The organism is Algoriphagus boseongensis (assembly GCF_004362805.1).
GTDB classification, from domain to species: Bacteria; Bacteroidota; Bacteroidia; order Cytophagales; family Cyclobacteriaceae; genus Algoriphagus; species Algoriphagus boseongensis.
In genome coordinates this window covers 1-57,671 of sequence record NZ_SNYF01000006.1, presented here as the reverse complement: position 1 = coordinate 57,671, position 57,671 = coordinate 1, and the positions used below count along the sequence as shown (strand labels likewise).

Below are 57,671 nucleotides of genomic sequence, written 5' to 3'. Positions count from 1 at the left end.
GGAGTTTCTTTAGCTCCGCTTTTTGAGGGAGAAGAAATACCGCAACGAAGTATCTTTTCGCATGTCGCCCAGCTGGATAAAGAACTAAAAGAAAGACCGGGTGCAATACGAAAGGATTCCCTGCTTTTGACTCTTTTACCCAATGGATCCGAACTTTATGATTTGAAAAATGATCCCAAGCAATTGGTCAATTTGGCGCCTAGTAAGGTGGAATTAGTAAATGCTTTGGAGAAAGAATACCAGGATTGGTGGCAAGAGGTAACTGTAGAAATCGAAATGGATCGACAGATTCCAATCAGTAATTTGACACCAGAAATTGTCCTTCCTACTTATGAAGCAGAGCTCAAGGGCGATTTGAAATTCTTTGAAGGGCATGGATGGGCCCAAGATTGGGTGACTAACTGGAAAAATGAATCCGACAGCCTTGTTTGGAATTTGAATGTGATCGATTCGGGAGAATTTGAGGTTTGGTTGGAGTATTCAGCAGCTCCAAATCAGCTAGGTGCTGAATTGAGCCTTTCTACCTCTTCAACAACATTGACCCAAACTTTGGATCTAAGCTTTGAACCTATTCAAATCCCAAGTCCTGACCGAGTTCCCCGTAAAGAAGCCCCAGAGCAAACCTGGAATAGAATTCTTTTGGGTCAGATCCAACTTGCAGTTGGCAAAGAAAAATTAACCCTCTCGGCAAAAAAGATCCCTTCTGAGGGCTTGGGAGATGTATTTAGTGTCCGTCTTTTGCCAAAGAATAAATAAATAGTATGAATAATACACCCCAAAAAGACCTCACACTTGATCCTGAAAACTGGGATCAGATGAGAGCCTTAGGCCATCAGATGATTGATGATCTCTTTGATTATTGGCAGTCTATTCGAGATCAGAAAATCTGGAAACCTATGCCAGATGAGGTTAAAGAGTTTTTAAATCAACCGATTCCTGAAAAGGGACAAGATCCTCAGGAGGTTTACGAAGAGTTCAAAAAGAATATTTTCCAATACAATAAAGGGAATGTACATCCCCGATTTTTTGCCTGGATTCAGGGGACGGGCACGCCCATGGGGGTTTTGGCTGACCTATTAGCTTCTGGAATGAATCCAAACACAACAATTGGAGAGCATTCAGCCATGTACGTGGATCGACAGGTGGTTAATTGGTGCAAGGAAATGATGAATTTCCCAGCTGAAGCATCGGGGATTTTAGTCAGTGGAGGTTCTATGGCTAATATTACAGCATTGACCGTGGCTAGAAATTCCTTTGGGGAGGAGAAAATCAGAAGCCGAGGTCTCAAAGCCGCCTCAGCTCAGTTGGTTTTGTATTGCTCTGTAGAAACCCATTCCTGTATCCAGAAAGCTGCCGAAATTATAGGTTTGGGTACCGATGCCGTGAGAAAAATCGGCGTAAATGAATTCTATGAAATGAATGTGGAGGACCTGGAAATCCAGATTCAAAAAGATAAAGCTTCGGGTTTATTGCCATTTGCGGTGGTAGGTACTTCAGGAACGGTCAATACAGGAGCAATCGATCCTTTGGATGATTTGCTTGAGATATCCAGGAAATATGGACTTTGGTTTCATGTGGATGGAGCTTATGGGGCCTTGGCCAAATTAGACCCTGTTTATTCCGAGCGTTTAAAGGCAATTGAGGAAGCTGATTCCTTGGCCTTTGACCTTCATAAATGGCTTTATGTACCTTATGAAGTGGGTTGTACCTTGATTCGGGATGCCAAAAAGCACCGAGAGGCATTCGCCATTACTCCTAATTATCTACTCCAAGAATCCAGAGGATTGTCAGGAGGTTTGGAATCGATCAACAATTATGGTTTTGAGCTTTCCCGGGGATTTAAAGCCCTAAAAATCTGGATGTCGCTCAAGGAACACGGTCGGGAAAAATATGCCCAGATGATAGCCCAGAACAGTCGGCAGGCGGAATATTTGGCAAGTTTGGTGGAAAGCCATCCCAATCTTGAATTAATGGCTCCGGTCTCAATGAGCATCACTTGTTTCCGAATGGTAAAACCCGGTCTTTCTGAAAATCAACTGAGGGATCTTAATCGAGAAATCCTTCTTCGTTTGCAGGAGGAGGGAATTGCTTCTCCAAGTAGTACCATTTTAAATGGAAAATACACCTTGCGTGTGGCCAATGTCAATCAACGGACTCGAATGGGGGATATGGATCTTTTGGTAAGAGAAGTAATCAGAATTGGGGAGGGTATTGGGGTTTCATAGGATTTGGGTAAATTCCATAAACCCCTAGCCCCATGAAGTCATACCAATATCTGATCCTAGCTCTTTTATTTTTTGGCTGTAATCAAACAGAAAAAGACATTTCTAATGAAGAGTACCTAATAGCATACAATACTTTCGAACCAGACTCCTCTGCTGAGGATAATTGGGAAATAAGAATTTTAGATCCTAAGGATAGCTTAGGTTCCAAAAATCTTACACATCATCCAGATGTTGCATGGACCTATTTAGCATTTGAGGATAAGATTTATTTCATTTCCGACAGGGATACTGCCTACAGACATTTTTTCCTTTATCAAATGGATGCTGAAGGAAATCAGGTTAAAAAGTTGTCTGATTTAAGGTTGGAAGATAGTTGGATGGATATCGATACGGTGAGGAATGAAATGCTTGTTTCGGCTCGCCCAGAACAGTCAATCCGCTATCAACTCTATTTGATCAATTTGCAGGATGGATCATTTTCTCCTTTGGCAAATGATACTAGCTTTAGATTTCAAGATCCGGTATTTTCCCCAGATGGCAGTCAAATTGCCTTTGTCAAAAGACCAGTAGCTCAAATAGAAGGGGTATTCCCAGAAGTATTTCTTATGAATCGTGAGGGGACAAATCAAAGGCAACTTACGCATTTTCCAAAGGATGATCCGGCCGCAAATTCATACGGATATAAAGCAGGAGCTCTGAGATGGCATCCGACTGAAAATTTTATTTCTTATGCTACCACGAGAGGTGACATTACCTCAATTTTTGCTATAACTCCAGATGGGAATAAAAACTGGAAAATCAGTGAGAGTGGAAAAGATGAAGTCTACCATGATTGGAGTCCAGACGGGAAATGGTTTGCTTTTGATCAATTCCAAGATACCATATCAAAGCAATATCATATTGTATTAATGGAATGGAGGACAAAGAAGACTAGAATTTTGACAGACACCTTGGTAAAGACTCAGCTTGCTCCTGTTTTTTTAAGAAAGAAATTGTAAAGATTTCTTGAATCCAAACTATTCATTTTCAATTATTTAGTTTGAATCATGTATATTCTTACTCTTTTAACATTAACCCAAAATTCCAATTCACATGAAAAAATTGATTGCAGAGTTTATTGGGACCCTTTGGTTGGTCCTTGGAGGTTGCGGTAGTGCGGTTTTGGCAGCTGGATTCCCAGAGTTAGGAATCGGCTTCGTAGGCGTTTCTTTTGCTTTTGGATTGACTGTCGTGACAATGGCTTATGGGATAGGTCATATTTCAGGTTGCCACCTGAACCCGGCTGTTTCCATCGGGCTCTGGATGGGCGGAAGATTTGATTCCAAAGAATTGGTTCCATACATCGTAGCCCAAGTTTTAGGTGGCCTAGCTGGTGCAGCAATTTTGTATGTGATTGCAACGGGCAAGGCTGGGGTAGATTTAGGAGGATTTGCCTCCAATGGTTTTGGAGAAGCTTCGCCGGGTGGATATGGCATGGCTTCGGCTTTTGTTACCGAGGTGGTAATGACCTTTTTCTTTCTTATTGTAATTCTGGGTTCAACTCATCCAAAAGCACCAGCCGGTTTTGCTGGTTTGGCGATTGGCTTAGCATTGGTGTTGATTCATTTAATCAGTATCCCTGTTACCAATACTTCCGTGAACCCAGCCAGAAGTACTTCTCAGGCGATTTTTGCCGGTGGAATTTATCTTCAACAACTTTGGCTTTTTTGGATAGCACCAATTCTTGGCGCAATTTTGGCAGGGGTATTTTATAAATACCTCTCCCCAAATGAGGGATAAATGTCAATTTTAACCAACAATTTTAATTCTATCCTTATTTATGAAATTCTTAAAATTAGCCTCCCTGGTCATGTTTTTGGGAGTTATGGTTTCCCTTCAAGCAAATGCCCAAGAATTGGGTTTGAGATTCGGAAATGTCAACGGAAATAACGTTGCAGTTGACGGAGTTTTTGCTCTTGGGGATTTCAGCCGGATCCACGCTGATGTGAGCTTTGGAGATGGCGGAGTAGGCATCGATGCCCTTTGGAATCCAGTTTACGACAATATTTCTGATTCAGATTTTAAATGGTATGCTGGTTTCGGACCTTCTATTTTTCTAGCCGATGATTTCAGATTTGGCGCTGCTGGCGAAATCGGTGTTGAATATTTATTTACGGATGTTCCGATTTCCTTAGGCCTGGATTGGAGACCTTATTTTATTTTGGTGGAGGAAACCAAATTTGACGCCGGAGGATTTGGATTAAACATCCGCTGGAGATTTGGACCAAATGACTAAATGAATTTAAAGCGGGGAATTCCCCGCTTTTTTTATGGAAATAATTTTTGAAGGACAGATTTATTTGGAAAAGTTTCCTGGGAAAGGAGGATGGACCTTTGCAAGGATTCCCAAAGAGTATAATCCCAAAGGAAAGTACTTTGGAATGGTAGAGGTTTTTGGAAGTATCGATGAGTTTTCCTTTGAGAAAAAACACTTGGTGCCCACAGGCGATGGAACTGTCTTTATTCCAATTTCCAATGACATCCGAAAAGCCATTCAAAAAGAAGCCGGCGATCCCGTTTTTCTGAAAATTTACCGAAAGGAAGCTCCCGATGGAATCCCAGATGAACTTTTAGCTTGTCTTAAAGACGATCCAGGAAAACTGGAAGCCTTTTTAAATCTTCCAGATTCCGAGCAAAAGGAATGGGTTCAAACGGTCTATTCCTCCTCAAATGAGGACCTAAGAGTTAAGCAGATTCTTCGGCTACTTAATTCCCTAGCTTAAAACTCCACAATTATTCCAACCGTTGGCAGAATGTTTCCTGCGGTATTTCCGATCAGCTTGAGCTGGTAGCTGCTTGGATTATTAGGATCAACTAAGATATTTCCAGAATTGTCTCGAACCGGAATTAGAATAGGAGCTTGCTCGGCCTGGAAGTTGTATGCGTTTTGGATGTCTACATACCAATTCAGATTCCACTTTTGGAAATAGTATTTTTTATCCAATCGCAAGTCAAGCTGATGAAAAGCAGGAAGTCTGATGGCATTAATTTGGTCATAGTCCAAGACTCCGGAATTTCTTAGATCCCAATTCTCGATCAAGGCAGATTCTTCCAAATCATAAGGGGTATAAGGGGTTCCGCCAAGGAATCTCCATCTCGCTCCAAGTTCCCAGTTTTTACCAAAGCGTTTTCCGGCAGTCAAACTGACAATAAACCTGTTGTCCCAGGAAGAAGGGATAAATCCATCAGTATTAGGATTGGTAAATTCACTTCTTACCAAGGTTAGAGCCGCTATTCCATAAAAATTATTGAATAGTCGCTGCTGAGCAAGAAATTCCAAACCATATGCTCTTCCTTCAGAATTAGACTCCACTGGTTCATTTCCGATGACACCAAAGTCAGCTCCCAAATTGGCCAATGAAATTCCATTTCGGATAGAAGATGGATAGTTGCTGTACTTTTTATAAAATGCCTCAGCGGTAAACCTTCTGTTTTTTTCAGGCACAACAAATTCTATCCCACCAATCAATTGTGAATTCCGGATGAAGCGAACATCATTTAACTGATTGACCAAATCACCCTCATTGTTTTGATAGCCCAACACAGTGTAGGGAGGTTTTTGGTAATAAATCCCAGCATTTGCAGTGGCATAAAGGTTTGGCTTCAATTGATAGGAAACCGAAAATCTGGGGCTGATTTGGTTTAGGGGATTTTGTGCAGTCTTGCCGAAATCAGCTCCATCCATTCGGATTCCTCCAGTCAGCAATAGACGGTCGTCGGAAAGATTTTTACTTGCTGAGAAAAATGCACCGTATTGGTTGAAATTGGAGGTAGAGGTAAAGTCAATAATTTGCCCCGTTCCGGCCAAAGTGCTTCGGTCGAAGTTGTCAATGAAATATCTGGAGTAGGTGTAATTTACACCATATTTCAAGGTGTATCCTTTTCCAAAGATTGAATTCTCAGCCCGGAACTTGTTTTCAGATTCCTGAGAAAGGTAATCAGACAAAAGATTGGCTTCTGAACTCTCGTCGTTATTGGCATATTTGTAGGCCCGGTTGTTCAGCATATTTCGGCTAAGTATAAATGTCCAAAAACCATTTTCTCTGAATCGCTTTAGCTTCAAGCCTGTTGCGTAATTCCATTGATTTTGAATAGGTAGGACATCCAAGAGATAAAGCCTGTTTTCTCTTTCCTCTTCAGTCTCATCCTCAGGAATATCTTCATTGAGTACAAACTGATCAATTGCTCCGACTCCGATAAATGTCAATTCGGTTTTTTCATTGAGCTTGGTAGTCGTTTTAAGCTGGAAGTCATTGAAGGTTGGCAAAAAAGGCAATCCTAAAAGCCTAAATAAACCTTGGAGGTAGGATCTTCTTGCAGAAAGTGAATAAGTGGTTTTTTCACTCAATGGACCTTCATTGGAAATTGTCAGTTCAGATGCTCCCAAGGTCATTTGGGTGAACATTTTGTCCCGTCTTCCCTCTTTCAATTGAAACTCAAAAAAAGAACTCAAGGCATCCATACGGTTAGCAGGAAAGCCCCCCGTAATCACATCCACATTCTTGATCAGATTCACATTAAGAATTCCAACTGGGCCACCTGAAGACCCTTGAGTTGCAAAGTGATTGATTACCGGAACCTCGATTTCATCGATGAAGAATTTATTTTCATTTGGAGCTCCTCCTCGAATCAGAATATCATTTCTGAAACTTGCCGTAGAAGCTACACCAGGAAGAGATTGAATTACTCTGGAAATATCCCGGTTTCCTCCTGGATATCGTTCAATTTCGTTACTATTCAGTTTTCTTACAGAAATTGGTGTTTCTTCAGAGCGTGAAAATTCAGAGCTGACGACCACTTCTGTAAGCTCAGAAGCTTCTTCTTCTAATGAAAAATCTAATTGAACAGGACGAGCCAAAGTCACTTGGACTTCGTAGGCAGTTGAGACTTTATAGCCTACAAAACTTGCTCGGACATTGTATAACCCTGGAGGAATGTTTAGGATCTCATAGGCTCCATTTTCGTCGCTAATACCGCCAAGGTCAGTTCCTAGAATTAAAACATTTGCAAAAGGAACAGGCTGGTTATTTACGGGATTGATGATTTTACCTCTAATGATTCCTTGGCCAAAAGCCAATAGAGTAAACATCAAAAAAGAAAGAGTAAGTAAATAAGATTTCATTTAACCGGGTTTTAGAGGTTAAAAGGCAGAAAGCATCTAAAAAGTTTTCAAACTTTTATTTTTTGCGAAAAATCAAGAAAGAATTGATCTCTTTTCTTCTTTGACCTGCCACAATCTCCACCAAGGTGTGCCTGGTGAATCGTGGTGCTCAAAGTGATAACCGAAAAAATAGCAGGAAATGAATGCCCAAAGGTGATTTTCAGATTGAGTATGGGAATGATGCTCGTTTTGAATTTCTCCCATGTGAGGAAGATAAGTTCCGAAATAGAAGAGTTGGAATGTGGATAATACTGCCGGCAGCATCCAGAAAATGATGAGGTTTTCTGTTGGAATAATCAGTTTCAATAGGTTGAAAGTGATAGCCATAAGCAAGATCTGCCAAAGATTGACGTATTGGCGGATGAAACTCAAATACCAAATCCAGAACTTTCCTGAAGGGTGATAGTCAGGATCCTTATCCGTGGCTACATATCGATGATGCTCGTGGTGCTTAGGAAAAAGCTTCCAATAGAAGTTGTATGAAAATAAAATGGCAGCGATCCAACCTGTGAGATGGTTGATTTTTTTATTGGAGGATACCACCCCATGCATGGCATCATGCGCGGTAATAAATAGACCGGTGTAGAGGTGTGTTTGGGCGAGAATGGCTAAATACACCAAGGGATTTGACCAGCTGAATTCCCAGTTTAAAAGTGAAATCAATAGAATTGCCCAAGTCAGAATAATAGTCCAACCGACAATTAACCCTTTCGGATCAATAGATTTCACTTGAGAAATTTTAGGCATGTTAAAAGGTAAGAATTCTTTCTCTGACTTGCTCCATGAGCCACATCGGAGTGGAGGTAGCTCCACAGATTCCTACAGTTTCATTTTCCAAAAACCAGCCTTGTTCGATTTGATCTGGATTAGAAACGAAGAAGGTGTTTGGGTTTCTTTCTTTGCAGACATTGTAAAGGACCTTGCCATTGGACGACTTTGTTCCGCTCACAAAGACGATTTTGTCAAACTTATCTGCAAACTCTCTAAGTTCCTTATCGCGGTTTGACACTTGCCTGCAAATCGTGTCATTTGTATTTACTGTAATTCCATTTTCTGTAAGAATAGAATTGATTTCATAGAATTTATCCGTGCTTTTGGTAGTCTGACTGTATAGGGTCAGGTTTTTTGGCAAGGTTTCTAAGTCTAATTCTGAAATGTCCTGAAAAACAACTGCTTTGTTGTTTGTTTGACCCAAGAGGCCTATAACCTCTGCATGTCCATGCTTGCCATAGATGTAGATGCTCTCGTCCTTGTCAAAAGAATTTTTGATTCGGTTTTGAAGCTTTAGCACTACTGGGCAAGATGCATCAATCAACGTAAGGTTGTTCTTGATTGACAGCTCGTAGGTAGAAGGTGGTTCTCCATGAGCACGAATGAGGACTTTTTCATCGCGAAGATTATGCAGCTCCGCATGGTCAATGATTTTAAGTCCTTTTTTAGTCAGTCTATTGACTTCTTCATCGTTATGGACAATATCTCCTAAGCAATACAGATATCCTTGCTGATCGAGTATTTCTTCAGCCATTTCGATGGCATAGACTACCCCAAAGCAAAATCCGGAATGATTGTCTATATGTACTTGGAGATTTTTCATTTTTCTAATAACTGACTAGTGTGTCAATTGTTTTTTTGCTTCGGATCTTTTCGAAGATACTGACATTCATTAAGAAAAGGATCAATGAATAGACTGTGTCTTCGATAGGAACAGTCCAGATTCGGATTCCGAGGTTTTCGGTATTGTTATAAATGACTACCGGTTCATCGGTAACTCCTCCTGTTAAAATTCCATTGCACAAGAAAAGGGGAATCAAATGAACCAGGTAAGCAAATATGAATCTTCCCAAATATTTGTCCTTGAAAATCAAGTAATGAACCAATAAAGTCAATCCTCCTAATATAAAATTTACGGAGGTGTACCATTTGTCCAGGTTCATCAATCCAAAAATCAATAAGAATGGAACCAAGACAAAAACCACGGGCTTTCCTAAAGGTTTGAAATGGTCTTTTGGGAAAAAGTAAATCAGAACTTCATAAATAAAGACGCAGGCAAAAGGGATAAATACAAAAAACAGCAATTCTTCCAATGGTAGGTTGAAGAGGTAAATCCCAAGAATATATCGGGGATTAAATTCCCAAACTCCAAGGTAAGTGAACCATATATCCCACACCACAAAGAAAGTCCCTGTTAGTAGAATGGCCGGAAAAAGAGCATACCAATTGGAAGCAAACCTAATCCTATGCTCAAACGACTGAGCCAAGGGATAAGACAAAGCAAATAGATTAACCGCCAGATAGAGGTATTTTTCCATCAAAGAAGCCCTAATTTGTTTTCAAAATAGGTTCCCACCAAAAGGGAAATTTTTTGGGTATTCGGAATTCTCACCCTTTTTTGGGTAATGGTTTCAGGGGATAGACCCTTGATTTTATCAAACAACTTTTGATAGTAGAGATAGGCGACTTTTACTCCTAGTTTTGCTCCTGAAGGCAATCTTTCAATCCCAATTAAAGAATCATCAAAGTCTTTCTGGATATCTTCCTCAATGAGCAATTTAGCAGACTTGTCAAATTGGTTGAAATCTACTCCCGGGAAATAAACTCTTCCTCGTTCTTCAAAGTCACTTTTCAAGTCTCTCAGGAAATTAACTTTCTGGAAAGCAGCCCCTAGCTTACAAGCTGGTTCTCTCAGGCTTTCATATTGAGCCTCATTCCCTTCACAAAAAACCTTCAAACACATCAGTCCTACTACTTCGGCAGAGCCATAAATGTATTCGTGATACTTGGAATCATTGTAAATCTTGAAATCGAGGTCCATCTCCATGCTATGAAGAAAGGCTTCGATCAGATCTTTCGAAATATTGTATTTATTAACAATGAGCTGGAATGCATGCAGGACAGGATTCAAAGAAATTTTTTCCTCTATCGCCTGATAAGTTTCTGCCTTAAAACGCTCCAATAGCGTTTTTTTATCCTTGTCGTGAAAGGTGTCAACTATTTCGTCGGCATATCTCACAAAACCATAAATCGCGTAGATGGGCAAATGGAATTTTTTGTCCAAAGTTTTGATCCCCAACGTAAAGCTAGTGCTGTATCGATGTGTAATCAACTTGCTACACTCAAAGGTGGTTTGGTCGAATAATTCGATTGCATCCATGCTATTAAGTTAGTTTAATCTTGGCAAATTATAATCCTTTATAATTTCGTTAGCCACCACACCCCCAGAAATAAGTGAAGGAGGTACTCCTGGACCTGGAACAGTGAGCTGACCAGTATAATACAGGTTTTTCACCTTTTTGTTTTTCAAACTAGGTTTGAGAATGGCAGTTTGCATCAGGGTATTAGCCAAACCATAGGCATTTCCTTTGAAAGCATGGTAATCACTTTTGAAATCACTATGCGCATAAGATCTTTTGAAAATGACATGGGATCGGATTTCCTGCCCGGTTATTTTCTCTAGCCTGTCCATGATGATGTGGTAGTATTTCTCTCTCATTTCTTCAGAATCTTCCAAATCTGGAGCTAAAGGAACGAGAAGGAATACATTTTCCATTCCTTCCGGCGCCACCGTCGGATCAGTCAATGAAGGTACAGAGGCATAGAAGAGAGGTTTTTCCGGCCATCTTGGATTTCTATAAATGGCGTCTGCATGTGGACCAAGAGGTTCATCAAAGAACAAATTATGGTGCCTCAAATTTTTGAGTTTTTTGTCAACCCCCAGGTAAAACAAAAGGCTGGAAGGAGCCATAACTCGTGAATCCCAGTATTCATCAGAATAATTACTGTATTTAGGATTCAGCAAATGTTTATCTACATGATGATAATCTGCCCCCGTAACAACAATATCTGCTGAGATTCTCTCACCTGATACAAGGCGGATTGTCTTCGCTTGTCCGTTTTCTACCTCAATTTCTTCCACTTCAGCCGAATACTGAATTTTCACCCCTTTTTCTTCTGCCAGTTGAACCATTCCTTTGATGATTTCATGCATTCCGTTCATTGGGTACCAAGTACCCAAGGCGATATCTGCATAATTCATCAGGCTGTAAAGAGCAGGGATATTTTCAGCAGTTTCTCCCAGAAAAAGAACAGGAAATTCCATCAGACGGACGATTTTTTCGTCCGAGAAATATTTCTTGACGTGTTTGGACATGGATTGGAAAATATCCATGCGTACCATATCCACCAATAATCCTGGGGAAGTAAACTCAAAAATAGAGCGGCTAGGCTTCTTTACTAAATCATGAATGCCGACTTCGTATTTATATTTTGCCTGTGCTAAAAATTCATCAAGGTTTTTCCCGGCACCAGGCTCTATTTCATCCAGCATTGCTTTGAAAGCATTCAAATCGGCCGGAATATCCAATTTTTCCTTTTCCCCATAGATAACCGCATAGGAAGGATCCAATCGGATTAAATCGTAATAATCACTTGGTTTTTTGCCGAAATGGGCAAAATACTCCTCAAAAACATCAGGCATCCAATACCAGCTTGGACCCATATCAAAAATGAAACCCTGATGTTCGAACTTTCTCGCTCTTCCACCAGGGGAATCATTTTTCTCTAAAAGGGTGACTGAACAACTAGTATCTTGAGCCAAATGGGTGGCTGCGGACAATCCGGCAAAACCGGATCCGATTACAACCACATTCTTTTTGGACATGGAATTAATTTTTATGTTGATAGACCATCAAGGCTTCTTTGAGAAGCTTTCTAGCAATATGAATTCTATTTTTCACAGTTCCAATCGGGATTTGTAGTCTATCTGCAATTTCGTGGTATTTGAATCCTCGGTAATGCATCATAAAAGGTGTTTTATAGGCATCATCCAATTTTTCGATAGCCTCATGAGCATCGTCCATGGTGAAGTTTTCAAATACACCATTTTCAATCTGCACTGAGCTAGAGTTGATATAATGTAGATTATCAGTAGTATCTACGAAAGTTCCTCTTCTCACCATTCTTTGGTAGTTGGTGATAAAAGTATTTTTCATGATAGTATAGAGCCAAGCTTTTAGGTTGGTTCCTTCTGTGAATTTGTCTTTGTTGGTAAAAGCTTTAACCATTGTGTCCTGAATCAGGTCATTTGCATCGTCGATGTCACGAGTGAGCTTCAATGCAAAAGGCTTCAGGGAGCTGGAGAGCTTATTAAGCGAATAGCTGAATTCTAGAGTTGTCATGGTAGCCCTGATTTTTGTTTAATCAAAATTAGGAAAGATTAAACAAACTCAAAGAGTTTTGTTGAATTTTTTTTTCCTTTTCTTAAACAAAAATTATCAAAGGTCAAAAAAGCCCCTTTTTCAACTCCAATAAATGGAAGAGTGGAAAAAGGGGCTTAGCCAATAAGGCTGGAACAACTAAGTATTGGGAATTCTATTTTTCCTGAGGAACCGATTCGATTTCCTCCAAGAGGCCATGAATGTCTCGGATGTAGTTCAGCTGCTGAACATTAGAGGCAAAAGAAAATTCTTGGCTCAGCACCTGGTGACCAGTTACCAAGATTTTTGAATAGGAAAAACGATCTGCAATGGAATTGACATAAGATTCTACCTCCTCCAAAATAGGAGCTGTGGTAAGAACAGTCAAAATGTAGTCAGGCTTGTGCACCTGACATACGTAATTCAAATCTTCAGTAGGGGTGCTTTGTCCCAAGTAGAGAACCTTGTGACCTTTGGACTTGATCAGATAATAGGCAAACAGAAGAGAAATTTCGTGCAATTCTCCATCTGGAAGGTATAGCAAAAACTTCTTCCCGGTCGATTTTGTCGTTTGGCTATCAATTGCAACGATCATTTTTTGTCTGACCAAATTGGAAATGAAATGCTCTTGGCCTGGATTGATCGCGCCAGTTTGCCACAAAACGCCAATCTTTCCCATGAATGGATAAATAATATTGAGCATCGTTTGCTCAAAGCCAAGTTTTTTGATGTTGGAATTGAGAATTTTTTCAAATCTCTCCTCGTCCATTTCGATCATGCTCAAGGTAAGTGCATGAATCTGATCATTGTAGGCAAAAGATCTTTCAGACAGCTTCATCACTTCCTCACGAAGTGTGACATCATCCATGGAAGCTATCTTACTTATTTTATATCCATTGTCATTCAACAATGCGACATTGAGAATCAGCCTTAAGTCACTGTCATCGTAGTAGCGGATGTTGGTATCTGTCCTTTTAGGAGACAGCAGATTATACCGCTGTTCCCATATCCTAAGGGTATGGGCCTTGATTCCTGACAGTTGCTCTAAATCTTTAATCGAGTAGTTGCTCACTTTTCTCCGTCTTTAAAATATCTCCTTGGTACTACAAACAAGCCGAAGGATACAGCATCGTCCTTCTGATTGGTTTTATGATGTGCCTGATGGGCTTTAAATATTCCTTTTAAGAAAAAGCTTTTCGGCCTGTCAAACCATTTTAATCTTCTATGCACCAAAACATCATGAAGAAAAAAGTACAACATGCCGTAAATGCTAATCCCTGTTCCTATCCAAAACCTGTAATCTAATCCTTCTATTCCCAGAAATAATAAGGTTACTGCGATTCCACCAAATAGAACTGAAAAAAGGTCGTTCAGTTCAAAAAAGGATTTGGAAGGCTGGTGATGGGTTTTGTGGATCATCCACAGCGGGCCGTGCATGAGGTATTTATGAATAAACCAACCGGAAAATTCCATAAGTGCAAAACCGAGAATTGTAAATCCAATTGCCTTTACCATTGTTCCAATAAGCAGAATAGGTGAATTGAAGTGATAAGTGTTTTTAAGACTATTTTGTTATCAAAATTGGAATATTTCTATCAAAAGCCTTGCTAGATATCCAAGGTAAAGTTGAGCAAGGTGAAGAAAATGATCCAAGTAATCAATAAAAACAAAGCTATGGGGTTGGACTTTTCAAAGTTGGCTTTTCTCCAGATCAAATGAATTAAGAAAGCTACTCCAAACCAACTGATGTAATTACTCCATGGGATTTCGTCCCATTTCCAAGCCCAGAAATCAAGATAAACAGCCACGGGCTCTAAAATATAGTCCAGGGCAGTCATGGCTGAAGCACCCAAGAAAGCCGCATACCAATCGTTCGGAACTTTATGAAAAACTGATCCGGTCAAATAGCTAAGGATAAACCAATTGACCCCAATTACAATTGGGACTTCCCAGAGTTTTGGTCCTAAAACAGGTCCGTAGACATAATCACCATAAAGGTATCCGGTATGAATTCCAATTAACTCGCTTCCGAATCCGAGCCAAAAGGCCGCTGCAGCAAAAATTGGAAATGCATCATTCCATCCTTTATGAAAAAACAAAATAAGAAATAGAGAAAGTAAAAGTTGAGCGGGTGTGAGATCCTGGAAAAGGGGTCTAAATTCTTCGAAACTCAGTCCAAACAAGCCCACCAAATGAATAGCAACGATAATTATTTTGCCGATTAAAGCCCTCGAAAATTTAGGTTCTCCATTGCTAGGAACTACTTTATGCATATTTAAAGGAATAGAAGGAGATTCATTTAGGGATTTCTAACTTTGTCTCACTTAGTATTGTTGGCAAAAAAAGTAAATAAAACCCAATTCACTTCCCATGATTCTATATAATATTACCATAAACGTTACTCCTGATATTGAGGAGGATTTTATTTCCTGGATGAAAAGCATCCATATTCCTGAAGTTTTGGAGACTGGAATATTCCATGACCATAAATTTTTTAGACTCCTTCATGATTCAGAAGATGGGTCTACCAATTATTGTATTCAATACTTTACTGAGAGTATCGAAAAAATGATGGAATATGAGAAAAGACATGCAGTACTGCTAAGGTCAAAAACTCAAGAAAGGTATAAGGATAAAGCAGTAGCTTTTCGGACACTTTTAGAGACCATTTGATATGTCTAAAATTGTCAAATTACTAATCAGCCTGGCACTTCCTCAACTTGCTGGAGGATTAGGAGCAATTTTTACCATTACTTCAGTTCAATCTTGGTATTTAACCATCAATCGTCCGAGCTGGAATCCTCCTAATTGGCTTTTCGGACCCGTTTGGACTCTCCTTTATATTTTAATGGGGATTGCCTGCTATTTGATTTGGAAAAGTGAGCATCCTCAGAAAAAGCAGTTGTTGACACTTTATTTTATCCAGTTAGTTTTAAATGCACTTTGGTCTCCAGCTTTTTTTGGAATGGAGAGTCCAATTTTGGGATTGGTAGTCATCATTCCCCTTTGGGTGATGATTTTACTTTGCATTTTCCAATTCAGGAAAGTCAATAAATGGGCGTCAATCCTGATGGTTCCCTACCTATTCTGGGTCTCTTTTGCCACGGCATTGAATTTTGCCATTTGGTATTTGAACTAAAAAAAGCCAGCCCAATTTCTTGAGCTGGCTTTTCTTTTATTGAATCAAGATTATTCTTTTACAGAAGTTGTCACCTTTGGTGCTGGCTTGGTCCAGGGGCTTACATCCAATTTTCTTGGATTAGGAAGGACTTCATCCAAGGTATTTCCATCATACACTCTACCATCTTTTACCACATGGGTGATAGTATTTGTATTTCTGATGTTTTCCAATGGGTTTTTATCCATGATTACCAAATCAGCCAACTTCCCAGGTTCAATGCTTCCAAGTTCTTTATCCAAACCAAGGGCTTCAGCTCCAAGAATGGTAGCCACTTTTAGGGCATCTAAATTTTCCATGCCACCACTTGCCACAGACCAAAGTTCCCAATGGTAACCAAGACCCTGAAGCTGTCCGTGAGAACCCACTCCTGCCAATCCACCTTGCTTCACAACGGCATTTACTCCCTGTGCATGCTTTTGGAAGACATGATCTTCAGGAGCAAACCATCCACCCAATCCTCCAACTCTTCTTCTGGCCTTTGAATTCATTTCTTCGTAAGGGGTGAATCGGTTCAATTTTGGATCGTGCAATGGGCTTTCGGTAGTGTAATAAAAGTTTTCAGCCCAAGGACCGCCATAAGCCACCAATAGGGTAGGCGTATAAGCCATTTTACTTTGTGCAACTGTTTTGGTCACGTCACTGTACAATGGGAAGATCGGAATAGAATGCTCATGTCCTGGATATCCGTCAAATAGTTGGGTCATATTAAGTTTGAAATCCAAACCACCTTCTGTAGTAGGCATCAATTGCTGCTCTTTGGCAGCCATGATTACCCATTGACGATGCTGACGGTTGCCCACCAAATACATCTTGATGTATTGGGTATTGAAATACTTGCTGTATTGCTTCAGTACATTTTTGGTCTGTTCGAGAGATTTCAGATTATACATCCAATAGCCCACACCAGGTCCTGTAGAATAGACCCGAGGTCCAGGGACCATTCCCGCTTCAACCATGTCTCCATAAGTCAACACATCTGTCGTTGCTGTCTGTGGATCTCTGGTAGTGGTAACTCCATAAGCTAGGTTTGCCGCATAGATCCAGACAGAGTTTTTGTGCAATCCCCAGGTTGGCCACATGTGCGCATGGGTATCAATGAATCCAGGAGTAATCGTTTTACCAGAGGCATCAATGACTTTTGCTGATCCCGCATCCAGAGTTCCGGTTTTTCCTACGGCTTTGATTCGGTTATTCTCAATCAGAATGTCTCCATTCTCTATTACTTCAGCCCCTTTCATGGTTACGATTCTGGCATTCTTCAAAAGAATACTTCCTTTAGGCGTATCCTTGGCAAAGAATACTTTCACCTGGTGTTCAGCAGGCTTGTAGGTTTCTTTTTCTTTGAGCTGTGCTTTATAAGTACTATCCGCTTTGAATTTTTCCTTATCGGTTTTGAAAAGAGAATCAATTCGTTTCTTATCCGCTTTAGCAAGGGAGTCCGCTAGCTTAACTGCATCTTCGCCTCTTGCCTTCAAAGCAGCAACACTATCTGCATCCGCCAAGGTTTTGCTCTTTTTAGCGGTTTTTACGGAGTCTTCAATAAATTCCGCTCTTTCTATGTCATATACCCAATGTCCATTTCCCAAAGACCAATGAACTTTTTTCCCATTAGCTTCCCAAGCTGGCCACTCTCCACCAATTTCAGTAAGTTGTCTGGAAGGGAAAGCGCTGGAATTAGGATCAGCCACATTGATGCTTGGTGTTTTCCCGGCTGTTGGAATTGTGATTACATAAACGTTATTATTGACTTGTGCCAAAGCCTTATTTCCTTCAGGAGCCATAAGAATTGTGCTGGCACTCGCTGGTCGCATTTGAGGTTCACGTGCATTGGATCCCTCAGGAAGCATGCAATAGTTTACCGCATCTGCATTTGAAATCGGCTTGCCCATAACATACCGAACATCAGAACCGCTATGTTCGTGATCATCGTGCGGATCTGCAGCGGAACCAAATGGAGTAATTCCGGAGATTTTGGCCAATTCCTTAGGATCAGTTCCATCCCATTTTACACTCATCAAAGTTCCACCAGGACTATTGAGGTAAATTCTGGCAGTATCTTTAGTGAAATGCGCATTTCCATAATTTCCGGCCTTAAGGATTTTTCTTGCAGGACCTCCATTTGCAGGAATCCAAATCAATTCCGCCTCTGAGCCATCCACACCCGGTCCTTCCGATTCAAACATTACTCGATTTGGCCCTTTGAAGACTACAATTCTATTATTTGGTCCCCAAACTGGTCCCGAATACAAAGCGGATTCAGAAGATATTTTGGTAATCGCGCCATTTCCTGAAAGGTTAGCTTTGAAAATGCTACCTCCATTTTTCTCTTCCCAAGTCACAAATACCAACTGGGTTCCGTCTGGACTCCAGGAAGGCATGGCTTCAGTAAACTCGTTTTTGGTCACTCTTCTTGGATTTCCATTTGGATAATCCATCACATAAAGTCTATTCAAAGCTGTGAAAGCCAATTTTTTTCCATCAGGAGAAGGAACTGCATCTCTGATTTGAGTGGCGGCTTTGTGGGTAGTATCCTTGATTTCGTAATTGAAGTACAAGCGTGGTCCCATTGCCAATTTGACATCTGCTTCAAATGGGATTTCAGTAGCAGCACTGCCGTCTACAGGCAATTTCCAAAGTTTACCACCATAGGATGCAATGACAAACTTGCTGTCAGGAGTAAATGCCATGGCAGGTAAAACTCCCTGAGGAGCGATGGATTCCTGCTCATCTCGCTGAACTGGATAGGCTAGCCATTTTTCATCTCCAGTTTTTAGATTTCTGATTACCAAACCAGTCTTATCTTCCCATCTGGAGCCATAAACCATCCAGTTGCCATCTTTACTTAAAGTTGGAGTAAAGGCCGAACCGTATCTTGATGTTATGCTCGTGATTTCTCCTTTATCAAAATCATAGGTTCCGATTTGGTACTGAGGAAGCATGGCGTTGTAATTCCAAGAACCAGTTCTCCAAGAAAAATATACCTGCTTGCCATCCGGACTGACAAATGGGTCAATAGTTTTCATGGTAGCAGGGTTTTCATTAAGCTGAATACCTCCGCCGCCATCTTTGTGATACATCCAAAGTTTAGTGATTCTTCTTCCTTTTGCTACCACGATATAATCTCCATCCGGCGTCCAATGAGCTCCGGGGACGTCCCCGTTTTTGTCTTTGGTAATTTGAACAGTGTCTTTTTTGACCAGATCTATGTACCAAAGATTGTCATTCCCAGCTCTGTCTGAGGTGAAGAGGATTTTTTCCCCATCAGGAGAAAATCTAGGATGGGTTTCATAAGCTATCCCTGTAGTGATTGGAGTAGCTTTTCCCCCTTCCATAGGAATCGTATAAATATCACCCATCAAATCAAAGGCGATGGTTTTTCCATCTGGACTAACGTCCACACTCATCCAGGTTCCCTCAGAAGTTGTGAATTTCACCTCCCTCTCAGGCTTCAATGGAAGATCTTTGAATTTTGGATAGTCTAGGGAGTCTTTTTTGACGCTGTCCTGAATGTGGATTTCCTTATTGGTTTCGAGAGGCAAAAAGGAAGATTTTGGCACTAAGGCAGCCATACTTACTGAAGCTCCCAAGGCTACCAGTAAGGCCGGTTGGGTTAGTTTTTTCATAGGTTACTTTTTTCTGTAAAAGGGCAAAAGAATTCTGGAATCGGTGATTAGCTTTTCTAAAGGCCTGACCTTTAGTGATACTCAATTTTATTTAGGGGAATGAATCTACTATTTCGCGGCTTTATTCAAAAATAAATGAAGGTGAGTTGGTAAAATAGATCGTTATCGGACATTGAAGTTCATTCTTGGTTCCCTATTTCTACTTGAATTAAAGAGTCCAATTCTGCCATGGCGGGTAGGATGGATTCTATCCTGGATTTAGAAACGAAGGTATTGCTTTTGTTTACCTGGAGTAGTTGTAAAAAATCTGGCGAATAAATGATCTTGGGATCCACTGCAACTCTCTGGATTATCTTATTCCTATTTCTTGTGACGATGGTCCTCTGGGTTAATTTTTCAATTAATTCCTCTTCAAGGGAATTGGACTCTTCAAGCTTATCTAGGATTTTCTCAGTCCTAGGAATTAAAAACTCATAAAGATCTTCCATTTTGTTTCGAATGGAATCATTAGAAATTTTGTCTAATCCACCTGATTTGATTGATCCATAGGCTCCTGCATTGTATTGAAATAGGATTTCATACCGCATGTTTTGGAAATGTCTGCTTAGCGAATCCAGATTTTCTGATCCCGTCTCACGCATTTCCAATAGAAGGTTCACAGAATTTTCTTTTTGATCCAACCTGGAGATCAAAGAGCCTAAATACTTTTTATCCTTTTTCAGGGTATTCGAGAGCTCGTTGAGCATTTTAAGCTCATATCGCTTTTGCTTTTTGTTTTCGTTCCAATTATTGATTTGCAAGGCTATCAATATCCCAATCACGACCAAAAAAATCTCACCAATTGCATAAATCAGATATTGGGAGAATCTTCCATTCCCCAAAAAATTTCTTCTCAATTTCCTTAATAAGGATAGCATGAAGTTTAGGAAAGAATTTCAATCACCTTAACCGGTTGTGCTTTGTTTTTAAAATTCATCTCTCCCACCACCTTTACATTGAATTCAGAATCTAAAATTGAGGCACACTTTTCTAATAATAGGATTTGGGATGCATTAGCGGCATTTTGAAGTCTGGAGGCTACGTTCACTACGTCCCCAATTACTGTATAATCCAAGCGCTTGAGGGATTTTGAACCGATATTTCCGGAAACCATTTCTCCTGAATTTATACCAATTGAGACTTGAGGTTTAAAATGGGTCTTTTCGGAATATTCCGGAATAGCTTCCATTTTATCCCGAATCGCCAAACCAGTTTTTACGGCTCGCTCCAAATGTCTTGGCCCTTGGAAAACCGCCATTACCGCATCTCCGATAAACTTATCCACACTTCCTTTTTCCTCAATGATTTCCTTCACCATTAAGTCAAAATATTCATTCAAGAGCCCAACAACAGTATTCGGGTCTTCATTTTCCGAAATCTTGGTGAATCCAACCAAATCGATAAAAGCCACCGTCGCCTCAATGGTTTCATTTTCCATTAAAGCACTTTCGATTTCTTTTCCCCCCATGAAATTGAGGACTGTTTCATCCACATACATTCTGAGGATATTATTTTCCCGCATTGCCTGAAGGGTAGATTTCAGTTGGGTGATGTAACCCAAGGTCTTTTCCATCGTGATTTCCAAATCTTGGAAATCAACAGGCTTAGTGACAAAGTCAAATGCGCCAAGGTTCATTGCCTTTCGGATATTCTCCATATCCCCGTAGGCAGAAATTATGATAGTCTTTAGAAGTGGATTTTTTTCTTTGGTATTAGAAAGCAAAGTCAAACCATCCATGACCGGCATATTGATATCACTCAAGATCATATCCACATCAGGATGATCCTTGAGTAAGTCAAGGGCCTGCTGACCATTGAGTGCAAAAATCATCTCATACTCACCTGATCGGATTTTCTGCCTGTATTTTTGTCTAAAAAGGATTTCTAAATCTTCCTCGTCGTCTACCACCAGGATCTTTGCCATAAAATCAGTTTAATTTTTTGGTAAGCAGTTCTGCAATCTCATGCTTTAGAGAGTCAAAATCCACAGGTTTGGTAAAAAATCCCTTGGCTCCCGACTTGATTGCTTTGTTGTAATTTTCTTTATCCCCGTAGGCAGAAATCATACTGACTTCAATTTTAGGATATCTGGCTTTGATATTTTCCAAAAGTTCCAGTCCGCTCATGCCGGGCATATTGATGTCAGAAAAAACATAAACCACGTCCGGAGAACCAGCTTCCCCTAACTTTCTCAAAGCCTCTTCCCCAGAAAAGGCAAATTCTACCTCAAGTAATTTGCTCTTGATTTCTTTCCGGAATTTTTGAACAAAAAGGATCTCGACATCCTGCTCGTCATCTACAATCATGATTTTCATAGCATAAAAATTTAAGCTTTGGGTAATAAAATTTTGAATCTCGTGAATTCACCGACTTTCGATTCTATTTCTAAGGTGCCTCCGTGGGATTTTACGATATCATGAGTGATACTCAATCCCAATCCAGTCCCGTCAGTCCCTTTTTTGGTGGTAAAAAAAGGCATCAATAGCTTATCTCGAATTTCTTCAGGTACTCCGGGTCCATTGTCTTCGATCTCCAATAAAACTTTGTCCTTCAAGTCCTTGGTTCTGAACTCTAATTTAGCTTTATATTCTGAACTTACCGCATTTATTTTGTCGCGCATAGCATCAAAAGCGTTTTTGGTCAAATTCAGAATGACTCGGCTAAAGTCCTCAGCGTTAAGATTTATTGGTGGAATTTTCTGGTCCAAATTCAGCACAATTTCCACATTGATCGGGTTGGGATTAGCTCTCATACCGTGGAAGGCCAAGTTTGAATATTCACCAATCAGGGAGTTTAAATCGGTCTCTTTGTATTCTCCTTTTTCTCCTCTTGAGTGAAGCAGCATGGACTTCACGATTTTATCCGCACGAGTTCCATGATGCCTAATTTTCTTCATGTTGGACTTCACATCTTCCAAAAGATCCAGCATGTTTTCCATATCCAATTTTTCAGGATCTTTCTTCAGTTCACTTTCTATTTCAACCAAAAAATCCTCGCTGAGCTCGGAGAAATTGTTGATGAAGTTGAGAGGGTTTTTGATTTCATGGGCAATTCCAGCGGTCAATTGTCCAAGGGAAGCTAGCTTTTCCTGTTGGACTAGCTGATCTTGGGTTGATTTCAGATGATTCAGTGCTTCTTGAAGTTCCTCCTTTTGACTTAGAATCTCTGAAGTTCTCTCTTGAACTAGCCTCTCAAGTTCTTGTTTTCTTTCTTGTGCTAGAAAGAGTTGTCGTTCTTTTTCCTTTGAAATTAACCGTTCAATCTGAAGGGATTTCATCTCCTTTCGATGGTTAAGCCACATGGTTACCGCCCAGATAATTGCAAAAAATCCTGCGGCAGTAAGGTAGTTTTCAAACTTGTCAAAATATTGGGGCAGGAAAGTCTCCAATAAAAATCTGACCACATAGACTACGACTATGGGCAGCGGCGTAACTGCCAAATTTTTCTGTTTCTCTAATTCTGGAGAATTGATTATCAAAAAGATAATTCCTCCGACTAAAAGAAGGGACAGAAAATCAAAAAGTAATTTTGGAGGAAGTTCCGACACACCGGTTACAAACAGGGCGCCAGAGGCAATCATCCCCCATTTGAAATATCTTTTCAACTCTGGGGAAAATGATTCCCCCCCAAAGAATTTCTTTAGGTAGTAGAGAAGAAAAAATGAAATAATGTTAACCAGAATCATTTTGGGTTAGAATTTAAACCTGAATAATAACTGTTTAATAAGAATTTATTGAGAAAGAATTTGGTGAATTTCCTTTCTTAAGGCCTCAAAATCAACGGGTTTTGTAAAAAAACCGCTTGCTCCTGACTCCATCGCCTTGTTGTAGTTTTCTGAATCTCCATAAGCTGAAATCATGCTGATGGTGATCTGTGGGAATCGCTCCTTTGCCTTGGCCAGCATTTCCAGTCCACTCATACCAGGCATATTGATATCCGAAAAAACATACATGACTTTGGGAGGATTTTCACTTCCTAAAACATCAAGTGCTTCTTGGCCTGAAAAGGCAAAAACCAATTCCAATCCTTCATTTCTTATCTCTTTTCTAAATTTTTGGCGGAATAAATCCTCAATATCCCGCTCATCATCTACGAATAAAATTTTCATAGTTTAAAAGGTTTTGTGTTAAGACTTGGCAATCGAAATACTGAATTTGGTCCATTCTCCTACTTTCGTGGTGATTTCCAGTGCTCCATTATGCGCTTTAATAATGTCATGGGTAATACTCAAGCCCAGACCTGTTCCTTCTGTTCCCTTCTTAGTGGTAAAGAATGGCATCAGAAGCTTATCCATGATTTCATCTGGTACCCCCGGTCCGTTGTCCTCCACTTCTAAGAGAATGGAGTTTTCAAAGTTTTTGGTCCGGACGGTTAGTTTGGGCTTATAATCCTGACCGACTTTATCCAGTTTGTCGCGCATGGCATCAAAGGCGTTTTTGGTCAGATTCAAGATTACCCGGCTAAAGTCCTCCGAATTAAGAGGGATCTTAGGCAGTTGGTCATCGAGATCAAGAACAATATCCACATTTATTGGATTCTTATTTGCCCTCATGCCATGGAAAGACAGATTCACATATTCCCGAATAACTTCATTTAGGTCTGCTGGCTCCATAGTGCCAGTGCCCCCTCGGGAATGCATAAGCATAGACTTGACGATATTGTCTGCCCTTCCCCCATGGTGTCGGATTTTTTCCAAATTGATTCGGATATCTCCCAAAAGGTCCTGAATATTTTCCACCTCATCCGAAGGCTCCAATTTTTCGAGTTCTTCCTCAATTTCACCCAAAAACTCTAAGCTAAGACCGGAGAAATTGTTGACGAAATTCAAAGGGTTTTTGATTTCATGTGCAATTCCAGCTGTCAATTGACCCAAAGAGGCTAATTTTTCCTGCTGGATCAATTGGGCTTGGGTTGATTTTAGGTTTTCATGGGCAGCCTCCAATTTGGTATAGGCTTTTTCGATTTCCTTTGCCTGTTCCAGTTCTCGCTCACGTGCTTTTTCCTGTTCAGCTTTGATGGCTTTATTTCTCTGATATCTATAGAAGGGATAAATCAGAGACAAGAACAATAAAGTGTAAACCAGATAAGCCCACCAAGTCCTATACCAAGGAGGTAAGACGGTGAAGGAAAAACTAATGGGTTCCGTCCACTCCCCAGCATCCCCTTCGCTTGGGCCAGTAAACCTAGCCTTTACCCAAAAGGTGTAATCTCCTTCATGAATATTACCAAAGGTGGCACTAGTTTTTCTCAAAACAGGACTCCAATCCTGATCATACCCTTCCAGAAAATATTGGTATTCTACCAAAAAGGGTTTGGCCAATTCACTGGAGCCAAAATCAATATTGATATGATTATGTCGGTAGGGTAGAACCAGTCCTTCTGGGATGGGGAAAAACCCTTTGACTCCATCAAACTGAACTCCTTTAAAGCGATCATTGATTCGTTTTCGGTCCTCTTGGTTTAGGACTTTTCCCAGGGAAGAAATTTCTTCAAATTCAACTTTTTTTGGATCGGCATCTGGTATTAGTGAATTCCAAGAAATCACTTCTTCATTGAGCCTTAATTGTCTGAGAAATACCTTGGGCTTGTTTTGATTTCTTACCAATGCTCCATAGTCGAAACGAACCAAGGCGGTCTTGTTACTCCCGGTTCCAGCCCAAAGAATCCCGTTTTGATCCTGAAACATTCCATTTTGTCCGTCTGTAAGGTCTTTGACTGGATAACCGGTATCAGAATTGAAAACCTCAATGTTTTCCAGAGTATTGAAATCCTGATTTTCAGATTTAGGGCCATCAAAAAACGCTATACCGAGGTTGGTTCCCACCGCTACTTTTCCATTATCCATAGGGACAATTTGTAAGATGACCTCATCGGGTAGTCCGTCCTCCGCTGAAAAATTCCTGAATAGCTCAATTACATTGGTATTACCATCTGTGGCAAGGGATTTTACTTTTTGCGGGAGAAAACTGATCCCTCTCTCGGCAGTTCCGATCCAGAGGTTTTCGTATTGATCAAGTTTTACTTGAATAATTGAATTGTCAGCTAAGCCTTGAAGGGTGGTGATTTGCGTGAATTTTTCCCCATCAAAATAGGTGAGTCCACCGTCCACCGCTCCAATCCAAAGTCCCCCATTCTTTTCTGCCTGAATGCTCAGAATTACATATCCGGCGAGACCCTGGTCAGGTGTATAATGGGTGAAAGTTTTCCCATCAAATTTGGCCAGACCATTATCTGTACCGAGCCAAAGGTTTCCGGAAGGGTCTTCTTCAATCGCATAGATTTCATTGAAATGAAGCCCCTGTTCTTCTGTGTAGGAGGTAATGGTTTTCCCATCAAATTGACTAAGTCCTCCTCCCGTACCAAACCAAATGAACCCCTTGCTGTCTTGGATCATGGCATAGACTGCATCACCAGCCATGCCTTGGGATAGTGAATAGGTCGTAAACCCAGTTCCGTCAAATTTGCTAGCCCCTCCTCCGGAAGTTCCAAACCAGATATTTCCTTCCTTATCCTCCATGGAACTCAAGATGATATTGGCTCCAAGTCCCTGGTTGACGGTAAAGCTCGTGAAAGCACTGCCGTCAAAGCGGCTGATTCCTCCTCCGTCAGTACAAAACCAGAGCTTTCCACTCTCGTCCATCACAATATCAAAAACTCCATTGGCAGATAGACCTTGATCTCTAGTATAGCTGGTGAATTTTTTTCCATCATACCTACTGATGCCATGCTCTGTACCAAACCAAAGGTGCTTATTTCGATCTTCTTGAATCGTAAAAACAATGTTATCAGCAAGCCCGTCCTGGACGGAAAAATTTTGAAATGATTTTCCATCAAAACGGCTGATTCCATTGCCAATGGTGCCGATCCAAACAGCCCCATCCGAGGAGAATCCAAAACTTCTAACCCGGTTTCCGGACAATCCATCAGCCTCAGTAAAAGTGGTAAACGTGGAGCCATCAAATTTACTCATGCCTCCTCCGTTGGTTCCGAAATAAAGATTTCCTTGGGAATCTTTTCCGATAGCCACAACAAAGTCATCAGCCAAACCCATGGATTTGGTATAGGACTTAAATTCTTTTCCGTCAAATTTTATAGCTCCCCCGCCTCCAGTGGCCATCCAGATATTCCCTGAATTATCCTCAGTTACTCCAAATATCAAGTCATTCGGTAAGCCATCCTCCAAGGTGTATTTTGTAAAGCTAAAGCCGTCAAAACTGCTTATTCCGGAAAGTGTACCAAACCAAATCAGGCCATTACTATCTTCCCAAATACTTCTGACGGTATTGCCTGCCAACCCCTGAGAGGTGGTAAAGTTGGTAAAACCTGTGCCGTCATATCGGCTGACCCCGCCACCATTTGTTCCAAACCATAAATGGCCCCTGCGATCTAAAATGGCACAATTGACCCCGTCCAGGGCCAGGCCATCATCTGTGGTAAAGGTTTTGAATTGGGATACACCGCCTTCACCCAATAAAAATGAATTGCCCTGGGCATCTTTTATTCGGCTTCCATTTTGGTCTTCCAAAACCAAAAGTTCCTGTTTTTTTGGGGCCAAAAGATCCAAAACAACCTGATCCCCATTTGAATCAAAGTAACTTAATCTTCCCACGTTGCCCACTGGAATTGGTACTATTCTAGGGGAACGAGCATTAGCTAGTTCTACAGAAAAAGGCTTTAAGGAATCTGGAAGATCAGATAAATAAGTAACCTTGGAAGCTTCAAGAAAGGCCCCAGAGCTGCTTTCAGGGGCTTTTTCTCCCTGTTGACATGAAAAAATAACTAAAGAAATCCCGAAATATCGGAGAAGTTGTTTCATGGAATGGCTTCAAACAATTGCTTTGAAAAAACACCACCTAGTTGGGCCCTTTCACAATTTTTTAAAAAGATAGCCATTTTATATAGGATAAAAAATGCTTTTGATATTCAACATTTTTGAAAAAAGTAAGCCGGTTACTTTGCATTTGTAACCGGCTCAATAGAATTAAATTGGTTTCTAGGGGTCTTATTGGCCTACCAAAAAGATGGCGTTGCTTAAAACAAGCTTTCCAGATTCCCAGAATCCTCTGAAAATTGGATTGTCCACGAAATAAACCAGCTGCCCTCTTCCCTGACTTTCAGCGCCGATGGCTAAGGATTGACCCATTTTGGATTTGATTTTGTAGCCAATGTACCCAGTTCTATAGGCATCATTGGATTCGATAATTCCTGCATTTACTCCATCTGTGAGAAAGGCAAATCGATTAGAGTTATTTTTTAGGGTATAGAATTTTCCCCCAGTTCCATAGCCTAGAGGATGGGTTGGATCCATTTTGACTTCATAGATAGCGCCTTCTACTCCTGAAGAAATGTTTATCCGCTCACCTTCAGTATAGGGTTCCAACCGTTCTTTTTTAGCCAATTCCTGAGAAGCTTTTTCTGCAGCTTTTTTCTCCTCCTCTGTATCGAAGGTCTTTAAACCGAATCCTTCCTTGTTGGCAAAAAAGTTCAAAGCCCCATCCATGGCAATCAGTTTTCCACCTGCTTTTACCCAATCCATAAGTTTGGACTGTCCATTTGCATTTAGGCCTGATCCAAAAGTGGAAGGAAGAAGAATTACATCGTATCTGCTTAGGTCATAATTTCCAATCGAACCAGCCTCCAAAGTGCTCAAAGGATAGTTGAGCTCCTTTTCGAAGAAATGCCAAATTTCTCCAAAACTCAAAGAAGAGGTACCTGTACCTCCAATCAATCCAACTCTTGGAGCTTTGATTGTGCGGATATTTGGAGAACCAAAATCCTTCCCTTTGTCCATGTAACCGGTCTGGGTGGTTGCCAAAGTAACACCAAACTTATTAGCGGTTTCGGTTACCTTTTTATCAAAATCACCCACATACTCATTCCCTCCTTTGGTAATGATCAATGATCCGGCGGGAAAGCTTTTTCCCTCGACTTCAAATGGAAATTCAGCATATTTTACTCGGATCTTTTGGTTGAGAAGAGAGGCCAAAAATGCAGCATCTCTTGTTCCCTGCCAATTGACCAAATAAGCCACAGGAGTTGTTCCTGCTACATTTGGAGTGAAAGTTGGTTTTTCGTAAGAGGAAGATGGGTCAAGTCGGGTTTCTAAAGCATAAGCTTGAAGTCCATAGGCATAAGGCATTGACCAGCTGGTTATGTCATAGGTGATTGAGTCATTCAATACAGGATTAGGCTCGAAAAGCACTTGAGCCAAAACAGATTTTGGCTGGTAGGCGCTGACCACAATGTCTTTATCCGAAGTAGTAAAGGCTACTCCAGATTTTCCGCTCTGATATTCATATCCTTTCAGGCCTGATTTTGCTCCGGCTTTTCCATATCGGATTCCATTTTTGTCCAAAAGTTCAAGGAGCTTTGCTACTTGAGCGGGATTGCTTTCTCCTTTGATTACAAAGCTTTTGTATTTGCCTTTGGGATTAGAGGTGTTGGTCTGGTAGTATTTGCTGTATTCTTCTAAAAGTTTTTTGGCATTTTGGCTGGTAACTTCCGCCGCTGACATGGCCGCAGTGTAATGACCCTGTATTCGGTAGCTTAGGGTTACTGTATCGCCAACTGCATTGAATCCGCCACGACCAGCTTGGCCTCCCCCACCTTGTTCGATAGTCATACCAATTGCACCATTATACATTGGATAGGTATCACCATAAGAAGGATAAAGCAAATCGAAACGCTCTTTAGTGAAGTAGAATCGACCCATTTGATCGAAATACTTGGCTGTATTTCTTCCAAAAATATCCTGGAACTCATGCTGCCAAGGAGAAAGTTGCTCATGCAAAGGCTCTGCAGCTGGTGCCATATAAAATGGTTGGTTGATTCCCTGCTCATGGAAATCCAAGTGAAGTTGAGGCATCCACTGTTGATACATTTTCAGACGTTGCTGAGATTCCACCTGTACTTGCCAAGCCCAATCCCGATTGAGGTCAAAAAGATAATGGTTCGCTCTTCCACCTGGCCATGGTTCATTGTGTTCCATAGACTGAAGGTCCGGCTGGAGCGTGGTATTCATTTTCTGATTGTACCACATGGCATATCGATCCCGACCGTCAGGGTTGATACAAGGGTCGATGATGATCACTTGGTTTTTCAGCCATTCCTGAGATTTAGCATTGGCTGGATTGCCTAGTGTATAAAAAGTAGAAATCGCAGCTTCCATACCCACAGATTCATTGCCATGGACATTGAAAGACATCCAGTTGATTGGGATTTCAGTACTTGGATTGCCTTCCATCAGACCTGCTCTCTTGAGATTATCGGTTCGGATTTGCTCCAACTTGGCCATATTTTCCGGGCTGGACAGAATGGCCATGATCAAAGGTCTTTTTTCGTTGGTCTCTCCGTATTGGATGAGTTTGATATTCGGATTTTGGGAAGCTACATATTCAAAGTAGTCCACCATCCGATGGTGAGGAGTAAATCGGTCCCCGGGTTTATAGCCCAAAAACTGTTCTGGAGTTTGGAGCTGCGCCAAAGAAGCAAAGACAGATACTATAGAAAAGGCAATCGAAAGTAAAATCTTTTTCATAGGGTAAGATTGGTTTCGGCGGGAAGTTAATTGGTTTTGTTTTTTTGACTGATACCGAACAGGGAAAAGTTATTACAATCGCTAGTGAATAAAAAAAGGCATCCTTTTGGGATGCCTTGATGTTGTTCCGAATTGAAGCTATTCCACTGCTTTCACTCTCACCACCATACTTCCTTTAGTAGCCTTGGAATAAGGACAAACTTGGTGCGCCGCTTCGACTAATTTTTGTGCTTCTTCAAGAGATTCGGCATGTGGGATTTTTACCTCGATATCAACTTCAAGTCCGTAGCTATCTGGACCATAGTGTCCAAGATGAACAAGTGCTTTGATTTCTGAATCTCTCAAGCTGGTTTTTTTGGCAACTGCTCCCAAAGCTCCTCCAAAACATGAAGCATAGGCTGCTGCAAAAAGCTGCTCAGGATTGGTCTTTTCACCATCTCCTCCAATTTCTTTGGGCATAGAGACTTCAATGTCTATTTTTCCATCGTCAGTTCTGACATGGCCTTTTCTTCCTCCTGTGTTAAAAGCTACAGCAGTGTAGTCTACAATTAACTTTTCCATTTACTCTTTTAGTGTTTTTAGGTTTTTCAAAAGATCATCCACCAAGGGCAATAGTGCTACGTTTTTCTTTTCCCAAAGCGGATTCAATTCCTCTTCCAACTTCAATAGTGCGTCCTTTGTTCGGGATTGAAGTGATTTTCCGGGATAGGTCAGGTGGACTTCCACTGTACGTTCGTCTGTTTCACCTCGTTTTCTCTTGACAAGATTTTGAGATTCAAGCTTTTTAAGCAAAGGGGTCAGTGTTCCAGAATCTAGCTCAAGCTTATGGCCTAATTGGTGAACTAAAAGCCCATCTTCTTCCCAAAGGATAGATAAGACCAAAAATTGTGGATAAGTCAGACCAAATTCATTCAAACTGGATTGAATTTGCTGTATTAGAAGCCTTGAGGTACTATAAAGGCCTTGGGAAAACTGGATAAATGAAAATTCTGAATTTGCCATAAAAAGAAAATAGGATTGAATACAATCTAATGGTTTTAAATCCTAATTTAAAAGTAAATCAGTTCAAATTAATAATATCTTCCGATCATGGGATGATCTACAATCGCTTTTTTCAATGCTAAAGGCTCTATAGTTCCCGGGACTTTGTAGGCAATTTTTCCTCCTGGTTCTATCAAAAGTGTGATCGGTAAACTTCCATCCCAATCCTCGCCCACTACCTTTATTACTTCATATTTATCATTCGTATCCATGAGGTAATTTGGCACAGCAGAGGCTTTGCTTTTTAAGTACTTTAAAGCTTTGTCGAAGGAGTCTGGATTGTCCATGCTGACTGATACGAATCTAAAATCTCTAGCTCCATACATTCGTTGCATGGTGATGAATTCCGGATATTCTATGATGCATGGGCCACACCAAGTTGCCCAAAAGTTGACTAGAAGTAATTGATCCGAATTGTTTTTTAACAAATCAGCCAATCCTGAAGGGGAGAGTTTTTCGAGGGTAACTTCCTTTTTAGCCCACTCCTCATTCATCTTGATAGTGTACTCATTTTTCCAAGCCCATTTGATTGAGCATCCAAAGGCAGGAGTTTGGGCCTGCTCATCGGGAATTTTTTCTCCTTTAAGTGTGGCCTCGATCGCCATCCTTACATCCTCTGCATTGGCAGTTCCGGGTTTTTCTGAGGAATCGATTCTTCCTGAATAAGTCAGTTTTCGCTCTTTGTCAAAGACAAAAACATGAGGGGTGGCTGTTGGGCCATAGGCTGTGGAAAATTCATGCGTATCTCCATCATAGAGATAAGGGAAATTATATCCTTTGTCCGAAGCTCTCAATTTCATGTCTTCATAAAAGTCACTAAGATCCGTGTAGCCCAATTCCTCCGGTAAAATGGCAATCGGACTGTTTGGAGAAATGGCAATGAAGGCAACTGATTTTCCTTTGTAATCATTAACCAAATTGATGAAACGATCCTCATAGGCTTGAGCTGTTGGACAATGGTTGCAAGTGAAATTTACGACCAAGACTTCATTTTCGGCGTAATCTTCCAATTCGTGAAATTGACCATTGATATCTGGTAAATTGAAGGGAGGTGCAGGGTCTCCAATAGCCAATTTGGCAATAGGTTTTTCCGAAACTACCTGAGGATTTGGCACAAAGCCTTCTACCTCATTGGTTTTTATCCCTTCAGAACTTTCTTCACTTTTTCCGCAGGAAATTACCAGTCCAATTGTGGATAAGTAAAGAATTCCCAACACTATTTTCTTCATTTTCTCCTTCATTTCTTTGTGGATAAGTTCTAACTCAACCCAATTTATGTCCTCTTTGGTAGATATAATGCAGTTTAGAATTAGCCTCCCAGTCATTGTGGAAAACTTGAGCAATCGGATCCCAATGAAGGGTTCTTCCCAATTCATTGGTAATATTTCCGATTGTACAAGCTGAACAGGTACTATGCCCAATTTCTACAGGAACTATGGGGTCTTTTCTTTTTCTAATGCAGTCAATGAAGTCTACATGATGTGCCCCAAAAGTGAAATTTTCAGGTTCTTTACCTAGTCCAAGCTCTGGAATAGAGGTGTCGTAATTTCCACGGGAAACCTTAATCCAGCCTTTCTCTCCGATGAATTTTACGGCCTGTCTGCCTTCATCAAACTTAGTTATCCACATTTCTATTCCGTTGGCATAACGGTACTTCAGAGGCTGGTCTCCCGAAGGTGGAATCACTTTTACTGGTCCATTTCTATCCATGCTCAAACCCCATTGAGCCACATCAATCATATGAGCTCCCCAGTCTGTCATCAAACCTCCTCCAGTTTCTTTGTACCATCTCCAGCCTGCCCATGCTTTTTCATTTTGTTCGGGATTTAAAGAAATGCCTGGAGCTAGTTCCTCATTGTAATCCAGGCTTGGAATCGGGCCTAACCATTTTTCCCAATTTAAACCTGAAGGGATAGCCTGGGCGGGTTGATCATAGGGTTTAGGAAATGGATTGTCTCCAACGTGAACCAACACCTGTGAAATCTTTCCCAATTTCCCTCTTTGTGCATGCATCGCAGCAGTTTGAAAATTCACAGCTGCCCTTTGCATAGATCCAACTGCCAAAACAACTCCGTTAGAGCGAACAGCTTTCACCAATTCCTGTCCCTCTTTGATAGTAAAAGTTAAAGGCTTTTCGAGGTAAATATCCTTTTTGGCTTTGCATGCATCAATTGCCATCAAGGCATGCCAGTGATCAGGAGAGGCGATCACAACTGCATCCACTTCAGAATTCTCCAATAATTCTCTGTAATCCTCGTATAGTTTTGGAGCGATATAGGTTTTGCCTGCTTCAGATATATTTTTCTGCACTCTCAGGGCAAATCGCTCTCTTTTTATTGCATAGACATCTGATCCTGCGACGACCTCCACTCCTGGGATTCGCATGAAATTGTTCAATAAACCCATGGATTGTCTTCCCAATCCTATAAAACCTAGGCGTACCCTTTCATGGGCTGTTTGAAAAAGTGGAGTGGCTGCTCCAAATGATAGTCCTGGAATCAATGCGGCCCCAGCAGTGGTCAAAAGGCCTGCACTAAGAAATTTTCTACGAGAAAAGGATGAGTTATTCATAAGTAGGGTTTTGTGCTGTTAATTGAATGGGAAATAAATTACTGTTTTTCTGGATCTAAGGAAAATTACATCCTGCTATTTTGATAAGTATCCTGTACTCTGATTTAAATGGAAATAAGCTGACTTTATTCATGTCTTTGAAAGGAACTCTTTTCGGGGATATTTCCTTTCTTGCCATAGAATTTATCTATCATTATGACCATTCAACAACTGGAGTACTTGATAGCGGTGGATAAACACCGACATTTTGGACATGCGGCAGAATCCTGTTTTGTGACTCAGCCCACTTTGAGTGCGCAATTGAGCAAATTGGAGAAGGAACTTGGAGTCATTCTTTTTGACAGGAGCAAAATGCCTGTGATTCCAACTGAGATTGGAGTTCAAATCATCACTCAAGCCAAAAAAGTTGTTTCTGAAAGCAAGGGGATTTATGAGTTAGTCGCCCAACTCAAAGGAGATATTTCGGGTACAATTAAATTGGGAATCATTCCTACCCTAGCTCCCTATCTGCTTCATTTATTTATCCGGAGATTTTTAGAAAAATATCCCAATGTCAAGTTGGAGGTTCAGGAAATGGTCACTGAAGAGGTGGTCAAAAGACTTAAGAATGATGAGTTGGATCTGGGGATAATCGTAACTCCGCTGGACGAACCCGGGATAGTAGAGAAGCCCATGTTTTATGAGAATTTTTACGCTTACTTTTCAAAAGGCCATGAATTGCTTAGAGAAAAGGAGATCAGGCCGGATCAGATTAAATCAGATGAGCTCTGGATCCTTCAGCAAGGACACTGCTTCCGAGACCAAGTGGTGAGCTATTGTGATCAGACCATGGCTGGTCATAAGAATTTCCATTACGAAAGTGGTTCTTTGGAAGGCTTGAAAAATATGGTCAATCGATACAAAGGAGTTACCCTGCTTCCGGAATTGGCGACCAAGGAACTTTCGGAGGAAGAAAAATCAAGATTGCGACCATTCCAAGGTAAACCTCCAGTTCGGGAAGTCAGCATTATCCTCAACAGAAGCTTTTTGAAGCAAAAATTGGTGGAGTTACTCTACAAAGAGATCACTGATTCCATTCCTCAGGAAATGACTTCCAAAGCGCATGGGAAGATTGTACGGTTTAAATAAATCCGGTTCTTCTAATTTCTGAGGGGTTTTTGTTATTTCTTCTTTAGAATGTACCGATCGGCCAAGTCTCCGCTTATTCGGTTTCCATCTCGGTCTAGGTGCCAAATTTGGTTCTCGCCCACTTTGTACTTTCCCGGATAATTGCCAATTAAGCCTTCCAAACTGACCATTGAGCCTGTTTTATCCCAGCTGAAGTTGCCGGTAAAGATTTCCTCCCGGGCATCATTGAGGCCCAGATAATGTGTCTTAAGATCAAAAGTTCCGTCAGAATTCAATGTAACCCAAGTTTCGATTCCTTCACAGCTCGCACAAGGCAGAACCCCAAAATAGGTTCCGTTCCAGTCTAAAGAAGTTTGGGAGTTATCACCAGAATAAGTAGCACCTGATTTCGAATCAGTGGAATCCGCTGCCGGTTTTTCTAAAACCTTTTCTTCTTCCACTTCGACTAATTCGGTTTTATTCGAAGGAGCTGAACAAGAAAAGACTAACAAAAAGAAAAGGCTAAGAAAGGAAAAAGGCTGAAATCTCATGAATTCTAAAATTGTATTGTCTTCAAATTTAATAACCTAAGCTTAGACACCAAATTGAGTCAAATGGTGATCCAGATGCTTATAAAACTGATTGTTCCATTCTTTGGAAGTCATTTTCCCAAAGGAAAGGGATTCTTTTCCCTCAAAATGATCTCTTCCGAGATTCAAGGTGTGTTCCAAATACTTGATCAATCGGTCTTTTTCCTCTTCAAAATTTTTGCGATCCGGGATAATAAAAGCAGGAGCAGTTCTTAGATTTTTAGCATAGGGCTTTTCATTGACTACGCCATCTTTTACAAATAGCTTCAGCAAAAGCCTCATAAACCCATTTGGTTTGGGATGCTTGTTGGTAAAGGCCATTTCATAGGCTACAGAGCAATGGGCGAGCATTTGGTCAACACTCATTTTGCCCCAGAGGGCAGGAGACTCAGGCTTAAGTTGGTTGATTCGGTCGATCAACTCCTGAGTTACTTTAGGATCAAAGATATCTTTCATAGCGCTTGGGTTAGGGTTGACTTAAAGTTACAATGAAATCATTTGAAAAAAATATTTAAAATAAAATAGTTTATAATGTAAACCTGTTTATATTTGTCCCGTTACAGATCTTAAAAAACTCTAGAAATGGAAAAAGAATTGACAAGTAAAGAGTCCCTAAGTCTGATCACGGAGATGATCAGTAGGGCCAAGAGAGAGGCCGCCGGTGATGGTAGCTTTCAGCTATTGTTATGGGGCTGGGTAATTGCACTATGCAATTTTGGACACTATGTTTTAGCCTGGCAGGGGTATATGTACCCTTACATAGTTTGGGTATTGGTTTTACCAGCAGCAATAATCAGTGGAGTGAAAGGATATCAGGAGCGGAAAAATGCAAAAGTCAAAACGCATTTGGATGACTTTATCTCCCAACTTTGGCTGGCAGTTTTTGTGGGGATGATTACTGTGATTGCATTTATGCCAGTGTTAGAATTCAACCACAACCCAGTCATTTTGATCCTTGCTGCAATAGGAGTGTTTTCCACAGGAGCCATTTTCAAGGTCAACTTTATCAAACTTGGAGGAGTGGTTTTGTTTGTCGGGGCGATTATTGGATTTTTGGTCCCCGTAAGCGAGCAATATTTGGTTGGAGGCGTAGCCATGATTTTAGGCTATTTGGTTCCTGGATATTTATTGAAAAACAAATTCAAAAGCCGTGTTTAAACCATTAGATCCACTTTTACATTCCCAATTGCGACTAGCAATCATGTCTTTGCTGATCAGCTTGGAGGAGGCGGAATTTACTTTTCTCAAAGAAAAAACCGAATCCACAGCAGGCAACCTCAGTGTGCAACTGGACAAACTGGAGAAGGCGGGCTATATCTCTATTGAAAAGTCATTCAAGGGAAAACGTCCTCTTACGACCTGTAAAATCACTTCAGAAGGGATCAAGGCCTTTGAAGAGTATGTGGATAACTTGAAAAATTACATTCAGTAAAAAAATTTGAATTATTAGTTTATATAATAAACCAGTTTATAACATGAAAACGAACGCTAGAATTTTCGCCCTTTTATTGATGGTAACACTGATGGCTATGGGTTTTCCCCAAGACCTGAAAAAGCTCAGCTATCAAGCCTATCTCACTCAGGATAAGAAAGCCTGGAAACAAAACGTGGCTTTGGCTACGCAAACTTATCAGGCTGAACCTGAGGAGAAAAATCTATTCAACCTTGCCTTGATGGAATATGGTCTTCTCAATGCCACTATGGTCGATCAGGACGAGCGACTTTTTGATGCCTATGCAGATGGATTGGAGAAAAGACTTAAAACCCTAACCCAATCCAAGACCTATGCTGCGGAAGCCAAAGCACTTTTGTCCTCTCTTTATGGATACAAGATTGCTTTCAGCCCGATGAAAGGCATGTTTTTAGGTCCAAAAAGCTCAAGTTTGCTGGAAGAGGCCTTCGCAAAGGCACCTCATTCACCGATTGTGCTGAAAATGATGGCCGGAAATAAGTATTTCACCCCTGAGACTTGGGGTGGGGACAAGGATGAAGCACTTCTTCTTTTCCAGAAATCAAATCAGGCTTTTGAAAAATCGGGAAAAGAGCAGAATTGGATGTATTTGGACAATATGGCCTGGATGGGAATGATCTATCTTGAAAAAGGCAATGAAGCCAAAGCCAAAGAAATCTGGATACAGGCTGTGAAATTAGAGCCCAACTTTCATTGGGTTTCCAAAGGGCTCCTGGCGGATTTAAATTGAATTAGAGGTTGATATATTAAAAAAGCAGCGGTCGGTAGTCGCTGCTTTTTTCTTTTTAGTCTAAAATTATCCGTTCACTTTTTGGATACTTGACTTCATATTGGAAAGAAACCTTTTGTTGTGCTCCTGGAGCCAAGCTTATTTCCCAATTGATTATTCCCGTTTGTGGATCGAGTTTTCCACCGCTGAGTTCCCCAGGGGTCACTGTAATGTTGGAATTGACTGATACAGGAATCTGATCCTTCACCAGCAAAGTGACGGGTTGGGATTTATTGTTTTTCAGGGTGATCTCATAGCCCCGGCTTTCGGTGATATTGGATCCGATGGTTCGTTTTTTGGAGAATTGATCCACTTTTTCCCGTTGCATTACGATCGAGCGATCCCGTCCCATGGAGATTTGAAGCGTATCCTGAAGTGCGGCAGCATTGAGAATAGACCGACCGACAAAACCCTCCTCAAAGTACAGATTGCTTTCTCCCTCGAGCAGGCTGTATTGACTCCAATCGGTGATTTCCGCCAAGAGAAAGGCATCTTTGTCCAGTTTGGGGATAGCGGTGTAGCGATAATTTGCCGGTATTTCGTAGGTTTTCAAATCTACCAAAGTCCGCTCCCCGTTGGTTTTGATCGAATAGGGTTCGGCTACTTCGATTTCGACGGTAGTTTGGTTTTCGACAAAATTGGTCATCAAAGGAGCAGATTCTCTATCCCTGGTATTACTTCCTGTAACTGCCACTCCAGCTACTCTTCCTTGAAGGCTTCTTTTTGATTCAGAACTAAACCCTGATACTACTACTTCCTCTAACATTTGAACATCCTCTTTCAGACTTACACTGACAGTAGACCGACCTTGGATAGCTATCTCTTGTGTTGAAAATCCCACAAATGAAAATACAAGATTTTGGGCTGTAGGAGGGATTGTGATCGAATATCTTCCATTGAGATCTGTAGCTGTTCCGATGGTGGTTCCTTTGACCAAGACAGTGGCTCCGGGGATGGGCTCTCCATTGGAATCCAGCACCAATCCGCTGACCTGCCCCGGTACAGGTGGCAAGGCAAACTTATTCACTGTGGTAAAGCGGGCATAGTTCAGTTCCCACTTTTCGAGGAAGGGAGCCTGTCCGCTTTGGTTGGGATTGGCATTGGAAAATCGAAGCTTGACATTTTTCCAGTCCACCCCGGTATTTTGGTACACTTCCGCTTTGTAGTTGATCTTGAGGGGGTCTTGGATGGTCTTGACGCGCACATCGTACTTCGGGTACCATCCTGCATTGGCAACCAAGTAGTTGATTTGGAAGTTGCCCGATCCAGCCACAGGAGCCTTCACGCGAATGCGGATTTCTGCAGTGGATTTGTTTTGGCTTTCACGCATGGACTTCACCTGATTCCGGAGCCGTTCCAGTTCCCGGTCATTTTCTGCAATCTTGGACTTTACCTGAAGTTCCTCATTGGTGATTTTGGTGAGTTCGGCATCATAAAACTCCAAAGCTGCCTTCAATTCACTCATGGTCGGTCCGCTTTGACTTCCTCCCAAGTCTTTGTTTGCAGAAAGCAGCCCTGCTTTGTTGGAAAGGATTTGGAGGCGGTTTTGTGCCAAAGTTTGAGCCTTCTCAATACTTTCGATCTGATTTTCAAGTTCTTTGACTTTTTCTCCGAGTTCTTTTTCAGTTAGAAAATCCAGGCGTTTGTTGACGGCCTGAATGCTAAAATTGCCCTGAGCTTTGACCTGAATGCTTTTTTCATCCAGGTAGGGAGACAAACCCTTTAGCACAATGATGGATTCACCTGAGGAAATCTGACCCGAAGCTTGTTCAAAAATCTGTGCTCCGGAAAGAAACAAAGTGACTTCCTGGATTTGGCTGGAAAAGGGGGTTTCTTTCAGTTCTTGAGCCAATGAGGAGAGAGTCAAGAGGAATAAAAAGACGGCAAAAATGGATCGTTTCATAATAAGTCTGTTTAGTTTAAAAAGAACGAATTATTTCATCAAAAGGCAACAGTAGAAAAGTTAAAAATTGGAATTCTGGATAATACTGTCCCTGATTTCGCAGTAGAATGTTAGTTTTGCCGGATCAAAAAAATCCCCATTCATGACTCTTTTTCAAAGCATCATCATCGCAATTATCGAAGGCCTGACGGAATTTTTACCCATTTCATCCACGGGACACATGATTTTGGCTTCCGCTGCCATGGGCATTCACGAGGATGAATTTGTAAAAACCTTCGAGGTATTTATCCAATTGGGAGCCATTTTGGCGATTGCCCTGATGTATATCAAGCGATTCTTTCGAGGATTAACTATTTATTTCAAGCTTTTTGCTGCTTTTCTACCAACTGCTGTGATTGGACTTTTGGCCTATGATTTCATCAAGGGCTATTTGTTTAATCCTATCGTGGTTTCGGTTTCTTTGATTCTAGGTGGGATAATCCTGATTTTTATTGACAAGAAAGTCGTTAATCAGACTTCCACTCTTCAAGAGGTGGAGGATATCTCTTACAAAAACGCCTTTTTTATTGGGCTATGTCAGTGCCTCTCCATGGTTCCTGGTACCTCTAGGGCTGCTGCCACCATTATTGGAGGTGTGTTTAATGGGCTGGATAAAAAGCAGGCAACGGAATTTTCTTTCCTACTAGCCGTACCGACTATGATGGCCGCCGGAGGATATGACCTTTTGAAATCGGATTTGGCCTTTGACCAGGCGCAGGTGATCATGCTGGCAGTAGGATTTGTAGTCGCTTTTATCTCCGCTTGGATTGCTGTCAAACTCTTTTTGAAATACGTCTCCAACCATGGATTTACTGCCTTTGGCTGGTATCGGATTGTCTTGGGAATCCTGTTCTTGATCTTTATGTGGGGGACGGATTTGGGTTGATTTATCTCGCAGATTGCACAGATATCCACAGATGATTTTTTTTCATGTGAGATAGGAGAAAACAAGAGACTTTTAATCCTAAGTTTTGCTTTAAAGAGGTTCAATGATTACCCAGATAACCTCATAATACCTTATCTGTGTTCATCTGAGATATCTGTGAGAAAAAAAATGAATTTTAAAATCTTAGGCTTGTCCTATTCAGGCTCACAGATTGCACAGATATCCACAGATGATTTTTTTTATGGAAGACAGGAGAAAACAAGAGACTTTTAATCCTAAGTTTTGCTTTAAAAAGGTTAAAAGATTGCCCAGATGACCTGGTAATACCTTATCTGTGTTCATCTGAGATATCTGTGAGAAATAGAATGAATTATAGAATCTTAGGCTTGTCCTATTCAGGCTCACAGATTGCACAGATATCCACAGATGATTTTTTTTATGGAAGACAGGAGAAAACAAGAGACTTTTAATCCTAAGTTTTGCTTTAAAAAGGTTAAAAGATTGCCCAGATGACCTGGTAATAACTTATCTGTGTTCATCTGAGAAATCTGTGAGAAATAGAAATACGTTGTAACCCTTATTGTTTTTTTGAATTGCTCACAGATCACACAGATTTCCACAGATGAAAAATGACCTTCTAAGTTCGAATACCTGGAAGGCCCTGTTTTTTTGAGGGGGAAATATGTCCTGATTCCTTCATTTTGTATAGGTATGACTTCAGATAAGATTTTCTTAAAAGGTTTCAAACTACCTTATATAGGCCCACTTCATTTTTGTCCTTTCGTAATTCGACTAATCTTCTTCTTTTGAACCCAAAAGTAAAACCGCGATTCTGAGCGATTTGGACCGTTTTCCATTGTCCTCTGACTTGAAAAAAACACGTCCAATTTTTACTCAGCCGCTTGGCTTATGTTGGATTCAAAATTCAAAAGAGATGATGAGTTATTCGTTATTAAAAATTGGGGAATTGGGATCCTATGCAGTTCTGGTGGTTTTCATTCTCAAGTATATTCCAGAGATATTGAAAAGCCTTTTTCTATTCTATCAAAAATATCTGGATCATAAATTGGAATGGAAAAAGCAGGAAGATGTAAAGGAATTGAGCGAGAAAGAAATTGAACAGAAAACTATTCTAAAAAGAAAACCACCTTCCTAGCACCTATTTCAGCATGTAATAGAACATCGCCCGTGTCACCGCATTCAAAGGTTCCACCCCTTGAACCCAATCATAAATCTGAGCTCTGGGAATCCCAGTTTCCCGGGCTATTTGATTCAATGAAATGCCTTGTTCTTTTAGCCTTGTTTTGATCGTCACTGGCCTGATCTCTTTGGCGGGAATTTCCCGGTAGGGTATTGCTCTGGTTTGGATTTGATGGTAGGGGAAGTACTTCCCAAATAGATTTTTTGCGACAAGCGATAGCTCCTTGGTAGATTTGGTTGGAAGATTTTCAGGTTTGCCTTGCGTGATTCGAACGGTAAGTTCGAATGAATTAGCTTCTAAAATCCGAAACAGAATTTTCTCCTCTAGAAATAGAACATTCACCTCATGGGCAAAGTCAATCAGTTGGGATTTTTCAACCCAATGTAGAGCTGATTCGATTTTCCCGATTTTTACAAAAATATCTCGGTTCATACTCCTGCGTTTAAAAAAAGAAATCTACTACTAAAAATTAATTTTTCCCCTATTTTTACCCAAAACCATTTTTCAAGATTTATGCCCACGCTGCATTGGATAGGCAAGGAAAAAGTTGTCAATCACCATCAGGAAGTACCCTACCGAGTACTCGAGAAGCAATACGAGTTCAACACGGAATCCGGCTCATCCGAAAACAAAATCATCCAAGGCGACAACCTCGAAGCCCTCAAAAGCCTCCTGCCCGAATACGAAGGCCGCATCAACTGCATCTACATTGATCCGCCCTACAACACCGGCAATGAAAACTGGGTCTACAACGACAACGTCAACCATCCCAAAATCAAAAAATGGCTGGGCGAGACCGTGGGCAAGGAAGGGGAAGACCTCAGCCGCCACGACAAGTGGCTTTGCATGATGTATCCTAGGCTTAAGCTACTTCATAAGCTATTAAATGAAAATGGAGTAATATTTATATCGATCGATGAATTTGAGCACGACTATCTCCATTTGATAATGGATGAGATTTTTGGAAGATCAAATCGAATTGAAACATTCGTTTGGAAGAAGACCTACGGAGGAGGAGCAAAAAGTAAACACGTGGTTAATCTTCATGAATACATACTTTTTTATGCAAAAGACATTGAAAGAATAGGAAAAATAGATCTTCCTCCGGATGAATCAGTGTTGAAGTACTACAAATATCAAGATGAGAAGTTTCAAAAAAGAGGCCCATATCGTCTTCAACCTCTTGCAACAACAAGTATGGATGATAGACCAAATTTAGTCTATCCGATTTTTCATGATGGAAATGAAATTTGGCCAAACAAACAATGGCAGTGGAGTAAAGATCGAGTGGAAAAAGCCCTCGTCGATAATGACCTTTCGATCGAATTTAATGCAAAAAAGTCCTCATGGACAGTAAATTACAAGCAGTATTTAAAGGATGAGGAAGGTAATGTCCGAGGAAAAAAAATGTATTCCCTTCTTGAAGGCATTTACACTCAAATCGGAACCAATAGGTTAAATGAAATATTCGGGAAGAAAATTTTCAATTTTCCAAAGCCTGTAGAATTGGTTCAGCTATTATTCCAAAGCATAACAAGTCCCAATTCCATTATCCTAGACTCCTTCGCCGGTTCAGGAACCACTGCCCATGCTGTTCTGAATCTGAACAAGGAAGACGGAGGTGATCGAAAGTTTATCCTAATCGAGATGGAGGACTATGCGGACTCCATCACTGCGGAGCGAGTTCGGCGAGTCATCCAGGGCTATGGGAGTGGCAGCAAGGCGGTGGAAGGGACCGGAGGGGATTTTGGCTTTTATGCCCTCGGTCCGGCCCTCTTCGATATCGAAGGAAATCTGAACGAGGCCGTCGCAATCTCCGATATCCTCTCCTACATCTGGTACTCCGAGACCCGGACGAAGTGGACTCCGCCTGTCGATCATGCAGATCGCTACTACCTCGGTAGTTTGGAAGATACGGCTTACTACTTTATCTACGATCCGGATAGGCTGACTACGCTGGACTTTGAGTCACTCTCCGCCTGGGTCACGCAGCCTGCCGAGCAGTACATCTGCTATGCGGACAATTGCCTCCTGCCCGAGGCGCTGATGCAGAAGCACCGCATCATTTTTAAGAAAATCCCACGAGACATTACCCGTTTTTAAGCATGGAACTCAAGCCCTACCAACAGCAAGTCATCGCCGATCTTCGGTCTTTTTTGGACTCCATCCAAGTGCACAAGGATATCCGAAAGGCATTTGATACCTACACAGAGGAAAAATGGGGACTGTACAATCCGCTGGACGGGACAGGAATGCCCTCCTACAAGCATACCATTCCCCATGCCGCCAACGTTTGCATCAAAGTGCCGACGGCGGGAGGAAAGACCTTTATTGCCGTCAATGCACTTCGGACGATCTTTGATGCCTTCGATACCTTGCATCCCAAAGCGGTGGTGTGGCTGGTTCCTTGGAGTAACCTTCTCGATCAGACAGTCAACAACCTCAGCAATCCCGACCATCCCTACCGACAAAAGCTCAATGCCCTTTTCAATCATCGGGTGCAGGTCTATGAAAAGAAAGACTTGCTTCAGGGCTCCAATTTCAATCCTACGGTAGTTTCCGAGCAGTTGACAATCGTGGTAATGAGCTTCTCCTCGCTTCGTTCCAAAAAGAAGGAAGACAGAAAAGTCTATCAGGAAAACGGTCAGTTGGCCACGTTTGCAGCGCAATACAAAGACGATTCTCACCTTTTGCCAGATACAGATGAGACCGCCCTCATCAATGTGATCCGCAGCCTCAATCCGGTAGTGGTGGTGGATGAAAGCCATAATGCCGAGTCCGAACTGAGCGTGGACATGCTGAAAAATCTCAATCCAAGCTTTGTTCTTGATTTGACGGCTACGCCAAAAAACAATTCCAATATTGTCAGTCTGGTACCGGCCATTTCCCTGAAAAAGGAACACATGGTCAAGCTTCCTGTCATCGTCTATAACCATCCCGACAAGACGGAGGTGATCAGTTCGGCGTTGCATCTCCGGCAGAAGCTGGAAGCCTTAGCCATCGAGCAGCGAAAAGCTGGGGGAAAATACATCCGTCCGATTGTGCTCTTTCAGGCGCAGCCCCGAACCTCGGAAGACAATACCACTTTTGATAAGCTCAAAGCACAACTGGTCAGTCTGGGAATTCCCGAAGAGCAGATCAAAATCAAAACAGCAGAAAAGGACGAATTGAAAGGAATCGACCTGATGTCAGAGACTTGCCCTGTTCGGTACATCATCACGATCAATGCGCTTAAGGAGGGCTGGGATTGTCCCTTTGCCTACATTTTGGCTTCTCTCGCAGACAAGTCTTCGGCGGTGGATGTAGAGCAGATTCTGGGCCGAGTCCTTCGACAGCCTTACGTGATGAAGCATGCCCATGCTTTGCTCAACATTTCCTATGTTTTAACCGCTTCGGCTAAGTTTCACGACACCCTTCAAAACATCGTCAAAGGGTTACAAGCTTCTGGCTTCAGTGACAAAGATTATCGTAAGCAGGATGTGATGCCTGAGTCAGTGAAAACGCAGGTGATCCAAAAACCTTTGGAAAACTTTCTATTTCCGGAGCAAACAGAAGCAGAGCCTTATGAGGAGGAGATCGATTCTAATCGAATTCAGTTTGCTCCAGATGAAGTTCATGATAGTACATCTCCCGGTCTTCATTCAGTACACGAGATTGAGAAAATGGCAACGGAGGAAACAATACTTTTAGATCAAGAAATTCAAAAACTTAAAGAAGACTATTCAGACCTTCCTTTATTGGCAGATATGGGAGAAAAAATCAAAACCGCCCAGATAAGAGAAGCATTTTTAGAAAATGTATCCACGCTTCAGCTTCCTCAATTTCATTTAAAAGTGACAGCTAATGCGCTCTTTGGATTTGGAGAGCAGGTTTTACTCAATCAGGAATCCTTGTTGAAGGATTTCAAGCTGAGCAAATACGACACGCTGATTGATTTTGAGCAGATTCAATCTGACCTCTATAAAGTCGATATCCAGGAAGCCAAGAAAAATGAATACACTCCCAGCTTCATGAAAATCGAGGATTTGCAAATCAAGGATCCATTAGTCGATTACATTCTAGCCAGACCAAAGGAGAAGCAAATCCAAGAAATCGCGTATCAATTGATGGGCACGATCGGGAATTTGTATCCGATTCCCGAACAAGAAATCAAGCTGTATCTCCAGCGAATCTTGGAGGGAATGACCCAGGAGCAACTCCGGGATATTTTGGTGAGGAGACTGTCCTATTCGGATCGGATCAAAGCTAAGATCAAGTTGCACGCTGATAAATATGCCGAGGAGCAGTTTGAAAAGCAGGTGACTGTTGGAAAAATTGAGACTTTACCCTCTTGGAAGTTTCCTGAAAGACTTATCCCAGGCAAGCCAGGTCCTTCCATAGCCAAATCCCTTTATGATACCGAAGGCGCAATGAATGGATTTGAAATTCGGGTGATTTCAGAAATTGCAGGAATGCCTAATGTTCGATTTTGGCACCGTAACCAAGTCAAAGGTCGAGGGTTTTCGATCAATGGATTTAAGTCAAATCATTATCCAGATTTCATTATCTACACGGAATCGGGAAAGGTTATTGTCTTGGAGACCAAAGGAGATGATCGGGACAATAGCGATAGTGAAGCTAAATGTAGATTGGGTAAAAAATGGGCTGAATTGGCTGGAAAAAAGTTTATCTATATGATGGTCTTTGATCAACGAGAAGTGGCTGGTGCCTATTCATTTGATCAAGCTAAGGGGTTGATAAGGGAGATGTAAAGAATGGATAAAATTTTTTCAGATTCCTATTCCTTTTCAGGCAGACTAGTATCTGGCCCATCTGCATTTCGGAAACTTTATGCATTATATGGGTATTTTCAAGGTAAGAATGCTACTGAAATCTTATTGAATGTAGATGAGTTAGAGTGGATGGATGCAAATCTCTGCGCAGTCTTGGATTCCATAATTTTCGTTCTAAATCGAGACTTTGGCCATCAATTTTTTATTGACAAGAAGCACGTTGAAGGAAAATTTGAAATTTTTGAGAGAAATGGGTTTATCCAATCATCTCATTCAGCCGGAAGAATGAGAATTGACAATCGAGACACATCGATAAAGATGACTAGGTTCAAAACTGAAAGTGATCTAGAATTTGTCGAATACATTGGAGAATCTTTACTCGGACATAAAGCTTTCGAAGAAATGCCTGAGATTAAAGTGGAGCTTCTTGATCACTTTCTGGAGGTCTTTACTAACATTCAGCTTCATGCAAGAACCAACGGGCCAATATTTGCATGTGGTCAATTTTATCCAATTCAAAATATTCTTAAGTTCACACTGGTTGACATTGGAATTGGGTTTCTTCAACCAATTTCAGACTTTACTAAAGGAAAAATAGTCTCGATAAATCAAGCAATTCTGTGGGCTTTAGAAGAAAAGCACACAACTAAGTTGGATGCTCCGGGAGGAATGGGGTTAACTTTCCTCAAAAAATATTGTGAGGAAAATGGTCATGGTTTTCAGATTGTAACAGATGGGATCTGTTGGACAAATGAAAAATCTTTTCTTAATTTTTGGGAAGTAGAAAAGTTTCCAGGCACCACTATTAATCTGACATTTAACTGCAAATAAAACATTATCAATATTTTATAGTATATTCAATTACATTACTTTTGCACTCCCATGATTCAGTTAACAGAAATTTTAGGAAAACCAATCGCTATTCTTCACTCTGATGGGTTGAAGGTTTATGATGCGATAATGGAAGAGTTGGTTACAAATGGTACAGTAGAATTAAATTTTGAAGGGGTTTCCACCTGTACAACTGCCTTTTTGAATGCCTCTTTGGGAAAAGTCTTGATCAATTCGCCAAAATCAACTGACCTTATTCAAATTCTAAATGCGGACAATTCCACTTTAGAAAAAATCCAATGGGTGAAGCAAAATGCGCTTGATCAGGCTAGAAGAGAAGCAAGGGAAGAATCTCTGAGAGAATACCTCGAAAACGCCTAATTTCAATGTCTCTTCGCATTTCAAGGCTGTCCAACCACAAATTGGATGGTAGCAGGAAGTATTTTTTGGATTCAAATGTTTGGATTTTCACTTTAGGAGCCATTGTTAATCCAAATCCTAGGGAAACTGCATATTTGAGTTTTGCTGAAAACCTACTTCAACATGAGATTAAGATCCAGACCCACACACTAGTCTTCTCAGAAGTTTTTAACGCTTTGTTGAGAAATGCTTTTGATGATTTCAAGAGTCAACTTAAAGCGAATGCCTTAGATGAGGCCGCAAGAAAAAAGATTGAGGGATATAGTCTTAAAAAACATTTTAGGGGAACTACAGAATACCAAACTGCCTTAGAAAGAATAAAATCTGACGTTCAGGCATACATTCCAAGTCTAGAATTTCTGGATAAGTCCTATGACCTTGATTTTGAATATATTTCTAAAAGCCTTACGGCAAGTTCTGATTTTAATGACTACCTCTACTACGAAATGGCGTTAGATCTAGGGTTAACAATTGTGACCGATGATGGAGATTTTAATTTCAGTGGTATTGAAATTCTAACGGAAAACCACTGGTCACTAAAGAACTCACAATCATAAAAAAGGCCTTCCAGAATTCTGGAAGGCCTTTTTGATTTTTGGGAATGAAATTTATTTTCGATTCTTCACATATTTTTCCAGCCAGGAATCCATTTCCCAAAGGGTATGCAATACGGATTCTTTGCCTGCATAGCCATGACTTTCATGAGGAAGGAAAACCAATCGAGCTGTAGCTCCATGTCCTTTTAAGGCATTGTAGTAGCGTTCGGATTGGATAGGGAATGTTCCTGAATTATTATCCGCTTCTCCATGGATGAGGAGAATTGGAGTTTTTACCTGATTGGCAAAAGAGAAGGGGGACATGTTGAAGTAAACTTCTGGTGCTTCCCAGTAGGTTCTTTGCTCATATTGGAAGCCAAATGGAGTCAAAGTTCTGTTATAGGCCCCGCTTCTAGCAATACCTGCCGCAAATAGATTCGAATGCGAAAGCAAGTTGGCAGTCATAAACGCCCCGTAAGAGTGACCTCCCACCGCAATTCTGTTTCTGTCACCAATTCCCATCTCCACGATATGGTCAATTGCGGCTTCGGCATTGGCTACTAGCTGCTCAATAAAGAAATCATTGGGTTCCTGATCACCCTCACCGACGATCGGCATTTCTGTTTGGTCCATGATAGCATATCCTCTCGTCACCCAATAGATCGGAGATCCCCAGCTCAATCGGGTAAAGGTGTATTTAGATCCACGTACTTGGGCTGCGTCTGCGGCAGATTTGTATTCACGAGGATAAGCCCACATCAAAACCGGAAGTCTTCCATCTTTTGCCGGATCATATCCTTCTGGAGTGTAAACCACAGCTGAAAGATTCAAACCATCTTTCCTAGGATAGGTCACCAACTGCTTTTTGATTCCTTTGATGGATTCATAAGGGTGGGCAAAATTGGTCACCTGCATAGGAGCGATACGCTTGCGGGTATTGACCAGCCAGTAATTAGGTTGGATATCTGTGCTTTCTTTTAGCGTCACAAACTCATTGGCATCAGCATTCAGGACTTTTACCACTCGCTCATAATAAGGAGCTTGTGATCTCCATAGGATTTTTTGCTCTTTGGTGCTTGTGTTGAAGGTAGAAAGGAAAGGCATGCTTCCCTCCGGACCTCCACCTTCAGAACGCATGAAAAGCAAGTCTCCTTTCCGCATCAATACATTTCTTCCGTATTGATTATCTGTGAAAATAGGATCTCCCGGATCGTTGTATAAATCATCAGAGGAGCGCTCGATGATTACTCTTGGAGCCTGGCTTGGATTGGATGGATTGATTACTGAACGCTTTTCTGTTCTGCTGGCAAACCATCTTTCATTCAAAATAGCAAAGGAATCATCAGACCAGCTGATTCCTCCAAATCGCAAGGAAGTGGAGGCAAGTTTTTGCTTCTCTCCTGAAAAGGGAGCGGTCAAAGTATAAACTACATCCCGCTCAGCGACCTGAGTTCTAGGATTTCCTCCATCCATGGCTTCTACCCAATACAAAGTGGCGGGTTGATCTGCTCTCCAATTGATATTTCTTGGGCCGGTGACTGTAGCATCAAAACCGGTTGGTCTCACTTCATCCAAAGGAATTTGTGCCAAAGTCTTCACTTTTTCCCCGCTTGATTTCCAGATCTCAACGGAATAAGGGAATCTATCCCCAGGAACTAAATAAGAGAATGGCTTTTGGATCGCCTCTATTAATAAATAACTCCCATCTGGGCTGATGTCCATTGATTTGATGAGTGCAGGCTGTCCGACAGGTGTTTTACTTCCATCTAAAGAAACTCTCATCAATTGAGAATCCATAAAATAGGCAAACAAGGCTTCATCGTATGGATTGCTCAATAAATCCTGATAGGTACGGCTTGGAGCGGCATTTCCGGAGGTTTCCTGAATGACCGGACCGGCAGGCGCGGCAGGAGCTTTGGGCATGGAGCCTCTTTGGGGATTTACCGCTTTGATCAAGATGGAATTGTCCGGCATCCAAGCCACTGAGTTTCCAAAAACTTGGTTTACGATAGCTTCAGTCAATTTTTTCGCCTGATAAGTAGCCATATCCACAACCCAAAGGCTGATTCCATTGGCTTCTGTTTGGGTGAAGGCAAGATATTTTTCATCCAGAGAAAAAGAAAACCCGCTCATCTTTGGATTTTGGGGCAAACCGGTAATTTGAATTTCCTCACCACTTCTGGTTTTTTTAATCTTCAGGTTGTAAAAGCTTCCCGATCTGCTGGGACCTGAGGTGGCAGGATTGATTCGGATGCCTGCAATTCTGAGTTCTGGCTGGGCCAAGTCCTCAATGGATGGAGCCTCGGAGCGCTCCAAAATCAGCATCATGCTGCCATCCTTATTAAATGAAACTGAAGGAGTCGCAGGAGCATTGAATAAATCGGCAATGGATTGGGGAGGGGTTTGGTAGGTGGTCTGTGCTGCAAGGCTGAGGGAAACCCCTAACACCAGGCAGAGCAAGGTAATTTTCTTTAAAAGTGGGTTCATATTTCTAAGGTTTTTGCTGAAAATACTACAAAGGAGGCAGAGTGGTTAAAAAAACTCCTTGTACGGCAAACCTGTTACCTAAATGCACAAAAAATTCTTTTGTCTATTTTAGGCCGATCAAACACAGAAAATGAAACGTACGCTATCTGGAAATTTCTTTTTCATCCTTTTCAATACTGGATTCTGTTCGTAGGTTTTGAATCAGTCAAGTTTTTTTCACCTTTTTACCCAACCAATTTTAAGGCGACAATGAAAAACCAAAGATGGTTCTGATTATGAGAAAGAGTTGAAATTTGCCTGTTTCAACTTTTAGGACGATAAGTAATTAAACTTTTTCCTAAGATTTTATCTGGGTTCCTTAGTAAATCTTTAATCTGTTAAGTTTTATGTGCCTCTTCAAGTAGAGGCATTTTTTGTTTTCCAGGCACAGAAAATCAATTTCAGATTGAAAAAAATGCATTTCAAATAATATTTTTTGCAAATAGCTTTGATATGAAAAGCAAATAAGTGTATTTTTATAACGAATTTTAAGGAATGAATGTAAAATCGATTTGGGTTTTACAAGTAATGTGGTCTTCAACTGTTAAGGAAACCCTGATTTTTAGGGTCCAAAGAAGAGGAAAAGAGAGACAAAAATTGAACTCGAAATTTTAAAATCTAAGGATATGGACAAGTTATCCAATTGTAAAATCAGCCATCAAATGATACATGATGGATTTTTATTGAAGAATTTCAAAAAGTTATTTTCTCCAACTTTTTTGATTCTTCCACTAGTCTTTTTGTTTGGATTTTTAAGTAGTGAGAATGTTTTCAGCCAAACGGCAATAATAACTCCTACTACTCCTTTCGAAATTGGTACACCTAATTGCCCTCAGAATAATCTTCGAATAACGAGCGTCGATTTTAGGGATCCTAATACAGGTGAATCATTTAAACCGGAAGATCTTTATGGAACTCCTATTGGGACGCCTATCAATGGGGATATTTACGTGACTTTTGCAGTCAGTGGAAATGGGTACAATTTTCATGTTCAGTACGACTTTTTAATTAATGGGGTAGTTCAAGGCAGTCGTCGGGCTCTCTGTATTGTTGTTGAAGACGGAAATGGAAACACCATCAATATCACTAATGGGTTAGAAATTAAGGTTACTAATTTCACTTGGAATTATGGAGACAAATTAGAAATAAAAAATGTCTATCAAACTTGGGTTACTGGTAATGCAAAACCTAATGATAAATCCTGCCCATCAACTGCAGGTAATTCTCAGTGTGATTATAGACCTCAAGGTTTTGTAATAGAGACTCCTGTAGTTGCAAATTTTTCCTATCAAACCTTTTGTGACAATCGAAATGTTTCGTTTACTAACCTTTCAACTGGTGGTGCGGATAATATAGCATTCAGCTATGTTTGGGATTTTGGCGATGGTAGTACTTCCACCGCAATTAATCCGACTCACACCTATACTTCTGCCGGCACATATACTGTTAAATTAATATCAACAAAGGGACTTGAATCTGATGATGAAACAAAAAATATAACTGTATATGATCCTACTTCTCTAACAATAAATGCGCCTCCTAGTGCTTGCGCTCCAGGAACTGTGGATTTAACAGCAGGGTCCATTACAAGTGGATCATCTCCCGGCTTAACTTTTACCTACTGGCTTGATGCCAATGCAACTCAGACTCTTGCAAACCCAAGCGCGGTAGCAAATTCAGGGACTTATTACATAAAAGGATCAAATGGAACTAATGGATGTTTTTTAATTAAACCAGTAATTGTTACAATAAATCAAGCCCCAGTTGCCCCACTAACCGGCGGTGACCAAGTTGTATGCGAGGCAAGTCCGATTCAGACCTTGACGGCCACCGCCACTGTTCCTGCTGGATTCAGTGTGGTATGGTACGACGCAGCAGTTGGGGGCAATTTGGTCGCCAATCCAACCAAGAACACGACCGGCACAGTGACCTACTATGCCGAAGCCAAGAACAATACGACTAATTGTGTAAGCTTGACCAGAACTGCAGTCAGCTTGACGATCAATCCCGCTCCAACTGCTCCGGTATCTGGAGGCGACCAAGTAGTATGCCAGGCTAACCCAATTCAGACTTTGACTGCAACGGCAACCGCTCCTGCAGGTTCTAGCGTGGTATGGTATGATGCAGCCGTTGGAGGTAATGTGGTTGCTAACCCAACCAAGAACACAACTGGCACAGTGACATACTATGCTGCTTCAAAGAACAATACCACTAATTGCGAGAGTTTGACCAGAACTGCAGTTAGCCTTACAATCAACGCAGCACCAACCGCTCCGGTATCTGGAGGCGACCAAGTAGTATGCGAGGTGAACCCTATTCAGACCTTGACCGCGACAGCATCAGCTCCTGCAGGTTCTAGCGTGGTATGGTATGATGCAGCCGTTGGAGGCAATGTAGTTGCCAACCCAACCAAGAACACAACCGGCACAGTTACCTACTATGCTGCTTCAAAGAACAATACCACTAATTGCGAGAGTTTGACTAGAACAGCGGTTAGCCTGACAATCGACGCTGCACCAACAGCTCCTGTATCTGGAGGAGATCAGGTTCAATGCGAGGCAAGCCCGATTCAGACTTTGACTGCCACGGCAACAGCTCCGGCAGGCTCAAGTGTGGTATGGTACGATGCTGCAGTTGGAGGCAATGTGGTAGCTAACCCAGTGAAAAACTCAGTAGGTGCAGTTACCTATTATGCAGAGAGTGTAAACACTACCACAAATTGTAAGAGTTTGACCAGAACCGCTGTGAGCTTGACCATTCAGGCAGCTCCTGCAGCTCCCGTTAGCGGTGGGAATCAAATTGAGTGTTTAAAAGATCCAATTCAGACCTTGACTGCAACTGCGACCGTACCACAGGGCTTTACCTTGGTTTGGTATGATGCAGCAGTTGGAGGCAATGTGGTTGCCAATCCAACAAGAAACACTGTTGGTTCTGTTACTTATTATGCAGAAGCAATTAATAATGCCACCAATTGTAAAAGTCTGACCAGAACTGCGGTAGTACTTTCAATTTTGGATGCTCCGCAACCACCTGTAAGTGATGGAGATATTACTATATGTGAGGGAGATGCTGAAAAAATCACCGCTAGCGCTTCTGGCCCAGGAACAATTGTTTGGTATGATGCAGCTACAGGAGGAAACATTGTTCCTGACCCAAGTCTAAGTACAGTGGGAACAGTAACCTACTATGCCCAATCTGAAGGTGGATCTTGTTCCAGCTTAATCAGAACTCCAGTTAAATTGACTATCAACGCTGCACCGGTTGCCCCTGTATCTGGAGGCGACCAGGTAGAATGCGAGGAAGGTCCGATCCAGACGTTGACTGCGACAGCTACGGTTCCACAAGGATTCAGTGTGGTATGGTATGATGCAGCAGTTGGAGGCAATGTGGTAGCCAGCCCAACCAAAAATACAACCGGTACGGTGACCTACTATGCCGCATCTAAGAACAATACAACCAATTGTGAGAGTTTGACCAGAACAGCGGTTAGCCTGACAATCAATGCAGCACCAGTTGCTCCTGTATCTGGAGGTGATCAGGTAGAATGCGAGGAAGGTCCGATCCAGACGTTGACAGCAACAGCTACAGTACCACAAGGATTCAGTGTGGTATGGTATGATGCATCTGTTGGAGGAAATGTGGTAGCCAGCCCAACCAAGAACACAACCGGCACAGTGACCTACTATGCCGCCTCTAAGAATAATACGACCAATTGCGAAAGCTTGACCAGAACAGCGGTTAGCCTGACAATCAATACAGCTCCAGTTGCTCCTGTATCAGGAGGTGACCAAGTAGAATGCGAGGGAAGTCCGATCCAGACCTTGACTGCGACAGCGACGGTACCACAAGGATTCAGTGTGGTATGGTATGATGCAGCAGTTGGAGGTAATGTGGTAACCAATCCGGTTAAAAACTCGGTCGGTACTGTAATATATTATGCCGAGGCAGTAAACAGCGCTACGAATTGTGTCAGTTTGACCAGAACGGCAGTTAGCTTGACGATCAATCCTGCACCTGTTGCTCCTGTATCTGGAGGCGATCAGGTGGAATGCGAGGAAGGTCCGATCCAGACTTTGACCGCGACAGCTACGGTTCCACAAGGATTCAGTGTGGTATGGTATGATGCAGCAGTTGGAGGTAATGTTGTTGCTAGTCCTACCTTGAACACTGTTGGTACAATAACCTACTATGCCGAGGCGGTAAACAATGAGACCGACTGTATCAGCTTGAGCAGAACAGCGGTTAGCCTGACCATTCAGGCAGCGCCAGTTGCCCCAGTAAGTGGCGGTGACCAGGTGGAATGCGAGGAAGGTCCGATTCAGACGTTGACCGCGACAGCTACGGTTCCGCAAGGTTTTAACGTAGTTTGGTACGATGCGGCAGTTGGAGGTAATGTGGTAAATAATCCTACGCTTAATTCTGTAGGAAGTATTACCTACTATGCCCAGTCAGTAAATTCATCGACAAACTGTGTAAGCCTGAGCAGAACGGCAGTTAGTCTAACGATCCTAGCCGCACCAGTTGCTCCTATATCAGGAGGCGACCAGGTAGAATGTGAGGAAGGTCCGATCCAGACCTTGACTGCGACAGCGACTGTACCTCAAGGATTCGGTGTGGTATGGTACGATGCAGCAGTTGGAGGTAATGTGGTAGCCAATCCTACTTTGAACTCTGTGGGGACAATAACCTACTATGCCGAGGCAGTAAACAATGAGACCAACTGTATCAGCTTGACTAGAACAGCGGTTAGCTTGACCATTCAGGCAGCCCCAGTAGCTCCGGTAAGCGGCGGCAATCAGGTAGTATGTCTTGAGAATCCAATCCAGACATTGACAGCAACGGCTACAGTACTACAGGGATTCAGCGTGGTATGGTATGATCAATCAATTGGCGGCAATGTGGTAGCCAATCCTATTTTGAATACAGTTGGCTCGGTCACTTATTATGCTGAGGCAGTAAATAATACGACCAACTGCGTTAGCCTAACAAGAACAGCGGTATTGCTTACCATATTGGATGCACCAGCGCCACCGGTAAGTGATGGAGATATAACAATATGTGAAGGAGATCAAGAGAAGATTACTGCTTCAGCATCGGGTCCAGGCACTATTGTTTGGTATGATGCTGCAGAAGGTGGTAATGTAGTTGCAGATCCAAGCTTGAGCAGTGTAGGTTCAGTTACTTACTATGCGCAATCTATTGGAACGTCTTGCTCTAGCTTGACCAGAACAGCGGTTACTTTGACTATCAACCCAGCTCCGGTATCACCGGTAAGCGGCGGTAACCAGACGATCTGCGAGGGCGATGCATCTAGCATCACTGCCACAGCAAGTGTTCCTCAGGGATTCAGTGTGGTGTGGTACAGTGCAGCCATTGGCGGCAACGTGGTGGCTAACCCTACCTTGAGTTCAGTGGGTACGGTAACCTTCTATGCCGAAGCGGTGAATAATGAGACTAATTGTACCAGTTTGAGCAGAACAGGGGTTACTTTGACGATCAATCCAGCTCCAGTAGCACCGGTAAGCGGCGGTAACCAGACGATCTGCGAGGGGGATGCATCCAGCATCACTGCCACGGCAAGTGTTCCTCAGGGATTCAGTGTGGTTTGGTACAGTGCAGCCATAGGCGGCAACGTGGTGGCTAACCCTACCTTGAGTACAGTGGGCACAGTAACCTACTATGCTCAATCGGTAAATAACACAACCAACTGTGCGAGTTTGACCAGAACAGCGGTTAGTTTGACCATCAACCCAGCTCCGGTAGCACCGGTAAGCGGCGGAAATAAGGTTTCCTGCTTTAATGGTGAAAATCAGCTATTGACTGCGACGGCTACAGTTCCACAAGGGTTTAGTGTGGTATGGTATACTGCTCCGACTGGAGGAAGTGTAGTAGCTAATCCTAGCTTAAGTGCTGTGGGATCGGTAACCTACTATGCAGAGGCAGTAAATGCAGGAACAGGCTGTTCAAGCTTGACAAGAACCCCGGTTACGTTGACCTTTAATTCTTGCGCAATTACTTTGACCAAGACAGCGGATGTTGAATCTGTGGACAACGCAGGTGATGTAATAACTTACACCCTGACGGTGACCAACACGGGCAATTCAGCTTTAAGTAATGTGACCATCACAGACCCACTGACAGGTCTTAACCAAAATGTTGGTTCATTGGCAGGCGGTGAGTCCACTAATGTACAGACCTCTTATACAGTAACTCAGGCTGATGTTGATAAAGGAGAAATCTTAAATATTGCATCAGTGAAAGGTACTGCAATCAATGCCGAGGTGTCCGCTCAGGATGATGCGGTAGTAACAGCGGTTCAGAATCCGGATATTGATATTGAGATTACGGACAACGATCCGGTATTGGACGAGCCTGGAGATGAGATTCCATACACAATAGTGGTGACCAACACGGGTAATGTGACATTGGACAACGTGACGGTAGTGGATACCAAGACCGGGACAGTGGTGAATGTGGGAACCTTGGCACCTGGCGAGAGCAAGACGATCGAGGCGACGTATCCGATTACCCAGGAGGACGTGGATACCGGCAGCGTGAAGAACGAGGCGACTGCGACCGGAGAGAGTCCGAATGAGGGAGACGACAACCCAACGGCTACCGATGAGGTGACTACGCCGATCCTACAGCTTCCTGGTATTTTAGTAGAGAAGAGTGCGGACAAGGATGTGATCAGAGAAGCAGGTGAAGTGGTGGTATACACGATTACGGTGACCAACACGGGCAACGTGGTGTTGAACAATGTGGTTGTAAAAGATCCGTTGACCGGACTTGAGCAGAGCATCGGCACCCTTTCAGCAGGCCAGTCAGTCAGCGTGGAGACCTCTTATACGGTTACAGTAGACGATTTGGTAAAAGAGACCTTGGTGAACGTGGCCACAGTTACTGCGGAAGCCCCTGACGGAGAGGACATTTCAGATGAGGCAGAAGAGGTAGTGGGTGTTGGAGCGAACGAGATCATCGCCAATGACGACGACTTTGGCACGTACTTCC

47 protein-coding genes (1 of these 47 running past the window's edge) are annotated in these 57,671 nt (G+C 41.8%); 20 read left to right on the top strand and 27 right to left on the bottom strand.

Annotation, left to right across the window (positions count from 1 at the left end):
- From DFQ04_RS07825 to DFQ04_RS07800, 6 genes are all read left to right on the top strand, one after another.
- On the top strand, positions 1-756 hold the end of the coding sequence (locus tag DFQ04_RS07825) for an arylsulfatase (RefSeq protein WP_133554510.1). It extends 990 nt beyond the left edge of the window; 756 of the gene's 1,746 nt are visible here — the last part of the coding sequence; its start codon lies beyond the left edge, outside the window; it ends in the stop codon at positions 754-756.
- A gap of 5 nt (positions 757-761) precedes the next feature.
- Entirely contained in the window at positions 762-2,225 is a 1,464-nt protein-coding gene (locus tag DFQ04_RS07820; protein WP_133554508.1) for a pyridoxal phosphate-dependent decarboxylase family protein, read from the top strand.
- Positions 2,226-2,257: 32 nt separating this feature from the next.
- Positions 2,258-3,223 (top strand): TolB family protein, encoded by a 966-nt coding sequence (locus DFQ04_RS07815; protein ID WP_133554506.1) that lies wholly within the window; start codon positions 2,258-2,260, stop codon positions 3,221-3,223.
- A gap of 94 nt (positions 3,224-3,317) precedes the next feature.
- Positions 3,318-4,004 carry an aquaporin Z gene (aqpZ, locus tag DFQ04_RS07810; protein ID WP_133554504.1) on the top strand — a complete coding sequence of 229 codons (687 nt, stop codon included), beginning with the start codon at positions 3,318-3,320 and terminating at the stop codon, positions 4,002-4,004.
- A 40-nt stretch (positions 4,005-4,044) separates the two neighbouring features.
- Entirely contained in the window at positions 4,045-4,500 is a 456-nt protein-coding gene (locus DFQ04_RS07805) for an outer membrane insertion C- signal (RefSeq protein ID WP_243739650.1), read from the top strand.
- A 34-nt stretch (positions 4,501-4,534) separates the two neighbouring features.
- Positions 4,535-4,987 (top strand): YdeI/OmpD-associated family protein, encoded by a 453-nt coding sequence (locus DFQ04_RS07800; RefSeq protein WP_133554502.1) that lies wholly within the window; start codon positions 4,535-4,537, stop codon positions 4,985-4,987.
- Here DFQ04_RS07800 and DFQ04_RS07795 read toward each other — a convergent pair.
- The 10 genes from DFQ04_RS07795 to DFQ04_RS07750 form a co-directional block, all read right to left on the bottom strand.
- Positions 4,984-7,386: a TonB-dependent receptor gene (locus DFQ04_RS07795; protein ID WP_133554500.1), complete on the bottom strand. Its 2,403-nt coding sequence runs from the start codon at positions 7,384-7,386 to the stop codon at positions 4,984-4,986. The two genes, DFQ04_RS07800 and DFQ04_RS07795, sit on opposite strands and share 4 nt — an antisense overlap.
- A 72-nt stretch (positions 7,387-7,458) precedes the next feature.
- Entirely contained in the window at positions 7,459-8,172 is a 714-nt protein-coding gene (locus DFQ04_RS07790; protein ID WP_133554498.1) for a fatty acid desaturase, read from the bottom strand.
- Position 8,173: 1 nt separating this feature from the next.
- The gene (locus DFQ04_RS07785) at positions 8,174-9,019 is read right to left on the bottom strand and encodes a 4-hydroxy-3-methylbut-2-enyl diphosphate reductase (RefSeq protein ID WP_133554496.1); all 846 of its coding nucleotides are present in this window, start codon (positions 9,017-9,019) and stop codon (positions 8,174-8,176) included.
- 4 nt (positions 9,020-9,023) lie between these two features.
- Positions 9,024-9,734: a lycopene cyclase domain-containing protein gene (locus tag DFQ04_RS07780; protein ID WP_133554494.1), complete on the bottom strand. Its 711-nt coding sequence runs from the start codon at positions 9,732-9,734 to the stop codon at positions 9,024-9,026.
- Positions 9,734-10,576, bottom strand: a complete 843-nt coding sequence (locus DFQ04_RS07775; protein ID WP_133554492.1) for a phytoene/squalene synthase family protein — start codon at positions 10,574-10,576, stop codon at positions 9,734-9,736. Before DFQ04_RS07775 ends, DFQ04_RS07780 begins: the two co-directional genes overlap by 1 nt.
- A gap of 9 nt (positions 10,577-10,585) precedes the next feature.
- Entirely contained in the window at positions 10,586-12,082 is a 1,497-nt protein-coding gene (locus DFQ04_RS07770) for a phytoene desaturase family protein (RefSeq protein WP_133554490.1), read from the bottom strand.
- Between the two features lie 4 nt (positions 12,083-12,086).
- Positions 12,087-12,599, bottom strand: coding sequence for an RNA polymerase sigma factor (locus DFQ04_RS07765; RefSeq protein ID WP_133554488.1), 513 nt, complete (start codon positions 12,597-12,599; stop codon positions 12,087-12,089).
- Between the two features lie 193 nt (positions 12,600-12,792).
- Positions 12,793-13,689: a MerR family transcriptional regulator gene (locus tag DFQ04_RS07760; RefSeq protein WP_133554486.1), complete on the bottom strand. Its 897-nt coding sequence runs from the start codon at positions 13,687-13,689 to the stop codon at positions 12,793-12,795.
- Positions 13,686-14,132 (bottom strand): sterol desaturase family protein, encoded by a 447-nt coding sequence (locus DFQ04_RS07755; RefSeq protein WP_133554484.1) that lies wholly within the window; start codon positions 14,130-14,132, stop codon positions 13,686-13,688. The genes DFQ04_RS07760 and DFQ04_RS07755 overlap by 4 nt, the downstream gene beginning before the upstream one ends.
- Positions 14,133-14,224: 92 nt before the next feature.
- A complete protein-coding gene (locus tag DFQ04_RS07750; RefSeq protein WP_133554482.1) occupies positions 14,225-14,890 on the bottom strand; it encodes a carotenoid biosynthesis protein in 666 nt (221 codons plus the stop codon).
- 97 nt (positions 14,891-14,987) lie between these two features.
- Here DFQ04_RS07750 and DFQ04_RS07745 point away from each other — a divergent pair, with 97 nt between their 5' ends.
- Positions 14,988-15,290, top strand: coding sequence for a DUF4286 family protein (locus tag DFQ04_RS07745; protein ID WP_133554480.1), 303 nt, complete (start codon positions 14,988-14,990; stop codon positions 15,288-15,290).
- A 1-nt stretch (position 15,291) separates the two neighbouring features.
- The gene (locus tag DFQ04_RS07740) at positions 15,292-15,756 is read left to right on the top strand and encodes a TspO/MBR family protein (RefSeq protein ID WP_133554478.1); all 465 of its coding nucleotides are present in this window, start codon (positions 15,292-15,294) and stop codon (positions 15,754-15,756) included.
- 50 nt (positions 15,757-15,806) lie between these two features.
- Here the strand turns inward: DFQ04_RS07740 and DFQ04_RS07735 are convergent, their stop codons facing one another.
- From DFQ04_RS07735 to DFQ04_RS07680, 12 genes are all read right to left on the bottom strand, one after another.
- Positions 15,807-19,421, bottom strand: coding sequence for an amidohydrolase family protein (locus DFQ04_RS07735; protein ID WP_133554477.1), 3,615 nt, complete (start codon positions 19,419-19,421; stop codon positions 15,807-15,809).
- Between the two features lie 179 nt (positions 19,422-19,600).
- Positions 19,601-20,338 carry a DUF6090 family protein gene (locus DFQ04_RS07730; protein ID WP_133554474.1) on the bottom strand — a complete coding sequence of 246 codons (738 nt, stop codon included), beginning with the start codon at positions 20,336-20,338 and terminating at the stop codon, positions 19,601-19,603.
- Between the two features lie 5 nt (positions 20,339-20,343).
- Positions 20,344-21,384, bottom strand: a complete 1,041-nt coding sequence (locus DFQ04_RS07725) for an adenylate/guanylate cyclase domain-containing protein (protein ID WP_133554472.1) — start codon at positions 21,382-21,384, stop codon at positions 20,344-20,346.
- 4 nt (positions 21,385-21,388) lie between these two features.
- Entirely contained in the window at positions 21,389-21,775 is a 387-nt protein-coding gene (locus tag DFQ04_RS07720; RefSeq protein WP_133554469.1) for a response regulator, read from the bottom strand.
- Between the two features lie 11 nt (positions 21,776-21,786).
- Positions 21,787-23,145 (bottom strand): sensor histidine kinase, encoded by a 1,359-nt coding sequence (locus DFQ04_RS07715; RefSeq protein ID WP_133554467.1) that lies wholly within the window; start codon positions 23,143-23,145, stop codon positions 21,787-21,789.
- A 45-nt stretch (positions 23,146-23,190) separates the two neighbouring features.
- Positions 23,191-23,568, bottom strand: a complete 378-nt coding sequence (locus DFQ04_RS07710) for a response regulator (RefSeq protein ID WP_133554465.1) — start codon at positions 23,566-23,568, stop codon at positions 23,191-23,193.
- Between the two features lie 18 nt (positions 23,569-23,586).
- On the bottom strand, positions 23,587-27,276 hold the full coding sequence (locus tag DFQ04_RS07705) for a sensor histidine kinase (RefSeq protein ID WP_133554463.1): 3,690 nt from the start codon (positions 27,274-27,276) through the stop codon (positions 23,587-23,589).
- Between the two features lie 186 nt (positions 27,277-27,462).
- Entirely contained in the window at positions 27,463-29,997 is a 2,535-nt protein-coding gene (locus DFQ04_RS07700) for a M14 family metallopeptidase (RefSeq protein WP_133554461.1), read from the bottom strand.
- Between the two features lie 138 nt (positions 29,998-30,135).
- Positions 30,136-30,558, bottom strand: a complete 423-nt coding sequence (locus tag DFQ04_RS07695; protein ID WP_133554459.1) for an organic hydroperoxide resistance protein — start codon at positions 30,556-30,558, stop codon at positions 30,136-30,138.
- Positions 30,559-30,999, bottom strand: a complete 441-nt coding sequence (locus DFQ04_RS07690; RefSeq protein ID WP_133554457.1) for a MarR family winged helix-turn-helix transcriptional regulator — start codon at positions 30,997-30,999, stop codon at positions 30,559-30,561.
- A 68-nt stretch (positions 31,000-31,067) separates the two neighbouring features.
- Positions 31,068-32,267, bottom strand: a complete 1,200-nt coding sequence (locus DFQ04_RS07685) for a redoxin domain-containing protein (RefSeq protein WP_133554455.1) — start codon at positions 32,265-32,267, stop codon at positions 31,068-31,070.
- Positions 32,268-32,301: 34 nt separating this feature from the next.
- On the bottom strand, positions 32,302-33,609 hold the full coding sequence (locus DFQ04_RS07680; protein ID WP_133554453.1) for a Gfo/Idh/MocA family protein: 1,308 nt from the start codon (positions 33,607-33,609) through the stop codon (positions 32,302-32,304).
- Positions 33,610-33,804: 195 nt separating this feature from the next.
- Here DFQ04_RS07680 and DFQ04_RS07675 point away from each other — a divergent pair, with 195 nt between their 5' ends.
- Positions 33,805-34,737: a hydrogen peroxide-inducible genes activator gene (locus tag DFQ04_RS07675; RefSeq protein ID WP_133554451.1), complete on the top strand. Its 933-nt coding sequence runs from the start codon at positions 33,805-33,807 to the stop codon at positions 34,735-34,737.
- A gap of 32 nt (positions 34,738-34,769) precedes the next feature.
- Here the strand turns inward: DFQ04_RS07675 and DFQ04_RS07670 are convergent, their stop codons facing one another.
- Together DFQ04_RS07670 and DFQ04_RS07665 are read right to left on the bottom strand one after the other, a co-directional pair.
- The gene (locus tag DFQ04_RS07670) at positions 34,770-35,267 is read right to left on the bottom strand and encodes a copper resistance protein NlpE (protein WP_133554449.1); all 498 of its coding nucleotides are present in this window, start codon (positions 35,265-35,267) and stop codon (positions 34,770-34,772) included.
- Between the two features lie 42 nt (positions 35,268-35,309).
- Positions 35,310-35,762 carry a DUF1569 domain-containing protein gene (locus DFQ04_RS07665; RefSeq protein WP_133554447.1) on the bottom strand — a complete coding sequence of 151 codons (453 nt, stop codon included), beginning with the start codon at positions 35,760-35,762 and terminating at the stop codon, positions 35,310-35,312.
- A gap of 126 nt (positions 35,763-35,888) precedes the next feature.
- Between DFQ04_RS07665 and DFQ04_RS07660 the strand changes: the two genes are divergently transcribed.
- From DFQ04_RS07660 to DFQ04_RS07650, 3 genes are read left to right on the top strand one after another with little or no spacing between them, the layout of a single operon-like run.
- Positions 35,889-36,464 (top strand): hypothetical protein, encoded by a 576-nt coding sequence (locus tag DFQ04_RS07660; protein ID WP_133554445.1) that lies wholly within the window; start codon positions 35,889-35,891, stop codon positions 36,462-36,464.
- Positions 36,457-36,738, top strand: coding sequence for a winged helix-turn-helix domain-containing protein (locus DFQ04_RS07655; RefSeq protein ID WP_133554443.1), 282 nt, complete (start codon positions 36,457-36,459; stop codon positions 36,736-36,738). The genes DFQ04_RS07660 and DFQ04_RS07655 overlap by 8 nt, the downstream gene beginning before the upstream one ends.
- A gap of 43 nt (positions 36,739-36,781) precedes the next feature.
- A complete protein-coding gene (locus DFQ04_RS07650) occupies positions 36,782-37,507 on the top strand; it encodes a tol-pal system YbgF family protein (RefSeq protein ID WP_133554441.1) in 726 nt (241 codons plus the stop codon).
- Between the two features lie 55 nt (positions 37,508-37,562).
- Here DFQ04_RS07650 and DFQ04_RS07645 read toward each other — a convergent pair whose 3' ends face one another.
- The gene (locus DFQ04_RS07645) at positions 37,563-39,449 is read right to left on the bottom strand and encodes a DUF4139 domain-containing protein (protein WP_133554439.1); all 1,887 of its coding nucleotides are present in this window, start codon (positions 39,447-39,449) and stop codon (positions 37,563-37,565) included.
- A gap of 142 nt (positions 39,450-39,591) precedes the next feature.
- On the opposite strand from DFQ04_RS07645, the gene DFQ04_RS07640 reads away from it, so the two are divergent.
- Positions 39,592-40,374, top strand: coding sequence for an undecaprenyl-diphosphate phosphatase (locus DFQ04_RS07640; RefSeq protein WP_133554437.1), 783 nt, complete (start codon positions 39,592-39,594; stop codon positions 40,372-40,374).
- A 934-nt stretch (positions 40,375-41,308) separates the two neighbouring features.
- Positions 41,309-41,530 (top strand): hypothetical protein, encoded by a 222-nt coding sequence (locus DFQ04_RS07635; protein ID WP_133554435.1) that lies wholly within the window; start codon positions 41,309-41,311, stop codon positions 41,528-41,530.
- A gap of 3 nt (positions 41,531-41,533) precedes the next feature.
- Here the strand turns inward: DFQ04_RS07635 and DFQ04_RS07630 are convergent, their stop codons facing one another.
- Entirely contained in the window at positions 41,534-42,007 is a 474-nt protein-coding gene (locus DFQ04_RS07630; RefSeq protein WP_133554433.1) for a helix-turn-helix domain-containing protein, read from the bottom strand.
- 81 nt (positions 42,008-42,088) lie between these two features.
- Here DFQ04_RS07630 and DFQ04_RS07625 point away from each other — a divergent pair, with 81 nt between their 5' ends.
- From DFQ04_RS07625 to DFQ04_RS07605, 5 genes are read left to right on the top strand one after another with little or no spacing between them, the layout of a single operon-like run.
- Entirely contained in the window at positions 42,089-43,678 is a 1,590-nt protein-coding gene (locus DFQ04_RS07625; protein WP_133554431.1) for a site-specific DNA-methyltransferase, read from the top strand.
- A gap of 2 nt (positions 43,679-43,680) precedes the next feature.
- Positions 43,681-46,326, top strand: a complete 2,646-nt coding sequence (locus DFQ04_RS07620) for a DEAD/DEAH box helicase (protein ID WP_133554429.1) — start codon at positions 43,681-43,683, stop codon at positions 46,324-46,326.
- Between the two features lie 3 nt (positions 46,327-46,329).
- Positions 46,330-47,178, top strand: coding sequence for a hypothetical protein (locus DFQ04_RS18390; protein ID WP_133554427.1), 849 nt, complete (start codon positions 46,330-46,332; stop codon positions 47,176-47,178).
- Positions 47,179-47,229: 51 nt separating this feature from the next.
- Positions 47,230-47,559 (top strand): STAS-like domain-containing protein, encoded by a 330-nt coding sequence (locus tag DFQ04_RS07610; RefSeq protein WP_133554425.1) that lies wholly within the window; start codon positions 47,230-47,232, stop codon positions 47,557-47,559.
- Between the two features lie 5 nt (positions 47,560-47,564).
- A complete protein-coding gene (locus tag DFQ04_RS07605) occupies positions 47,565-48,155 on the top strand; it encodes a PIN domain-containing protein (protein WP_133554423.1) in 591 nt (196 codons plus the stop codon).
- Positions 48,156-48,206: 51 nt separating this feature from the next.
- Here DFQ04_RS07605 and DFQ04_RS07600 read toward each other — a convergent pair whose 3' ends face one another.
- Positions 48,207-50,621, bottom strand: coding sequence for a S9 family peptidase (locus tag DFQ04_RS07600; protein ID WP_133554421.1), 2,415 nt, complete (start codon positions 50,619-50,621; stop codon positions 48,207-48,209).
- Positions 50,622-51,286: 665 nt separating this feature from the next.
- Here DFQ04_RS07600 and DFQ04_RS07595 point away from each other — a divergent pair.
- A partial coding sequence (locus DFQ04_RS07595) for an Ig-like domain-containing protein (protein WP_133554419.1) occupies positions 51,287-57,671 on the top strand: 6,385 nt, incomplete at its 3' end.

Excerpts from the sequence above, each read along its gene's own strand:
- DFQ04_RS07675 (WP_133554451.1), top strand. The coding sequence starts at position 33,805 with ATGACCATTCAACAACTGGAGTACTTGATAGCGGTGGATAAACACCGA.
- DFQ04_RS07705 (WP_133554463.1), bottom strand. The coding sequence starts at position 27,276 with ATGAAACAACTTCTCCGATATTTCGGGATTTCTTTAGTTATTTTTTCA.
- DFQ04_RS07820 (WP_133554508.1), top strand. The coding sequence starts at position 762 with ATGAATAATACACCCCAAAAAGACCTCACACTTGATCCTGAAAACTGG.
- DFQ04_RS07700 (WP_133554461.1), bottom strand. The coding sequence starts at position 29,997 with ATGAAAAAGATTTTACTTTCGATTGCCTTTTCTATAGTATCTGTCTTT.
- DFQ04_RS07645 (WP_133554439.1), bottom strand. The coding sequence starts at position 39,449 with ATGAAACGATCCATTTTTGCCGTCTTTTTATTCCTCTTGACTCTCTCC.
- aqpZ (WP_133554504.1), top strand. The coding sequence starts at position 3,318 with ATGAAAAAATTGATTGCAGAGTTTATTGGGACCCTTTGGTTGGTCCTT.
- DFQ04_RS07625 (WP_133554431.1), top strand. The coding sequence starts at position 42,089 with ATGCCCACGCTGCATTGGATAGGCAAGGAAAAAGTTGTCAATCACCAT.
- DFQ04_RS07710 (WP_133554465.1), bottom strand. The coding sequence starts at position 23,568 with ATGAAAATTTTATTCGTAGATGATGAGCGGGATATTGAGGATTTATTC.
- DFQ04_RS07735 (WP_133554477.1), bottom strand. The coding sequence starts at position 19,421 with ATGAAAAAACTAACCCAACCGGCCTTACTGGTAGCCTTGGGAGCTTCA.
- DFQ04_RS07730 (WP_133554474.1), bottom strand. The coding sequence starts at position 20,338 with ATGCTATCCTTATTAAGGAAATTGAGAAGAAATTTTTTGGGGAATGGA.
- DFQ04_RS07770 (WP_133554490.1), bottom strand. The coding sequence starts at position 12,082 with ATGTCCAAAAAGAATGTGGTTGTAATCGGATCCGGTTTTGCCGGATTG.
- DFQ04_RS07800 (WP_133554502.1), top strand. The coding sequence starts at position 4,535 with ATGGAAATAATTTTTGAAGGACAGATTTATTTGGAAAAGTTTCCTGGG.
- DFQ04_RS07650 (WP_133554441.1), top strand. The coding sequence starts at position 36,782 with ATGAAAACGAACGCTAGAATTTTCGCCCTTTTATTGATGGTAACACTG.
- DFQ04_RS07805 (WP_243739650.1), top strand. The coding sequence starts at position 4,045 with ATGAAATTCTTAAAATTAGCCTCCCTGGTCATGTTTTTGGGAGTTATG.
- DFQ04_RS07620 (WP_133554429.1), top strand. The coding sequence starts at position 43,681 with ATGGAACTCAAGCCCTACCAACAGCAAGTCATCGCCGATCTTCGGTCT.
- DFQ04_RS07775 (WP_133554492.1), bottom strand. The coding sequence starts at position 10,576 with ATGGATGCAATCGAATTATTCGACCAAACCACCTTTGAGTGTAGCAAG.
- DFQ04_RS07755 (WP_133554484.1), bottom strand. The coding sequence starts at position 14,132 with ATGGTAAAGGCAATTGGATTTACAATTCTCGGTTTTGCACTTATGGAA.
- DFQ04_RS07630 (WP_133554433.1), bottom strand. The coding sequence starts at position 42,007 with ATGAACCGAGATATTTTTGTAAAAATCGGGAAAATCGAATCAGCTCTA.
- DFQ04_RS07600 (WP_133554421.1), bottom strand. The coding sequence starts at position 50,621 with ATGAACCCACTTTTAAAGAAAATTACCTTGCTCTGCCTGGTGTTAGGG.
- DFQ04_RS18390 (WP_133554427.1), top strand. The coding sequence starts at position 46,330 with ATGGATAAAATTTTTTCAGATTCCTATTCCTTTTCAGGCAGACTAGTA.
- DFQ04_RS07785 (WP_133554496.1), bottom strand. The coding sequence starts at position 9,019 with ATGAAAAATCTCCAAGTACATATAGACAATCATTCCGGATTTTGCTTT.
- DFQ04_RS07610 (WP_133554425.1), top strand. The coding sequence starts at position 47,230 with ATGATTCAGTTAACAGAAATTTTAGGAAAACCAATCGCTATTCTTCAC.
- DFQ04_RS07680 (WP_133554453.1), bottom strand. The coding sequence starts at position 33,609 with ATGAATAACTCATCCTTTTCTCGTAGAAAATTTCTTAGTGCAGGCCTT.
- DFQ04_RS07780 (WP_133554494.1), bottom strand. The coding sequence starts at position 9,734 with ATGGAAAAATACCTCTATCTGGCGGTTAATCTATTTGCTTTGTCTTAT.
- DFQ04_RS07740 (WP_133554478.1), top strand. The coding sequence starts at position 15,292 with ATGTCTAAAATTGTCAAATTACTAATCAGCCTGGCACTTCCTCAACTT.
- DFQ04_RS07795 (WP_133554500.1), bottom strand. The coding sequence starts at position 7,386 with ATGAAATCTTATTTACTTACTCTTTCTTTTTTGATGTTTACTCTATTG.
- DFQ04_RS07750 (WP_133554482.1), bottom strand. The coding sequence starts at position 14,890 with ATGCATAAAGTAGTTCCTAGCAATGGAGAACCTAAATTTTCGAGGGCT.
- DFQ04_RS07670 (WP_133554449.1), bottom strand. The coding sequence starts at position 35,267 with ATGAGATTTCAGCCTTTTTCCTTTCTTAGCCTTTTCTTTTTGTTAGTC.
- DFQ04_RS07695 (WP_133554459.1), bottom strand. The coding sequence starts at position 30,558 with ATGGAAAAGTTAATTGTAGACTACACTGCTGTAGCTTTTAACACAGGA.
- DFQ04_RS07690 (WP_133554457.1), bottom strand. The coding sequence starts at position 30,999 with ATGGCAAATTCAGAATTTTCATTTATCCAGTTTTCCCAAGGCCTTTAT.
- DFQ04_RS07790 (WP_133554498.1), bottom strand. The coding sequence starts at position 8,172 with ATGCCTAAAATTTCTCAAGTGAAATCTATTGATCCGAAAGGGTTAATT.
- DFQ04_RS07765 (WP_133554488.1), bottom strand. The coding sequence starts at position 12,599 with ATGACAACTCTAGAATTCAGCTATTCGCTTAATAAGCTCTCCAGCTCC.
- DFQ04_RS07745 (WP_133554480.1), top strand. The coding sequence starts at position 14,988 with ATGATTCTATATAATATTACCATAAACGTTACTCCTGATATTGAGGAG.
- DFQ04_RS07665 (WP_133554447.1), bottom strand. The coding sequence starts at position 35,762 with ATGAAAGATATCTTTGATCCTAAAGTAACTCAGGAGTTGATCGACCGA.
- DFQ04_RS07635 (WP_133554435.1), top strand. The coding sequence starts at position 41,309 with ATGATGAGTTATTCGTTATTAAAAATTGGGGAATTGGGATCCTATGCA.
- DFQ04_RS07640 (WP_133554437.1), top strand. The coding sequence starts at position 39,592 with ATGACTCTTTTTCAAAGCATCATCATCGCAATTATCGAAGGCCTGACG.
- DFQ04_RS07725 (WP_133554472.1), bottom strand. The coding sequence starts at position 21,384 with ATGGCAAAGATCCTGGTGGTAGACGACGAGGAAGATTTAGAAATCCTT.
- DFQ04_RS07660 (WP_133554445.1), top strand. The coding sequence starts at position 35,889 with ATGGAAAAAGAATTGACAAGTAAAGAGTCCCTAAGTCTGATCACGGAG.
- DFQ04_RS07715 (WP_133554467.1), bottom strand. The coding sequence starts at position 23,145 with ATGATTCTGGTTAACATTATTTCATTTTTTCTTCTCTACTACCTAAAG.
- DFQ04_RS07815 (WP_133554506.1), top strand. The coding sequence starts at position 2,258 with ATGAAGTCATACCAATATCTGATCCTAGCTCTTTTATTTTTTGGCTGT.
- DFQ04_RS07720 (WP_133554469.1), bottom strand. The coding sequence starts at position 21,775 with ATGAAAATCATGATTGTAGATGACGAGCAGGATGTCGAGATCCTTTTT.
- DFQ04_RS07605 (WP_133554423.1), top strand. The coding sequence starts at position 47,565 with ATGTCTCTTCGCATTTCAAGGCTGTCCAACCACAAATTGGATGGTAGC.
- DFQ04_RS07685 (WP_133554455.1), bottom strand. The coding sequence starts at position 32,267 with ATGAAGAAAATAGTGTTGGGAATTCTTTACTTATCCACAATTGGACTG.